This is a genomic window from Thermanaeromonas sp. DSM 22490 (assembly GCF_056378755.1).
Window position 1 is genome coordinate 57,245 of the sequence record NZ_JBJHHE010000008.1, and the last position, 49,104, is coordinate 106,348.

The 49,104-nt window shown below is 51.6% G+C and carries 47 protein-coding genes (1 of these 47 running past the window's edge); 3 read left to right on the forward strand and 44 right to left on the reverse strand.

All coding sequences use genetic code 11. From position 1 onward, the window contains the following. From spoIIR to AC1BI1_RS07285, 23 genes are all read right to left on the reverse strand, one after another. Positions 1–161, reverse strand: the start of a protein-coding gene (gene spoIIR, locus AC1BI1_RS07175; protein ID WP_476716606.1) for a stage II sporulation protein R. 484 nt of this gene lie to the left of the window's left edge; only the first 161 of its 645 coding nucleotides appear in the window; it begins with the start codon at positions 159–161; its stop codon lies beyond the left edge, outside the window. Between the two features lie 12 nt (positions 162–173). Further along, a complete protein-coding gene (gene sigG, locus AC1BI1_RS07180; protein WP_476716607.1) occupies positions 174–947 on the reverse strand; it encodes an RNA polymerase sporulation sigma factor SigG in 774 nt (257 codons plus the stop codon). Between the two features lie 89 nt (positions 948–1,036). After that, entirely contained in the window at positions 1,037–1,744 is a 708-nt protein-coding gene (sigE, locus tag AC1BI1_RS07185) for an RNA polymerase sporulation sigma factor SigE (protein WP_476716649.1), read from the reverse strand. Positions 1,745–1,795: 51 nt separating this feature from the next. Continuing rightward, positions 1,796–2,713 carry a sigma-E processing peptidase SpoIIGA gene (spoIIGA, locus tag AC1BI1_RS07190; protein WP_476716608.1) on the reverse strand — a complete coding sequence of 306 codons (918 nt, stop codon included), beginning with the start codon at positions 2,711–2,713 and terminating at the stop codon, positions 1,796–1,798. Between the two features lie 174 nt (positions 2,714–2,887). Then, positions 2,888–3,952: a cell division protein FtsZ gene (gene ftsZ / locus AC1BI1_RS07195; protein ID WP_476716609.1), complete on the reverse strand. Its 1,065-nt coding sequence runs from the start codon at positions 3,950–3,952 to the stop codon at positions 2,888–2,890. Positions 3,953–3,974: 22 nt separating this feature from the next. Further along, positions 3,975–5,219, reverse strand: a complete 1,245-nt coding sequence (ftsA, locus tag AC1BI1_RS07200) for a cell division protein FtsA (RefSeq protein ID WP_476716650.1) — start codon at positions 5,217–5,219, stop codon at positions 3,975–3,977. 108 nt (positions 5,220–5,327) lie between these two features. Next, positions 5,328–5,657, reverse strand: coding sequence for a small basic family protein (locus AC1BI1_RS07205; RefSeq protein WP_476716610.1), 330 nt, complete (start codon positions 5,655–5,657; stop codon positions 5,328–5,330). Positions 5,658–5,664: 7 nt separating this feature from the next. Further along, the gene (locus tag AC1BI1_RS07210) at positions 5,665–6,483 is read right to left on the reverse strand and encodes a cell division protein FtsQ/DivIB (protein ID WP_476716611.1); all 819 of its coding nucleotides are present in this window, start codon (positions 6,481–6,483) and stop codon (positions 5,665–5,667) included. Continuing rightward, complete coding sequence (murA, locus tag AC1BI1_RS07215) at positions 6,467–7,723, reverse strand: UDP-N-acetylglucosamine 1-carboxyvinyltransferase (RefSeq protein WP_476716612.1); 1,257 nt, start codon at positions 7,721–7,723, stop codon at positions 6,467–6,469. Before murA ends, AC1BI1_RS07210 begins: the two co-directional genes overlap by 17 nt. Before the next feature lie 18 nt (positions 7,724–7,741). Further along, positions 7,742–8,653 carry a UDP-N-acetylmuramate dehydrogenase gene (gene murB, locus AC1BI1_RS07220; RefSeq protein ID WP_476716613.1) on the reverse strand — a complete coding sequence of 304 codons (912 nt, stop codon included), beginning with the start codon at positions 8,651–8,653 and terminating at the stop codon, positions 7,742–7,744. A gap of 3 nt (positions 8,654–8,656) precedes the next feature. Then, entirely contained in the window at positions 8,657–10,057 is a 1,401-nt protein-coding gene (gene murC, locus AC1BI1_RS07225) for a UDP-N-acetylmuramate--L-alanine ligase (protein WP_476716614.1), read from the reverse strand. 371 nt (positions 10,058–10,428) lie between these two features. Continuing rightward, positions 10,429–11,532: an undecaprenyldiphospho-muramoylpentapeptide beta-N-acetylglucosaminyltransferase gene (gene murG / locus AC1BI1_RS07230; RefSeq protein ID WP_476716651.1), complete on the reverse strand. Its 1,104-nt coding sequence runs from the start codon at positions 11,530–11,532 to the stop codon at positions 10,429–10,431. A gap of 26 nt (positions 11,533–11,558) precedes the next feature. After that, positions 11,559–12,656, reverse strand: a complete 1,098-nt coding sequence (ftsW, locus tag AC1BI1_RS07235; RefSeq protein WP_476716615.1) for a putative lipid II flippase FtsW — start codon at positions 12,654–12,656, stop codon at positions 11,559–11,561. Further along, positions 12,631–14,025, reverse strand: coding sequence for a UDP-N-acetylmuramoyl-L-alanine--D-glutamate ligase (gene murD, locus AC1BI1_RS07240; RefSeq protein WP_476716616.1), 1,395 nt, complete (start codon positions 14,023–14,025; stop codon positions 12,631–12,633). The genes ftsW and murD overlap by 26 nt, the downstream gene beginning before the upstream one ends. 38 nt (positions 14,026–14,063) lie before the next feature. Further along, complete coding sequence (gene mraY / locus AC1BI1_RS07245) at positions 14,064–15,023, reverse strand: phospho-N-acetylmuramoyl-pentapeptide-transferase (RefSeq protein WP_476716617.1); 960 nt, start codon at positions 15,021–15,023, stop codon at positions 14,064–14,066. Then, entirely contained in the window at positions 15,020–16,402 is a 1,383-nt protein-coding gene (locus tag AC1BI1_RS07250) for a UDP-N-acetylmuramoyl-tripeptide--D-alanyl-D-alanine ligase (RefSeq protein WP_476716618.1), read from the reverse strand. Before AC1BI1_RS07250 ends, mraY begins: the two co-directional genes overlap by 4 nt. Beyond that, a complete protein-coding gene (locus AC1BI1_RS07255; RefSeq protein ID WP_476716619.1) occupies positions 16,402–17,907 on the reverse strand; it encodes a UDP-N-acetylmuramoyl-L-alanyl-D-glutamate--2,6-diaminopimelate ligase in 1,506 nt (501 codons plus the stop codon). Before AC1BI1_RS07255 ends, AC1BI1_RS07250 begins: the two co-directional genes overlap by 1 nt. A 78-nt stretch (positions 17,908–17,985) precedes the next feature. Further along, positions 17,986–20,106 (reverse strand): stage V sporulation protein D, encoded by a 2,121-nt coding sequence (locus AC1BI1_RS07260; protein WP_476716620.1) that lies wholly within the window; start codon positions 20,104–20,106, stop codon positions 17,986–17,988. A 67-nt stretch (positions 20,107–20,173) separates the two neighbouring features. Then, positions 20,174–20,668 (reverse strand): cell division protein FtsL, encoded by a 495-nt coding sequence (gene ftsL, locus AC1BI1_RS07265; protein ID WP_476716621.1) that lies wholly within the window; start codon positions 20,666–20,668, stop codon positions 20,174–20,176. 3 nt (positions 20,669–20,671) lie between these two features. Further along, entirely contained in the window at positions 20,672–21,580 is a 909-nt protein-coding gene (gene rsmH, locus AC1BI1_RS07270; protein WP_476716652.1) for a 16S rRNA (cytosine(1402)-N(4))-methyltransferase RsmH, read from the reverse strand. 19 nt (positions 21,581–21,599) lie between these two features. Further along, positions 21,600–22,031, reverse strand: coding sequence for a division/cell wall cluster transcriptional repressor MraZ (mraZ, locus tag AC1BI1_RS07275; RefSeq protein ID WP_476716622.1), 432 nt, complete (start codon positions 22,029–22,031; stop codon positions 21,600–21,602). A gap of 234 nt (positions 22,032–22,265) precedes the next feature. Continuing rightward, positions 22,266–23,342 carry a uroporphyrinogen decarboxylase/cobalamine-independent methonine synthase family protein gene (locus AC1BI1_RS07280; RefSeq protein ID WP_476716623.1) on the reverse strand — a complete coding sequence of 359 codons (1,077 nt, stop codon included), beginning with the start codon at positions 23,340–23,342 and terminating at the stop codon, positions 22,266–22,268. A 14-nt stretch (positions 23,343–23,356) separates the two neighbouring features. Beyond that, positions 23,357–24,298: an ROK family protein gene (locus tag AC1BI1_RS07285; RefSeq protein ID WP_476716624.1), complete on the reverse strand. Its 942-nt coding sequence runs from the start codon at positions 24,296–24,298 to the stop codon at positions 23,357–23,359. 139 nt (positions 24,299–24,437) lie between these two features. Here AC1BI1_RS07285 and AC1BI1_RS07290 point away from each other — a divergent pair, with 139 nt between their 5' ends. Continuing rightward, positions 24,438–25,766, forward strand: coding sequence for a B12-binding domain-containing radical SAM protein (locus tag AC1BI1_RS07290; protein ID WP_476716625.1), 1,329 nt, complete (start codon positions 24,438–24,440; stop codon positions 25,764–25,766). Positions 25,767–25,848: 82 nt separating this feature from the next. Here AC1BI1_RS07290 and AC1BI1_RS07295 read toward each other — a convergent pair whose 3' ends face one another. Then, positions 25,849–26,571, reverse strand: a complete 723-nt coding sequence (locus tag AC1BI1_RS07295) for a tetratricopeptide repeat protein (protein WP_476716626.1) — start codon at positions 26,569–26,571, stop codon at positions 25,849–25,851. A 151-nt stretch (positions 26,572–26,722) separates the two neighbouring features. Continuing rightward, positions 26,723–26,923, reverse strand: coding sequence for an FmdB family zinc ribbon protein (locus tag AC1BI1_RS07300; protein ID WP_476716627.1), 201 nt, complete (start codon positions 26,921–26,923; stop codon positions 26,723–26,725). 187 nt (positions 26,924–27,110) lie between these two features. On the opposite strand from AC1BI1_RS07300, the gene AC1BI1_RS07305 reads away from it, so the two are divergent. Then, a complete protein-coding gene (locus AC1BI1_RS07305) occupies positions 27,111–27,257 on the forward strand; it encodes a hypothetical protein (protein ID WP_476716628.1) in 147 nt (48 codons plus the stop codon). Between the two features lie 28 nt (positions 27,258–27,285). On the opposite strand, the gene AC1BI1_RS07310 is transcribed toward AC1BI1_RS07305, so the two are convergent. From AC1BI1_RS07310 to AC1BI1_RS07385, 16 genes are all read right to left on the reverse strand, one after another. Beyond that, a complete protein-coding gene (locus AC1BI1_RS07310) occupies positions 27,286–29,067 on the reverse strand; it encodes an ATP-binding protein (protein ID WP_476716629.1) in 1,782 nt (593 codons plus the stop codon). A gap of 4 nt (positions 29,068–29,071) precedes the next feature. Beyond that, positions 29,072–29,761 (reverse strand): response regulator transcription factor, encoded by a 690-nt coding sequence (locus AC1BI1_RS07315; protein ID WP_476716630.1) that lies wholly within the window; start codon positions 29,759–29,761, stop codon positions 29,072–29,074. A gap of 332 nt (positions 29,762–30,093) precedes the next feature. After that, positions 30,094–30,774 (reverse strand): Crp/Fnr family transcriptional regulator, encoded by a 681-nt coding sequence (locus tag AC1BI1_RS07320; protein WP_476716631.1) that lies wholly within the window; start codon positions 30,772–30,774, stop codon positions 30,094–30,096. Between the two features lie 35 nt (positions 30,775–30,809). Next, on the reverse strand, positions 30,810–32,786 hold the full coding sequence (locus tag AC1BI1_RS07325; RefSeq protein ID WP_476716632.1) for a flagellar assembly protein A: 1,977 nt from the start codon (positions 32,784–32,786) through the stop codon (positions 30,810–30,812). Positions 32,787–32,868: 82 nt separating this feature from the next. Next, positions 32,869–33,273 (reverse strand): Fur family transcriptional regulator, encoded by a 405-nt coding sequence (locus AC1BI1_RS07330; RefSeq protein ID WP_476716633.1) that lies wholly within the window; start codon positions 33,271–33,273, stop codon positions 32,869–32,871. 77 nt (positions 33,274–33,350) lie between these two features. After that, positions 33,351–34,634: an FAD-dependent oxidoreductase gene (locus AC1BI1_RS07335; protein WP_476716634.1), complete on the reverse strand. Its 1,284-nt coding sequence runs from the start codon at positions 34,632–34,634 to the stop codon at positions 33,351–33,353. A gap of 131 nt (positions 34,635–34,765) precedes the next feature. After that, entirely contained in the window at positions 34,766–35,770 is a 1,005-nt protein-coding gene (locus tag AC1BI1_RS07340) for a sodium:calcium antiporter (RefSeq protein WP_476716653.1), read from the reverse strand. A 273-nt stretch (positions 35,771–36,043) separates the two neighbouring features. Continuing rightward, complete coding sequence (locus AC1BI1_RS07345) at positions 36,044–36,811, reverse strand: histidinol-phosphatase HisJ family protein (protein WP_476716635.1); 768 nt, start codon at positions 36,809–36,811, stop codon at positions 36,044–36,046. Between the two features lie 14 nt (positions 36,812–36,825). Beyond that, on the reverse strand, positions 36,826–37,206 hold the full coding sequence (gcvH, locus tag AC1BI1_RS07350; protein ID WP_476716636.1) for a glycine cleavage system protein GcvH: 381 nt from the start codon (positions 37,204–37,206) through the stop codon (positions 36,826–36,828). Positions 37,207–37,223: 17 nt separating this feature from the next. Next, positions 37,224–38,054: an FAD/NAD(P)-binding protein gene (locus AC1BI1_RS07355; protein WP_476716637.1), complete on the reverse strand. Its 831-nt coding sequence runs from the start codon at positions 38,052–38,054 to the stop codon at positions 37,224–37,226. Next, on the reverse strand, positions 38,047–39,051 hold the full coding sequence (locus tag AC1BI1_RS07360; RefSeq protein WP_476716638.1) for a 4Fe-4S dicluster domain-containing protein: 1,005 nt from the start codon (positions 39,049–39,051) through the stop codon (positions 38,047–38,049). Before AC1BI1_RS07360 ends, AC1BI1_RS07355 begins: the two co-directional genes overlap by 8 nt. A 15-nt stretch (positions 39,052–39,066) precedes the next feature. Continuing rightward, positions 39,067–39,969 carry a 4Fe-4S dicluster domain-containing protein gene (locus tag AC1BI1_RS07365; RefSeq protein WP_476716639.1) on the reverse strand — a complete coding sequence of 301 codons (903 nt, stop codon included), beginning with the start codon at positions 39,967–39,969 and terminating at the stop codon, positions 39,067–39,069. Beyond that, positions 39,966–40,403, reverse strand: coding sequence for a hydrogenase iron-sulfur subunit (locus AC1BI1_RS07370; protein ID WP_476716640.1), 438 nt, complete (start codon positions 40,401–40,403; stop codon positions 39,966–39,968). The genes AC1BI1_RS07365 and AC1BI1_RS07370 overlap by 4 nt, the downstream gene beginning before the upstream one ends. Then, entirely contained in the window at positions 40,394–42,376 is a 1,983-nt protein-coding gene (locus tag AC1BI1_RS07375; protein WP_476716641.1) for a 4Fe-4S binding protein, read from the reverse strand. The genes AC1BI1_RS07370 and AC1BI1_RS07375 overlap by 10 nt, the downstream gene beginning before the upstream one ends. Further along, positions 42,373–43,272 carry a CoB--CoM heterodisulfide reductase iron-sulfur subunit B family protein gene (locus AC1BI1_RS07380; RefSeq protein ID WP_476716642.1) on the reverse strand — a complete coding sequence of 300 codons (900 nt, stop codon included), beginning with the start codon at positions 43,270–43,272 and terminating at the stop codon, positions 42,373–42,375. Before AC1BI1_RS07380 ends, AC1BI1_RS07375 begins: the two co-directional genes overlap by 4 nt. Next, positions 43,269–43,841: a 4Fe-4S dicluster domain-containing protein gene (locus AC1BI1_RS07385; RefSeq protein ID WP_476716643.1), complete on the reverse strand. Its 573-nt coding sequence runs from the start codon at positions 43,839–43,841 to the stop codon at positions 43,269–43,271. The genes AC1BI1_RS07380 and AC1BI1_RS07385 overlap by 4 nt, the downstream gene beginning before the upstream one ends. A gap of 194 nt (positions 43,842–44,035) precedes the next feature. On the opposite strand from AC1BI1_RS07385, the gene AC1BI1_RS07390 reads away from it, so the two are divergent. Continuing rightward, entirely contained in the window at positions 44,036–44,953 is a 918-nt protein-coding gene (locus AC1BI1_RS07390) for a Na/Pi cotransporter family protein (protein WP_476716644.1), read from the forward strand. Positions 44,954–44,958: 5 nt separating this feature from the next. On the opposite strand, the gene AC1BI1_RS07395 is transcribed toward AC1BI1_RS07390, so the two are convergent. The 3 genes from AC1BI1_RS07395 to AC1BI1_RS07405 all read right to left on the reverse strand — a co-directional run bounded on the left by AC1BI1_RS07395 (position 44,959) and on the right by AC1BI1_RS07405 (position 48,740). Next, on the reverse strand, positions 44,959–46,083 hold the full coding sequence (locus tag AC1BI1_RS07395; RefSeq protein WP_476716645.1) for a geranylgeranyl reductase family protein: 1,125 nt from the start codon (positions 46,081–46,083) through the stop codon (positions 44,959–44,961). Positions 46,084–46,241: 158 nt separating this feature from the next. Continuing rightward, entirely contained in the window at positions 46,242–47,441 is a 1,200-nt protein-coding gene (locus tag AC1BI1_RS07400; protein ID WP_476716646.1) for an HD-GYP domain-containing protein, read from the reverse strand. Further along, the gene (locus AC1BI1_RS07405; protein ID WP_476716647.1) at positions 47,442–48,740 is read right to left on the reverse strand and encodes a sensor domain-containing diguanylate cyclase; all 1,299 of its coding nucleotides are present in this window, start codon (positions 48,738–48,740) and stop codon (positions 47,442–47,444) included. It lies immediately after the preceding gene. Positions 48,741–49,104: the final 364 nt, after the last annotated feature.

A 49,104-nucleotide genomic window follows, 5' to 3' on the forward strand; every position in this document is an offset into this window, starting at 1 on the left:
GTATCGCTGTTGGCAATTACATGTAGCCGAATAAGATTATGGGGATTATAGGCCGGTAGGGCCTCAGGGATAAGAGCATTCTTTAAGGCCATCCCGCCGGTTAAAATTGTTATTGTTAATAACATAATTTTAATAGCCCGCCCGGGGCGATGAGAAAACATGGTTTCCTCCCCCTAAATATATTTTCGCATATGATTTAAAGCTGCTTTTTCTAAGCGAGAAACCTGAGCTTGGGAAATCCCAATTTCTTCAGCTACTTCCATCTGGGTTTTCCCTTCGAAAAAACGCAAAGAAAGAATCAACCTTTCCCTTTCATTGAGTTTGCTTAAAGCTTCTCGCACCGCGATGCTTTCTAACCAGTTTCCATCCTGGTTTTTTTCATCTCCTATTTGATCCATTACATAAATTGGGTCGCCCCCATCATGGTAAATAGGTTCAAAAAGGGAAACCGGTTCCTGAATGGCATCCAGCGCGAAAATGACTTCTTCGTGGGGCATGTTCAGCTCCTGGGCAATCTCCGTCACCGAGGGTTCCCGGCCGTACCTGCTCACCAGCACATCCCTGACCTGCAGGGCACGATATGCCACATCCCGCAAAGACCGGCTGACCCGGATAGGATTATTATCCCGAAGGTAACGCCGGATTTCGCCAATGATCATGGGAACAGCATAAGTAGAAAACTTAACATTCTGACTGAGGTCAAAATTATCAATAGCCTTCATCAGGCCAATACAGCCGACCTGAAAAAGATCATCCACGAATTCTCCGCGATTAGTAAAACGCTGGATAACGCTGAGGACCAGCCGTAAATTCCCTTGAATGAGCTTTTCTCTAGCGGTACCATCCCCAGCCTGCATCTTTTTAAAGAGTTCGCGCATCTCCTCATTAGTAAGCAGGGGAAGCTTGGAGGTATTTACCCCGCAAATTTCTACTTTGTTTAGCGTCATGGGTGCAAAACCTCCTATCCCCACTATTTAGTCAGCACTTAAATTATTACCACCCCTTGCAACTTTTATACGAAAATAAAAAACCCGCATTATTCCATGCGGGCTATTTCTTTTCTTAAACGCTTGATTATCCTTTTTTCCAGCCGCGAAATATAAGATTGTGAGATGCCCAGGATATCGGCTACTTCTTTTTGGGTTTTTTCCACTCCATCAATCAGTCCAAAGCGAAATTCCATTATTTTACGTTCCCGGGGGGTTAATTTGCGCATGGCTGCTTGCAATAACTTGCGGTCTATCTCTTCCTCAATGGACTTATATATTATATCGTTGTCCGTCCCTAAAACATCGGATAAGAGCAATTCGTTACCGTCCCAATCTATGTTTAAAGGCTCATCAAAGGAAACCTCCGCGCGGGTTTTATTATTGCGCCGCAGGTGCATTAAAATTTCATTTTCAATGCAACGAGAAGCATAGGTAGCCAGCTTAATGCGTTTCTTGGGATCAAAAGTATTAACCGCTTTAATAAGGCCGATGGTGCCAATGGAAACCAAATCTTCAATACCTACTCCCGTATTTTCAAACTTCCGGGCAATATAGACTACTAGACGGAGATTGCGCTCAATTAATGTCGTCTTAACGCCGCTGTCGCCATCTTCCAGGCGGGTGAGCAAGTGGTTTTCTTCATCACTGGAAAGAGGCGGAGGCAAAGCTTCACTGCTGCTGACATAAAAGATTTCTCCTAACCACTGTAAACTGGCTACCAATCGCCCTACAGCCACTCTAAATTTTAATTTCAGTTGTTGCCATTTTTGCTCCCACACAACAATCCCCCCTTTTGACCCTGAACTTTAAACTTGCAAAAGATCCGGGTGCAACAGGGCCCGGTAATTACCTTCTGGTGTAAGGCGTTGCCAGCAAAGGCCTACCACTACCTCCGTAACTTTAATGAAACGTTCCTCCCACAGAATAACAACTTCATCAGGCTTAAAACCCAGGAGTAATCCGGGACCATGACCCAGAGAGTGAAAGGGAATTATTCGCACCCGGGCTGCCCAGGGCGTTCCCGCCAAGGAAGTAACTATCTTTTCCCACTCCGGTTCCTTTTGCACCGGCAATTTTAACTGGAGTTCCGGGGGTAAAAGGGGGCGTAGAGCATTATATTCAGCTACGATAACCGGCCGCCCGGTAAAGGGATCGCGCAAATTGTTGCCAGTATCTACCAAAGCCTTCAATGCCAGACTTCTCCCGTTAAAACCAATTACTACAGGCACCCGCAAAAGGCTCTGCCAAAAATTTCTCTTAATGAAAAGGCTACCCCAGTAAACCAGAAAAAAAGCGGCTCCTACAGCCATAACCAGCCAGCTGTAGGGCAAATTGCGGATCAATATCCCACCACCAGCCAGGGTAGGGGCTACAGTGAAACTATCGGCCAAATAAAGAGCGCCCAGCACCGCTCCTCCCATAACAAAGGAAACAAGGTAAAAATAACCCACCGCCTGGAAGAGCTTAGGCCAGGCGACAGGGTAAAAAGTTAACAATATCATGAGCACTGAAAACAGCACTTTAGCCGCTAGCCAAAGCCAGGGTTTATTGGCTGGGAAAAAAAGGATTAAAGAATATCCGGCCCCCAAGGCCGCTCCGGCCAGCAAGCGCCAGCCATTGACAGCAATCTGGGCTAGCCTAGCCGTGGCCCAGAGGATTATGTAATCCATAACCAAATTGATAAGCAAAACCATATCCAAGTAAATAACATGTGTCCCGGCCACGCTCTATCACTCCGGCAGCGGCACTAATTATTACCATGATATGAGCGGAATACCATTTTAAGACCTGCTTACCATTAAACATTATATAAGACTTCCCCAGAAAAAAATGTCAGGTACTGCCGACCAAAATTAGACAAAAATAAAAGGCTGCTTGGAGAAACAGCCTCCTTTTTTCTAGCGCCTTCTTAGGAAAGCCGGTATATCTAAATCATCCAGGTTGAAGTTCTTGATATCCATTTCCCTCGTAGCTGCCACCTGCTTAGCAGCAGTATCTCTTCTCTGGCCTTCAAAGCCCGTAGCGATAACCGTCACCCGAATTTCATCCTTAAGGTTTTCATCGATAACCGCACCAAAGATAATGTTAGCATCGGGGTCCGCCGCCGCAGCAATGATCTCTGCCGCTTCGTTGACCTCGAAGAGGCCCAAATTAGGTCCTCCGGTAATGTTCAGGAGCACACCCCGGGCTCCTTCAATGGATGTCTCCAGCAGAGGGCTGGAGATGGCCATCTTAGCTGCTTCCACTGCCCGCTTCTCCCCAGTAGCCCGGCCGATACCCATTAAGGCCGAACCAGCATCCGTCATAATAGTTTTTACGTCGGCAAAGTCAAGGTTTATTAAGCCGGGAACAGTAATGAGATCCGAGATACCCTGTACTCCCTGGCGCAGCACATCATCCGCGATACGAAAAGCCTCGGTTATAGTAGTTTGCTTATCAGCTACTTGAAGCAAACGATCATTGGGAATTACTATTAAAGTATCAACTTTGGTACGCAGCTCAGCAATACCACTTTCAGCCTGCAGAGCCCTTTTACGCCCTTCAAAGGTAAAAGGACGGGTAACTACTCCCACTGTAAGGGCTCCTACTTCCTTGGCTATTTGGGCCACCACCGGTGCCGCCCCGGTTCCGGTACCTCCGCCCATACCGGCAGTAATAAAAACCATGTCCGCGCCTTGCAAGCGCTGGGCCAGCTCTTCCCGGCTTTCTTCTGCTGCCTTTTTACCGATCTCTGGATTGGCCCCTGCTCCTAAGCCTTTAGTAAGTTTAGCACCTATTTGGATTTTCTGTTCAGCCTGGCAAAGGCGCAGGGCCTGGGCGTCGGTATTCACACTGATAAATTCTACACCCTTTAAACCGGCGGCTATCATCCGGTTAACAGCATTATTGCCTCCCCCTCCCACGCCCACTACCTTAATAACCGCGAACTGATGATTGAGATCGCTATCTTCAAATTCCAGCACTCATTATTCCTCCCTTTTATACTTACTGAAATAATTCTCGCAGCCATACCTTAAAATGAGACCAGAGATTGTTCCAAAAGGGCTCACGGCTGGCCGCTGCCTGGGCCCTAACCTGATTCTTGGCTCCATAAATGACCAGACCTACACTGGTAGCGTAAGCGGGAGTTGCCACCATATCGGCGAGACCTCCCAGGCGAGCCGGTACACCGATTCTTATCGGCAACTGCAATATTTCTCCTGCCAGCTCAGCTATCCCGGGAAGTAAAGCTCCTCCTCCTGTAAGTACCACACCTCCGGGGAGCAATCCCTTAAAATCGGCTCGTCCAATCTGCTGGCGTACCAAACTCAAAATTTCCTCTACCCGGGGCTGGATTATGCTGGCCAGCATCTTTTTAGAAACAGTATGCTCACCATAGCCGCCCACATTGGGCACAGGCAATAGCTCATTATCCGGCACGAAGTTGACAGGAACTGCTCCCCATTCTTTCTTTAATTTCTCTGCCTGGCTGATCGGAGTACGTAAACCCACCGCTATGTCGCTGGTAATATGATCACCACCTACCGGCAAAACTGAAGCAAACCACAGGCCTCCTTGGGCTACCAGAGCTATTTCTGTAGTACCCCCGCCCAGGTCCACCACTACAGCGCCCAGCTCCTTTTCAGCTTGATGGAGGACTGCTTCGGCTGAGGCCAAAGGATTTAAAACCAGCTGCTCCACTTCCACCCCGGCCCGTTGTACACTTTTAATAAGATTTTGCACCGCAGCCCCAGCAGCCGTAATAATCAGAGTTTCCACTTCCAAACGCGAGCCGGTCATGCCTACCGGATCGATTATCCCGTCATAACCATCCACAATGTACTGCCGGGGCAAAATATGAATAATCTGGCGTTCAGCCGGCAGGGGGATCACCCGGGCAGCTTCTATAACCCTTTTCACATCCTCAATGTCTATTTCCCTGTTTTCTCCCGCTACTGCCACTACCCCTCGGTTATTAATGGATTCTATATGAGACCCTGTAATTCCTACAAAGGCCGAGCGAATCCGGTAGCCGCTCATCCTTTCAGCCATAGCTATGGCGCGAGCAATGGCTTGGGCCGTATGCTCAATATCCACAATAATGCCTTTCCGGAGACCGCCTGAAGGAACCTCACCGAGTCCAATAATATTGAGGTTACCCGCTGTCTCTACCTCGGCTACCGTAACCACCACTTTGGTAGTACCTATATCTAACCCGACTACTATTTCACCCTTAGGCAAGTCCGGCACCTCCGGAAAGCATAGCCTTCTCTCCCACCACACTACCAAGAAAAATTCCACATAACTTTAACCTTTCCTTTTTAAGCGCTAAAAGATTATATTCCTCGCTAAATTATACTACCGCTTTAACAGGTGACGGCGAATTATGCCTAAGTTTTGAAACAAGCGGGCACCAAAAACAAAAACTGCGGCCAAGTAGAGCTCCACCCCTAGCTGGTCGCCGATATAGGCTAAAAAGCCGGCCAGCAAAGTGTTAGCGAAAAAACCCGAAAGAAAGATTATATGGTCAAAATTGTCCTCCAGAGTAGCCCTTAAGCCCCCAAAAACCGAATCCAATGCCGCTAAGACGGCCACAGACATATACTTGGCATAAGCTACCGGAATCTTCACCGGAAGCAGCAACCCTAAAGCTATCCCTAAAAACAGGCCCACAAGGGGAAACCACATATAATAATCACCTTTCCTGCCGGAATTTTATGGCTGGAGGTCCGGTAAAACTCACGTCAATATATTCTAGCCCCCCTATTTTACTTATTCCTTGTAAAGCCTCCTGCAGGCGTTTCCATTTTCCCTGCGCATCGTTACTGTCGCCAAACTTAACTTTAATCCTTCCCGGTAAATAAAGCAATAGATTATCAGGTTCACGGGCTTCAATTTCTTCAATCTGCTGCCGCGCATCAAGAGGGAGCTGGTTTAACACAGCTAAGGCGGACTCCAGGCCGGCACCAGTTAACTGGCTTCCCGGCCCTGTATTACGGTCTAGCTTAATCCCGGAAATTAAGGGCAGTTCAAGCTGGCTTATATTGCTTACGCGTTCCATAATATAACCCTCGCCATCTATTACCAAAAAGCCCTCATCCGCCGGCAGGAGGGCCATGGCCTCTCGCTCCCTAACGGTAATAACCAAGGTATAGGGCCAGCGGCGTGCCACAAATACTTGGTCAATTAAGGGGTGGGTCTGCAGCCGAGTAACTATTCCGCGTATATCCACCTGCCAGAGGTTAAGGCCCCGCTCGACGGCTGCCAGGTGAAGCACTTCTTCCTTTGTCACCCGTCGATTACCCTTGACCTCCACGGTTTGCAAAGCAAAAATACCGGAATGAAAGAAAAAAAATAAGGCCGTTATCAATAACAAGCTTAAGAATAGGCGCCTCATTCGCCCGCGCTTTCTCCGGATTAAGCGATGGCGTCTCGTATTTACCGCCATTATATCAAAATCCTTAGACTTGTCCAAGGTATTACCAAAAAAAGGAGAGCTAACCAATTTGTTCACGTTTAAGCTCTGCTCCCAGGCTCTGGAATTTACTTTCCATTCTTTCGTACCCACGGTCTAGATGGTGCACTCCTTCCACATAAGTTGTACCCTCGGCCGTCAGTCCAGCAATCACTAAAGCCGCACCTGCCCGCAAGTCGGTAGCTTCTACAATAGCTCCGCTTAACTGCGGCACTCCGTGGATAATGGCGATCCTTCCCTCTATTTTTATATCGGCACCCATGCGCCTGAGTTCCGCAGCATGGCGGAACCGACTCTCAAAAATACTTTCGCAAAGGATACTGGTACCCTCGGCGGTGCTCATCAGAGCCATCATCTGGGGCTGCATATCGGTGGGAAAACCGGGATAAGGGAGAGTTTGACAATTAGCAGCCTTTAGCTTCCTTTCCGCCTTTAGGTGCACTCCCGCAGTATCCTCCTTAATCCAGGCGCCCATCTCCCTAAGTTTAGCTATTACTGCGGCCATATGGTCGGCCCTGGCGCCCCGTAAGAAAATTTCTCCTCTAGTCCCCGCCACTGCCGCCAGATAAGTGCCCGCTTCTATGCGATCGGGAATGACCCGGTGGTTAGCCCCCGCTAGCTCCCCTACCCCTTCTATACGGATAGTGTCCTGGCCTGCTCCACATATCCGGGCCCCCATTTTATTAAGAAAATTTTGTAAGTCGACTATTTCAGGTTCTCGGGCTGCATTGCGAATAAGGGTTACACCTTCCGCCAGGACTGCAGCCATCATAAGATTTTCCGTGGCGCCTACACTGGGAAAATCCAGATGGATATCTGCCCCTTGGAGTTTGAGAGCTTTCGCCTCAATAAAACCCTGTTTCTCTTTAATTGTGGCCCCCATGGCTGCAAAGCCCTTCAAATGAAGATCCATAGGCCGAGAACCTATAGCGCAACCCCCGGGGTAGGCTACCTTAAAATAGCGCCACCGGCCGAGAAGCGGTCCCATAACTAAATTAGAAGCTCTGAGCCGCTGCATTAATTGGGGCGGTATTTCCTGGGGTGTAGCCCCAGAAGGATCAATTAATAGACTTCCCCCCTCCTTCCTAACCTTAGCACCTAAGCTGCTGACCACTTCTACCATTAGAGCAACATCGCGCAGGTCGGGAACTCCTTCTAACAGGCAGGGGCTCCGGGTCAACAACGTCGCTGCTATAATGGGGAGAACAGCATTTTTAGCCCCACTTATCTTCACTTCACCTTCCAGGCGGTGACCGCCAACTATCATTAATCGTTCCAAGATTCTCCCCTCCCTGTCTCACGGGCCCTCCCCCCAAGTCTCTATCTCCATCTCTAAAACAATACCAAAGCGTTCAGCCACTGCTTTCCGTATCTTTTCTACTAAAGTTAGTACATCCGAAGCTGTGGCCTTACCGCGGTTAATGATGAAATTGGCATGCAGGAAGGAAACCTCAGCATCTCCCTGGCGCCAGCCCTTGGCGCCCACTTGTTCTATGAGCCAGCCAGCATGATAGCCAGGTGGATTTTTAAAAACGCTGCCGGCATTAGGCCAGTTCAGAGGTTGCCTATGACGCCGCACAGCCAGATTCCGGGCTATTAGCTCTGCTACTAGTTCTTTATCTCCTTCCTCTAGGGATAGCTCCACAGCCATTACCACCATACCGGCACCATGCAATTTGCTGCCCCTATAAGTAAAACCCAGCTCTTCTCCCTGTAAGGTTGCGATTTTACCGTCCCGTTTTATTACCTCTACTGTGCGGACAATTCTTCCCAGGGAGCCCTCAGGTGTACCCGCGTTCATCACTACTGCCCCGCCGACAGAAGCCGGAATACCGGCAGCAAATTCTAAACCTGTAAGGCCGGCATCGCGCGCCGCCGCTAAGACCCGGGAGAGCAAGGTCCCGGCTTCAGCCCGGATTATACAGCCCCTCACTTTTAATTGGGAAAGACCAGTCATCTTAATTACCAGACCCCGCACGCCCTTTTCCCGCACCAAAAGGTTAGACCCATTACCCATAATAGAGAGCGGCAGACCCTTTTTTTGACAAAATTCTAGGCAAACTTCCAAGTCACAGCGATTTACCGGCAATGCCAGGAGATCGGCCGGCCCGCCTATCCGGAAGGTAGTATGCCTGGCCAGGGGCTCCTGTACCAGCACCAGGCCCCTTATGCTTTGCTGGAGTTCTGCGCCTAAGCTCTGGAGATTCACCGGCTAGACCTCCGCTTGAACTTCGGCCAGCAAGGAACCATTAAGATAACGCACCAATTCTTCCCCCACGCGGTAAACATCGCCGGCACCCAGGGTTAAAATCAAATCTCCTGGCCGGCAGTTCTTTTGCAAAAAAACTAAAGTCTCAGCGGCAGTAGGCAAATAATGGACAGCCGGATGCCCTCTCTCGGTAAGGGAACGGACAATCAGTTCTGCAGTAACACCAGGTAAAGGCTTTTCGCCGGCTGAATATATCTCATTAATGATGACTACATCTGCATCTTTAAGCGCCTGGCCCAGCTGGCTGTGTAAATACAGAGTACGGGTATACCGGTGAGGTTGGAAAACAACCACAATGCGCCGCGCTCCTACCTGGCTGGCAGCTGCCAAAGTAGCTTTAATCTCCGTGGGGTGATGGGCATAATCATCTACTACCCAGGTGCTACCCCTGCCGCCCAAGATCTGAAAACGGCGCTCTACACCCCGAAAGCCTACCAGGCCCTCCTGCATAGCGTTAAAGGAAAGGCCCAAGTGGTGGCCTACAGCCACGGCAGCCAGGGCATTGAGGATATTATGTTTCCCGGGGATACCTAGCTTCAGGGTTCCCAGCAGCTCCCCGCGATAATAAATTTTAGACTCGCTGCCCAAGCCTTTAAGCTTGATATCTCTAGCCTGAAAATCGGCTGCTTCTTGAAACCCATAGGTGAGGGGTGTCACTTTTAGCTCCCCGGCCAGTTCCCTCAAGATAGGATCTTCCAGGCACAGAACTGCCGCTCCACCCGGTTTTGTATGCCCCAAAAAAGCGCGGAAAGCTTTAACAATCTCCTCTAAGCTGCCATAGTGATCCAGGTGATCATCTTCAATATTGGTAGCTACAGCCATCTCCGGTGCCAACCAGAGAAAGGAACCATCGCTCTCATCGGCTTCTGCTACGAAAAGGGGAGAAGCGCCGCGCCGGGCATTGCTTCCCAGTCCCGGTACGTATCCACCCACCACGGCCGTCGGATCTAAGCCTCCTGCCAGCAGCACCAAGGAGATCATGGCTGTCGTAGTGGTTTTACCATGGGCCCCAGCCACCGCAATACCCCTTTGCGGGTTCATAAGCTCGGCCAGGAGTTGCCCCCTTTTTAGTATCTTAACACCCCGTCTTTGGGCTTCTTGTACCTCCGGATTATCGTCCGGTACGGCCGAAGAAATGATTACCCTTTGTACTTCCGGCCGTATATGACTGGCATGATGGCCACGATAAATTACAGCGCCGCGCTGGGCTAAAAGGCAAGTAAACCTGTTCTCCTTTAAATCTGAACCAGAAACCAATTCCCCTTCAGCTAACAATATTTGGGCCAGCCCGCTCATACCCACTCCGCCGATGCCGACAAAATGGGTCCAACCTTTACCTGACAAGCTGTCATCTCCTTTCCCTTGGGATACCTGCCCCCTGGCATCAGCAGCTTCCCGGGTACATCTGTATCATATGCCAGTTAAAATCAAGGGGTGACATCACTGAGTTATCCCCAGTTTTTATTCCAGGCCTGCTTGGCTTTCGCTCGCTCCGGAAACCCTCGCGGGCCAAACTAGCGCTCGGCCTCAAGCTCCGGCGGGGTTCCCGGCCCAATCGGCATCCTTGCCGATGGGGCCGGTCTCGGACATCCTATCCTCGACCCCGCCTCCGCTTTCGGCCGAAGCTCAAGTTTGGCTAGCCGCTCGGGTTTAGTCGCTCGCTTTCAAGTCCAAGCAGGCCTCCCCTGCAAAAAGTGGGGATACGCCAGGTGACATTACTCCCCGGCCACTTTCAGGATGAGGGTCACGATCCGCTCCAGCGCATCAGGGCGCCCTAGGCGCGAACTTGCTTGAGCCATGGCTTTAAGCCTTTCAGGCTGGGCCAGTAAAGACTCAACTGTCTTAAGGAGTTTCCCGCTTTTGAGTTCACTATCACGGATAACTATAGCCGCCCCTTTTTGGGCCACAGCCCGGGCGTTATATTCCTGGTGATTACTTGCCGCATAAGGATAGGGTACGAGAATAGCCGGAAGCCCGCGGACAAATACTTCGGCTAGGAAAGAGGCTCCTGCCCGCCCAATTACCAGATCAGCTGCAGCCAGGGCAATCTCCATTTCATACAAATAAGGTACAAGGGTAATATTGCCATTTTTACCCATATTTATGCCCAGCTTCTCCACTTCCTGTAACAAGCCTTCATAACCCTGGCGTCCCGCCACATGAATTATACGGACGGAAGTTTGTCCATTATAAGCGCGAAATAAAGATAACATGGCCTGGTTTAAACTCCGGGCGCCCTGGCTGCCCCCCGTGCTTAAAATCAGGGTCTGGTGGGGCTTTATCTCTAACCGTTCCCTGGCTTCCTCCCGTTTGGCCGCCAGAATTTCTGGGCGTACCGGTAGCCCGGTGGTGACCAGATCTGTCCCGCGGGGAAAAAATTTAGCGGCCTCCGGAAAGGTAAGACAAACCGTGTGAGCTAATCTCGCCAGCCAGCGATTGGTTACACCGGGATAAGCATTTTGCTCATGCAGCACTACCGGAATACCCAGACAGGCAGCTATTAGGCATACTGGACCGCACACATAACCCCCGGTCCCCACCACCACCCGCGGCCGGAAGCGCCGCAGCAAAATATAAGCTTCAATTAATCCCCGGGTTAACTTGGTCATAGCCGTTATGTTTTTCCATACGCGCCTTCTTTCGAATCCCTGTACCGTAACAGTAGCAAAAGGCAAACCTGCCCGCGGGATCACGTCAGCTTCCAGGCCCCGCCTAGTACCGATATAAAGAATACTAGCCTCGGGCCTGGCCTGTTTTAGCCCCCGGGCAATGGCCAGAGCAGGGTATACATGACCGCCGGTACCTCCACCGGTTATCACGAAACGCAAGGTAACCCCATCCCTTTTCAACTATGGGCATAGCGGGAAACATTGAGCAAAATACCTATACCCGCCAGAGTAAAAATTAAGGAAGAACCGCCGTAACTTACCAAAGGTAAGGTTATCCCGGTCACCGGCAGCAGTCCGGTTACCACACCCATATTAATAAGGGCCTGAAAGATAATCATGGTAGTAATCCCTGCCGCGAGTAAGCTCCCAAAGGCATCCGGCGCATTTAAAGCTGTACGAAATCCGCGCCAGAGCAGAACAAAAAAGGCTATTACTACTAAGGTGGCCCCAAGAAAGCCCAGCTCTTCCCCTAAGATGGCAAAAATAAAGTCAGTATGTTTTTCCGGCACATAATATAATTTCTGTTTCCCCTGGCCTAGCCCCAGGCCGAAGGGACCTCCTGAACCCAGAGCCAGCAGGGATTGGATAGTCTGGTAACCGTTTCCTTGGGGATCGGCCCAGGGGTTTAGAAAGGCGGTAAAACGGGCCATCCGGTAGGGGGCCACCACAATAGCCACACCTACCAGAGCCAGACCTCCTAAAAAAAGCAACAACAAATGACGCCAATTGGCTCCCCCGGCCATCAGCATCAAATAAGTAGTGCCGGCTACCGCAACTGCCGTACCCAAGTCGGGCTGGGCCAAAATCAACCCGCACACCATCCCCACCAGGAGCAAATAGGGACCCAATCCCTGGATAAAAGAAGCTTCTATCCGTCGGGGGTTGGAGGACAGGCTAGCAGCCAGAAAAATAACCATGGCCAACTTTATTAGTTCAGAAGGCTGGAAGGATAAGGAGCCTACCCCCAACCAGCGGCTGGACCCTTTAGCGCTCACTCCAACTATGAGCACTAGAATAAGCAAAAGCACAGCTACCCCCAACACAGGAGCCGCCATCTGCCGCCAGGTTTTGTAAGGTACACTCATCAAAGCCACCATACCGGCCAGACCCAAACTGGCCCAAATAAGCTGGCGTTTAAGAAAATAAAAGGCATCCCCCATATTGTAGGCCGAAGTAACAGCGCTAGAACTGAAAACCATGATGATACCCGTACTGAGCAGCATCAGGGTGGACAGAAAAATACCGAAATCAACAGGTCCAGCCCGCCGGTTCAAAGTTACCCCTCCCTTCCGCCAGGGAACGGACGAGGTTCTTAAATAAATCCCCCCGCTCCTCATAATTTTTAAACATGTCCCAGCTCGCGCAGGCAGGCGATAAAAGCACTATATCGCCGGTTTCCGCCAGGCTATAGGCCTTAAACACTGCTTCTTGTAAATCCGGCACCATAAAAATAGAACGAACTCCTGCTTCTTCGGCAGCCCGCTTTAAAGCCGGGGCTGCCTCTCCCAGGAGTATCAAGTGTTTTACCCTCTCCCGCATCTTCTGGGCCAGAAGGCTGAAATCACTTCCTTTATTCTTCCCCCCCGCAATTAAGATTAGCGGGTGGGGATAAGCCTCCAGAGCCTTTATAGTAGCCTCGGGATTGGTACCTTTAGAGTCGTTAATATATTTCACACCTCTAATTTCAGCCACCAATTCTAAGCGGTGGGGTACTCCGGGAAAACTCCTGAGGGTGTGGGCTAGGCTCGAGGGAGGTACTCCCAGGATTCCGGCCACAGCAGCTGCGGCCAGAGAATTCTCCAGGTTGTGAGCGCCCTTTAAAGATAGCTCATCTACCCGGCACAGAGGCCGAGCACCATCCCCTAAATCCAGGTATAGCCACCCTTCCTCAACAAAAGCCCCCTTATCCACCCTACGTTGGCGGCTGAAAAATATCACCTGGCCTTTAGCCCGGTCTTTTAGTTCACAGACGACCGGATCATCAAAATTGACCACCGCAAAATCTTTCCCCTGTTGCCGGGTTAAAAGCCGGGCTTTAGCGTTCACGTATTCTTCAAAAGTGCCGTGGCGGTCCAGGTGATCAGGAGTTATGTTGAGAATGGCAGCTACCTGGCAGCGAAAAACTTCTGTTGTCTCCAGTTGAAAGCTGCTAACTTCACATACGAAATACTGCCCGGACTGGGCTTTAACTGCCTCCGCCACCAGCGGCGTACCAATATTGCCGGCCACCACTACCGGATACCCGGCATCTTTAAGCATCTGCCCGGTCAGGGCCGTGGTAGTAGTTTTACCGTTGGTACCCGTTATGCCCACCACTGTGCTCCCCGTTGGTAAAAGGCGATAGGCCAGTTCCAGCTCTCCCCATAAAGGTATTCCCAGCTGGCGAGCCTCCTTTAAGGGGGGCTCCCAGGAGGGTACACCGGGGCTGGTCACCACCAGGTCGGGCTTAACCTCTGCTACTGACGGATAGGATCCCAGTATTAATTGCACACCTTTGTCGTGCAGTTCCTGCAATTCGGCTGGGGATTTAACAGCTTTATCACAAGCTATCACCCGCGCACCTAAGCCCCCCAGGACACTTGCTGCTGCTATTCCACTTTTTCCTAATCCTACCACCAAAACTTTACACCCGTGCCAATGCATAGCCATATACCTCTTTCTTAAAAATCAGCCTGGCCGGCTTAGGCCAAAGTTACACTGTATAGTCCCAATGCAGCTAAAAGGAAGCCCAGCAACCAAAAAAATAAAACTACTCTAGTTTCCGGCCAGCCTAGAAGTTCAAAGTGATGATGCAAAGGGCTCATGCGAAACAGGCGTCGCCCGGTAAGGCGAAAGAATGCCACCTGTAAAATGACAGATAATGCTTCTAAAACATAAACCCCCCCCAGGACAGGGAGCAATAATTCCGTGCGGGTTAAAATGCTTAAAATACCTATGGCCGACCCTAAGGCCAGGGACCCCGTATCTCCCATGAAAACTCGTGCTGGATAAAAATTATACACCAAAAAACCCAGACATCCTCCTGCCAGGGCTCCGGTAAAAATAACCAGTTCGGTCTTGTCCACGGCCAGAGCAAGGAAAAAGTAAGCCAGAGCTACCCAGAAGGTGGTGCCTGCGGCCAGTCCATCCAGCCCGTCGGTTAAATTAACTGCATTGGTCGTGGCCACCAGGAGCAGGGTGGCAAATAAAGGATAGTACCAGCCTAAATCCCAGTGCCCGGAAGTAAAGGGGACGATTATCTCGCTTCCCCGCCCCAGGTAAAGCATGGCTACCAGCCCGGTGGCCAGGCCCAGGAGTACCTGTCCCCCTAACTTTTGCCGGGCCAGCAGGCCCAAAGGCCGGCGCAGCACTACTTTGAGAAAATCATCGGCTAGTCCTAAAAGGGCATAACCCCAAATCACCATCAGAAGGGTAAAAGTTAAAAGATTGGCTTCACTCAACAGCAGAGTCGCTGCACTTATCCCTATTAGAAAAATAATACCGCCCATGGTGGGAGTACCCGATTTTCCCAGGTGGGTCCGCGGACCATCGCTCCGAACCACCTGGCCGGCCCTCAGTAAGCGCAACAACCTTATAAGGGGTGGTCCTAAAACTAGGCAGATAATTAGTGACAGTAGCCCCGCCCATAAACCTTCCCTCATGCTTCCACCTCTTTTAATACCTCCAAAACCTGCTCCAGGCCCACGGCCCTGGAACCCTTAAGGAGCACCACATCTCCCGGGCTCAAAATTCCGGCCAGAAAGAGGGCCGCTTCCCGGGGATGGGCGAAGGAGAAAACCTGGCTGTCGGGCAACCCAGCTTCCCGCGCTCCTGCCACCATCTCCCGGGCCAGCTCACCGACCGTCACCAAAAGAGCTACACCCGCTTCAGCCGCTGCCCTTCCTACCCGGCGGTGGAACTCGGGTGCGCTGGTCCCCAGTTCCAGCATATCGCCTAAAACAGCCACTTTGCGCCCCGGCAACTGGGCTAGAGCAGCCAGGGCGGCCAGGGTGGATTCCGGGTTGGCATTATAAGCATCGTTATAAATCAGCGAACCCCGGGGGCCGGGCAAAAATTCTTGCCGCAAGCTTTCCGACGGCCACCGGGCTAGCCTTTCAGCCATAACTTCTGGCTCTATTCCCAGGCAATACCCGGTAGCCAGGGCTGCCAGGCTATTTAACACATTGTGTTTTCCCGGGACCGGCAGACGCACGGTTACAGTCTTTTCCGGGAACACAGCCTTAAATTCCGTGCCTTGCCTGCCCTGGAACTTAATATCTGTACCACATACCGTAGCAGGTTTTTCTGTTCCGTAAAAAATAACCCTCACCTGCAAATCTTCAGCCAGGCGACGGCACCACGGATCATCACCATTTAACACCGCCAAGCCCTCCGGAGGCAACGCCGCCAATAGCTCGCCCTTGGCCCGGGCAATATTGGCCACCGACCCCAGCCTTCCCAAGTGGGCGGTGCCAATATTAGTAATAATCCCTGCTGTGGGCCGGGCCACCTGGCAAAGGGCAGCTATCTCTCCCAACCCCCGCATAGCCATTTCCACCACGGCCACCTGGTGTTCCGCAGTCAACTGCAATAGAGTAAGGGGCAAGCCGATTTCATTGTTAAAGTTACCTGGAGTCTTCAAAACTTTAAATTTAGCTTCCAGAACCTGAGCCACCAAATTTTTAGTAGTAGTTTTGCCGCTGGAACCGGTAATCCCGATGAGTTCCCCTTTAAAAACCTTTTGGCGGTGATAACTGGCCAGGGCCTGGAGGGCCTCCAGGGTATCATGTACCTTGATCAGCGCACCGCTAACCGGAGGCGAAGGCATCCTGGCCACCACAGCTGCTCGGGCTCCTTTAGCCAGGGCCTGAGCAACAAAGTCATGACCATCAAAACGCTCACCTCGGAGGGCAAAGAAGACTTCCCCTCCCTGGATGCGGCGACTATCGGTGCTCACTCCCTGTACTCTTCCTTCAGGGTCCCCTTGTATTAACTCTCCCTGTAATACCTGGCAGAGTTCACCCACTTTTAAATCGGGCATTAACTTTCCCTCGCTTTACCCCGGAAACCAAGGCGCTCTAACTCCTCCCTGGCTACTTCCCGGTCATCAAAGGGCAAAACCTGCCCCTTAATAATCTGGTAAGTCTCGTGCCCTTTACCGGCAATCACCACCGTATCCCCCGTTTTAGCCAGTTCTAAAGCCCGGGCAATAGCCCGGCGCCGGTCCACTTCCACTTCATACCCATGGAGCTTAACTCGCTCTACCCCGGGTATTATCTCAGCTATAATGGCTTCTGGTTCTTCGCTTCTGGGGTTGTCGGAAGTTATAATACAAAAATCGCTAAATCGCGCCGCTGCTTCGCCCATAAGGGGGCGCTTTTTTCTATCGCGGTCGCCGCCGCAGCCAAAAACCACTATGAGCCGCCCGTGGGTCAGCTGCCTGGCCGCTTGTAGCACGTTTTCTAAGCCGTCCGGCGTATGGGCATAGTCCACAATAACAGTGAAATCCTGGCCCGCCTCTACCCTCTCAAAGCGGCCCGGAACTCCCGCCACTTGAGCCAGGGCATGGGCCACTTGGTCCGGGTCTAACCCCTCCTGCCAGGCGACCGTCCAGGCTGCCAGGGCATTATATACGTTAAATTTCCCACTTAAATTTATGCGCAAAGTACGGCGCTTACCGGAATAAACTACTTCCAAAGTGGAGCCGGTCCTTTCTATCCGGACCGCTTCGGCTCGCACCATAGCTTCCGGGCTGAAGCCATAAGTGATGACGGGCACTTTGGTTAAGGCCTTAAGCTCACCCGCCCTGGGGTCATCGGCGTTGATAACTGCATACTTAGGACCGCTCTTAACTCCCTGGCCTAACCCTTGAAATAATCTGGCTTTGCAGGCGAAATAAGATTCTATATCCGGGTGGAAATCCAAATGATCCTGGGTAAGATTAGTAAAGACAGCCACATCAAACTCAGTACCGCGCACCCTCTCCAGCGCCAAGGCATGGGAGGAAACCTCCATGACCACAGCTTTAGCCCCGGCTTCTACCATCCACGCCAAAAGAGCCTGAAGGTCAAGGGACTCCGGCGTAGTGTGCTCAGCCGGTAATATTTTATCTCCTAACCGGTTAACAATGGTACCTATAAGTCCTGTAGGGTATCCTGCCTGCCGTAAGATGCCTTCGATAAGATGAGTAGTAGTGGTTTTGCCGTTGGTGCCTGTAACTCCAAAAAGGCGAAGCCTCCGGGAAGGATAGCCATAGTAGCAGGCCGCCAGATCGGCCAGAGCCCGGCGGCTATCCCTGACTCTAAGCCAGGCCACACCATTAGGCAGGCTTACCTCCTTCTCGATTACCACCGCCCTTGCTCCTCTTTGTAAGGCTTCCTGCAGGTATAAGTGCCCATCGGTCCGGAGCCCCGGAATAGCCACAAAGAGAAAACCGGGCTGGATCTTGCGCGAATCATAATGCAGGCCCTGAATAGCTATTGCCTGATCGCCACCTGCAGCTATAACTTCTTCCACAGCAGCGGCCAGCTGGGCAAGGGTTAACATGTAGTGGTTCCCCCTAAAAATCACTTTTTTAATTTCTATTTTTAACCACTTTCACCAATTTTACACTAACATCTCCACCTAGGGCCCCAGGGCTGGCTTGGATGGTTCGTAAAATTTAATCCTTACCTGGCTCCCCGGTGTAACCGGCGTGCCGGGCACGGGGCTCTGTTCCGCTGCCTGGCCGCTGCCCTCAGGTAAAAGTTTTAGGCCATAGGCTTCCAACACTTCGGCAGCTTCAGTAATGCGCAGGCCTGTAACATCGGGAACTCGCAAGGTTCTTGCGTCTCCTCGGAGATAAAGGATGACTTTGGTGCCCTGGGGAACTATGATGCCGGCTTTGGGTATTTGGGCGACTACAACGCCCCCATCCCCTTCTGTTCTGATATCTAACCCTAAGGCGTACAGTTTGGCCTTGGCCTGTTCTAAAGGTAAACCCACCAGGTCAGGCACTTCTACCGGTTTCTTTTCTTCCTGGGTTTTGTCGCCGGAATACTGGGGAGATACTTTGAGATAGCGCAGGGTATCTGCTACTACCCTTTGAAAAATGGGGGCCGCTACAGTCCCGCCATAATAGGGGTAACCTTTAGGCTCATCAACAACTACTAACGCGAGTACTCGAGGTTCATCAGCCGGAGCAAAACCGATAAAAGAAGCTACATATTTGCCCTCCATATAACCGCCAGGTCCCGCTTTTTGGGCTGTTCCTGTTTTTCCTGCCACTCGATAGCCCTGTATATAAGCGTTGCGGCCGGTCCCTTCGCTTACAACTCCCTCCAGAAGCTTTCTTAAGGTTTCGGCCGTAGCAGGAGAAATAACTTGGCGTTCAACCTGGGGCTCGAAACGGCGCACCGCCTTACCATCAGCATCTAAAATTTCTTTTACTAAATGGGGGCGAATAAGCTTGCCGCCATTAGCCACAGCCGCTACCGCTGTAGCTAGTTGGATAGGTGTTACAGCTATGCCCTGACCCATGCCAATGGTAGCAATATTGATGGGCCTCAATTCTTCCCGGGGAATGAGTATCCCTGTGCCTTCCCCAGTAAGGTCAATACCTGTGGGACTGCCGAAGCCGAAGGCCTGAATATAATCATAAAAAGTCCCCGGCTTTTTTTCTTCTAACCGCAAAGCTACACTGACAAAAACCGGGTTGCAGGAGTTTTTTACGCCCTCAGCAAAGGTCTGACTGCCATGGGCTAGGGGGGCAGCCCAACACCTGATGATGTCAGCACCCACTCGGATATACCCGGGATCATAAAACCTGTCATCGGGCTTGACAACCCCTTCTTCGAGGGCTGCTGCGGCCGTAATAATTTTGAAAGTAGATCCCGGTTCATAGGAGTCTCGTACCACAGGATTACCCCATACTTCCTGGGGAAAAGCAGCAAAATTATTGGGGTCGAAGGCCGGGCGACTGGCCAAGGCCAGGATTTCCCCGGTCCTGGGGTCCATAATTAAGATACTAGCCTTACGTGGGCTGGTAGGGCTTTGCATGAGCTGGTCTAATTCCCGTTCGGCCATAAACTGGATGGTCTGATCAAGGGTTAAAACCAGGCTATGGCCATTTTGCGGCGGCAAATAACGGTGGGTAGCCTGGGGAATTTCGTGACCCAAAGCATCAAACTCCCGAACGATTTTACCGGGAATTCCGCTCAATTCCTTATCATACATGGCCTCTAACCCTTCGAGGCCCTGATTATCGATGCCGGCAAAGCCCAGTACATGGGCCGCCAACATACCGTTAGGATAATAGCGGCGATTTTCCGGTACCACTACAATCCCGGGAAGCTTAAGTTCCTTAATTTTTTGTGCTTTGCCAAACTCTAGTTTGCGCGCTACAAATTCAAATCCCGTCGGGCGAGTAATTTTTTCCAGGATCTCTTGCGGCGACTGGCCCAGGATTTCGGCCAGTTTGGCCGCTATTTCTCCCTGCCGGCCGGAGTCCTTAACCTCCGGCGGAAAAGCTCCTACATAATCAGTTGTAATATTTACTGCCAGTTCGCGCTTATAACGGTCATAAATGATTCCTCGCTGGGCCGGTACCGGAACCGTAGCCAGCCTGTTCTCTAAAGCCTTTTGCTGCAGCTCACCTCCCCGGACTAGCTGTAGCCACGCTAGCCGCAAAAAAATAAGCAAAAGGCCTGTTGCCAGGGCCAAAAATATTGCAACTAGCCTTTTTTTAATAGCTATATTAGCGTACATCCCTTCCGCCCCTCGGTCGGTACCACCCGCTTTTGTCTCCGGAAGTGACCCTTTTAAGCCCCTCCTTTCACCTGTGGGCAGCTTGCGCCGGCCGGTTAACTACTAGCCAGCTTTGTAGGACTTCAGCAACTTTTACCCAGAAGGGGTGCAAATCCTTTTGCTCCTCCAGGGTGGGCTGGACCTCCTGGGCTAGCTGTATTCTCTCCTTCTTGTTGTCCGGTAGAAAGCGGATATCACGAGATGTGGGCTTAACCATTCCCAGCTTGGTGGTGGCTACCTGGGCCACATGTTCCGGAGATTTTAGGCGGGCTACCTCTAATTGTAATCTCTCATTAGCTTGTTGCAAAGTGCTGATTTCTTTTTTCAGCCGCGCCAGTTCGTAACCCTTTAAGACCAGCCAGATGGATTGAGTAGTCCACACCATACCCAGGGCAAAAGCCAGGAGCACCATTGCTATCACTAGTCCTTTATTGCGCCTGGCGACCTGTTGTTTCCTCTCTCTCCGCTCCGGCTGGATAATTTGTGCGGGTAAGTAAAGCTTTCCCTGAGTTTCTGCTAACACAGCTTATTCATTCACCCTTTCTTTTAGAACCCGCCTGGCAGCCCGCAGTTTAGCACTGCGCGCCCGGGGATTGCGGGCGACCTCCTCCGGAGTAGGCACAACAGGCTTGGGCGTTAATATTTCTAAGATCTTGGAACTCAAACTTTTAAAGGTTTCCTTCACTATTCTGTCTTCCAAAGAGTGAAAGGAGATTACTACGACGCGGCCTCCGGGCCGGAGCAAGGTTTCCAGTTCGGCCAGAGCGCGTTTAAGCTCCCCCAGTTCGTCATTTATAGCAATCCGGAGGGCTTGAAAGGTCCGCTTGGCGGGATGGGGTCCGGACCTTCGCGCCCTCGCCGGAATTGCTGCTTTAATAATTTCCACTAGCTCTCCCGTAGTAGTTATAGGCGAACGCTTACGAGCCCTGGCGATAAATTTAGCAATGCGAGAAGCCCAGCGTTCTTCTCCATATTCCCTAAAGATTTTTGCCAGCTCCTCTTCCGGCCAGGTGTTAATAATATCAGCTGCCGTTATTTTCTGTTCGCGATCCATGCGCATATCCAGGGGCCCTTCCAACTGATAAGTGAACCCCCGCTCAGGGTTGTCCAGTTGATAGGAGGACACCCCCAGATCGAAGAGGAGACCATCCACCCCTGGAAGGTTTTCTTGAGCCAGAATAGCAGGTAACTGGCTGAAACTGGCCCGCACCAGCTTAACTGCTGCCCCAAAGGGCTGAAGCTTGCGGGCAGCAGCTTCCAAAGCTTCAGCATCACGGTCTAATCCCAGAAGAAAGCCGCCAGGTTGTAGCCTTTCTAGGAGAGCGCAAGAATGTCCGCCCCCGCCGACAGTAGCATCTACAAAAATCTCACCCGGTTTGGGATCTAAAAACTTTATAACCTCGGATAAAAGTACAGGGTCGTGGTGAAAGTCCAAGCTCAAGAAACACCTCAATCTAAATATTAAAATCCACCATCTTCTCAGCCAAAGCCTCGTATTGGGAAGCTGTCTCCGCCAGGTACTTCTCCCACAATTCCCGGCTCCAGATTTCTACCCGGGAAGAGACGCCGGCAATAACTACTTCCTTCTCCAGCCGGGCATATTCCCTTAAGTTAGCCGGTACCAGTATTCTCCCCTGGCGATCCAGCTCACATTCGGTAGCACCCGAAAAGAAAAACCGGACAAAGGCGCGGACATCGGCCCGGGTAAAGGGCAGGGCCTTGAGCTTCTGTTCCATCTCTTCCCAGCCTTTCGAAGGATAGACAAAGAGGCAGTTATCCAGGCCCTTGGTCACAATAAATCTTTCTCCCAGTTCCTCCCGGAAACGAGCTGGCATAATAAGGCGTCCTTTTTCATCAATGGTGTGATAATACTCCCCTATAAACACGGGCCTGTGCCCCACTTTCTACCCCTATTTCACCACTATACCCCACTTTCTACCACCCTATATTCTCCATTAAGAGGAAAATTCCTGCTAGTAAAAAGAAAAACTCCTTCCCGTTTTACTGGGAAAGAGTTTTTCGCTGAATCTATTACGCTAAATTCCCTAAGTCTTCTCCGCTTTCACTCCGCTTCCATTCCCCATCTACTCAAGCCATAGCGAAAAACGCTTTCGTAAATATTAAGGACAGAACTGCCGCAAAAGCTTAGCTACCTCTGCCGTAAGGCGGTAAATATGTTCGGCTAGGGGCTCCTCCAAAACTCCAGTACCGCACGAAGGAGTCACCAGGGCCTGGCGGTAAAGCCTTTCCCTGTTTACCCCCCTTTTTGCCAACTCTTCCAGGTAATAAATTAAACGTTCAGACAAAGTCTTTGCCGTTTCCTGCCACGCCTGTTCATAAGTGGGCACAACTCCCCAGGCCAGGACACCACCCGCAGCCAGGAAAGCATCCACTTCCCGGGCAAAAACCTGTAAGGAAGTAAAGTAATTATAAGCATCGAAGCTCACAATCCGGAAACCGGCCTCGAAAAAGATGGGCCATTCCACGCCGCTGCACGAATGGGCACCGGGGATACCCCCGCCATTCTCAATCTCCTGGACCACCCCGGCTAGGGCCTCCACCAGATCAGACCTTTGGAGGGCCACGTGGGTGGAAGTGCCGTAAGCAGCCAGCGCCGGGTCATCTACAAAAATTATTACCGGGAGCCCAAATCTTCCTAAAGTCTGGGCCTGCCAGCGGGCCTGGAGGGCTGTAGTTTTAACTAGTAAATCACGAAGTTGAGGATCGTAAAAAGCATAGTGTCCGGAAGAATCGGTTAAATAAAGGCCGGCGCTCAAAGGGCCGGCCACCTGGCCTTTTAGAAACAAGGCCTGGTGCGCACCCTTTCTTCCCAGCCATTCCAGGAAGGTATAAAATCCTTTCCCGGCCTCCGGGGGCATGGCAAAGGCCTGCAAAGCTTCTTCGTTGCCCTCGGCCACTTCTAAAAACATAGAATAAAATGATGTAAGCTTTTCTGCCCAATCCGGAGAATCCGTAGTAAAATAGGCTGTGCCTCCTTCAGGTTCCTGGATAAGCCCTAAGCTTACCAGAGGCGCCAAACTTTGATAAATAAAATGTTCTACATGTCCCCTCCGGGGCAACTGAGGCCAATGGGGTATTTCAGGTAAAGTTTCAGCAATAAGCTTTAGGGCCGGGTCTGGGTCCAAATAGGGTAAGCTCCCGATACCACAGCCCAAAAAACTCTCTGGTAATTGCACTCTTGCTTGACCTCCTACACACAATGTCTGGCAGCCAGGTAGGCTGCGCCGATAAATCCCGCGTTATTACCCAGTTGTGCTACCAGGACAGGTACAGGCTTGATCTGCCAAGGATACAGGGCCTCATCCATTGCTTGTTTAATAGGCCCCAGGACCACTTCTCCCCCCTGGGCTACTCCCCCCCCGATGACAATAGCCTCCGGGCCTACCAGAAAAACCGCATTGGCCAGGGCCATTCCGAGATACCGGCCTGCTACAGTAAGTATCTCCAGACTCAACTCGTCTCCCTTAAGGGCGGCTCCTATAATATCCTTGGCTTCTAGCTCCGCCTTGGCGGACAAAAGCGAAGGCCGACCGCGCTTCAGCTCTTCTTTGGCCAAACGAACCATGGCTGTGGCCGAAGCCAGAGCCTCCAGGCACCCGCGTCCCCCGCAATGGCATGGGGGTCCGTCCCATACCATTTTTACATGCCCCATTTCCGCACCATATCCAAAGAGTCCGCGGTTTACCTCGCCCTTTAAAATTAGAGCCGAGCCGATACCGGTACCTATGGTAATCAGCAATAAATCTCTATATCCCTTGCCGGCCCCCTGCCACATCTCTCCTAAGGCAGCCACATGGGCATCATTATCTATAACTACCGGCAATTTCAACAGTTCCTCCAGCCTGTCTTTTAAAAGGAGGTCGTGCCAGTGTAAATTGGGCGCCAGGCGTACCAGCCCTCTATCCGTATCCACCGAACCGGGAATACCCACTCCGGCCCCTAAAAGGTCTGGCGGTTCCATTTGGGCCCTGAGGAGCAGCTCCTGCATCAACTTCTCTATTTGTTTTAGCACTCCTTCTACCCCGGCTTCGCTCCTGGTAGGTACCTGTCCCTGGGCTAAGATCCAGCCCTCCCTGCTGACAATCCCCCCTTTAATACTAGTACCTCCCAGATCAATGCCCAAAAAACCCAACTTTCCCTTCTCCTTTCCATGCCAGCAGGAATTTCTTACTACATAACGAATGTTTATTAAAAATACGACACATGAAAACTGCACCTGGCGGGAAAAATATTATTTCAAAAATAACTATACTTTATAGGGGGAAAGTAAAATGAAAATCGCTTTAATTGCCCCGGCGTGGCACGATCCCCTATGGGAGAGTGACAAGGAAAAATCTATTTTTCCGCCCTTAAACTTGATTACCGTGGCTGCTTTAACCCCGCCAGAACATGAAGTTGTTATCCTGGATGAAAGTTTAACAACAATTGACTTCGATGAAAAGTATGATCTGGTCGGAATATCGGTTATGACAGCTTTGGCCCCCAGGGCGTATGAAATTGCCGATGCCTTCCGCAGTCGGGGTATACCGGTAGTTCTGGGCGGCATGCACCCTTCCACCTTGCCCGAAGAAGCTAAAGCCCATGCTGATGCTGTAGTTATTGGCGAAGCAGAAGGTAGCTGGTCGCAACTGATAGAAGATCTTAAGAACGGAAGCCTTAAACCTTTTTATCGTCAAAGAGAGCGTTTTCGTTTAGAGAATATGGTTATTCCACGCCGCGACCTGTTAAATCGCAGCCGCTATCTGGTACCTGATACCGTCCAGACCACCCGCGGTTGTCCCTTTGCCTGTTCCTTCTGTACAGTTAGCCAGTTCTTCGGCCACGAGTTTCGCTTCCGACCCGTAGAAGAGGTGGTGCGCGAAGTACAAGCCCTGGAAGGAGAAGTCATAGCCTTTGTGGACGATAACATTGTGGGCAACCCTGCCTATGCTAAACGCCTCTTTAAGGCCTTAGCGCCCCTAAAGATTAAATGGTTTAGCCAGGGCTCGTTAAACATCGCCCGGGACGAGGATCTTTTACGGCTGGCTGCGGAAAGCGGCTGTATCGGTCTTTTCATTGGCTTTGAGTCCCTTTCCCCTTCCAATCTTAAAGCCGTAGGCAAAGCTGTAAACCGTGTAGAAGAGTACAGCGCAGCCATCAAAAAAATTCATGATTACGGTATTGCCATCGAAGGAGCCTTTATCTTTGGCTTTGACGAAGATGATGAAAGCATTTTTGAACGTACTGTAAAATTTGCCCAGGAGAACAGATTAGAAGCAGCCCAGTTTGGCATCCTCACTCCATTCCCCGGCACCCCCTTAAGGGAACAATTGGAAAGGGAAGGCCGGATAATCAACAACGACTGGGGCGAATACACCATCAGCAAGGTCGTCTTTGAGCCCAAGCTCATGAGCCCCCGGACCCTCCAGGAAGGTTTCAACTGGGCATGGCAAGAATTTTATTCCTTAGGTTCTATTTCCCGCCGCTTAGGCCTAGTCAAAAAACATGCCGCTATTCTCTGGGCTTTGAATTTAAATATCCGTAAACGCTTTAACCATTTCATGGAGCGCTTGCGTACGGCTGGCCTATCCTTTTCCCCGCCTTCCCTGGCCAAACAATAACCGCCCTTAAGTTCGAAAAACGGGCTTTCTCCCCGCAAACGAGATCTCGGGGGAGGAAAGCCCGTAAATTCCAACTTACTACCTACTGATTACTACCTGAGCCTGGCTTATTTGCGCTCGCCTCAGGAGGTTTCTGGCTCTTTTCTTCAGCTTGCTTAATCAGCTCCCGTACATAATCAGCCATCTCTGGATCCGGGTTATTTTTTAAAATTTCCTGCCACTGGGTGATGGCTCCTTGATAATCGGATTTTAACAGGGCCAGAAACATGGCATAAGACATGCGCGCATTATTATCTCCTGGATCTGCGGCGACAGCTTGCCTGTAACTCGTTTCCGCCAGGTTATTGTCTCCCAGCAAAACAGCGGTTTTAGCAATCCGTAAACTGATTCCCTTTTCCTGCGGGTTTAACTCCTGTACTTTTTTATAGCCCTCCAGCGCCCCTTTGAAAGCCGAGGTCGCTTTATCCATATCGCTGTTGGTAAGAAGATACAGAGAACCTACCTCATAACGGCTATCGCCCAGTTTTAACCAGAGGCTGGCATCCTGTGGTTTGTCCTTGACCTGTTTTTCCAGTTCCGCAATTTCAGCTTCTCGCTGTCTTATCTGTTCCAGGGCACTTTTGTGCCACTCCTCCATCTCCTTGGCCATATCAGAAGCCTGTTCTTGGCTACTGGGACGCACCCCACTCACCGGCGTCCAGGCAATATAGCTAGCCAGTAAACCAACACCCAGCACTACTGTGAGAACTATCCCTAAAGCGGGACGTTTTCGTCCAAGCCGCCGCAGGGAATTCATAAAACCCATGGGAAAACAACCCCTTCCGCGTTTCCTTAACTAACTATCAAGCATTTTACAACTTCTTATTGTAAATAGCAAGGAAGTAATAAAAAATGCCCCTGGCCTTCCGAGGGGCATTACCTTATGTTTTAGGGCCGCCGGCCCCATTTTTTTACCCTCAGCTAAAGCGGGTACCCGCCGGAGCAGTACAGCCGCCGCTTCCACCACTGCTTCCGCCCAGAATAGTGATGCCGGTGAAAAGCTGTTGGAGCTTTTTAGCTCCACAAGAAGGGCAAGTAGCTTTATCCTTTTCTTGCCAGGAAAGGCGTACGGAAAAGCGTTCCCCGCATTCCTGACACTTAAATTCGTAAGTTGGCACCCTTATCACCCCCAGTTTCTTCGGTCTATTTTAGTTTACTATGGTATTTTTACGCTGTCAATATATCAGCTGCTGGGTCATACCCAGTTTTCGCTTGGGAAGGCCTGCTTGCGCTTGGAAGCGAGCGACTAAACCCGAGCGGTAGCCAAACTTAAGCTTGGCGAGAGGCGGAGGCAGGCCCGAGGCCATGGATGGCCGAGGCCGGCAACTGAGGCAGGATGCCGAATTTGCCGGGGAGCCTGCCGGAGCCTTGAGCCAAGCGCTAGTTTGGCCCGCGAGGGTTTCCGGAGCGAGCGCAAGCCAAGCAGGCCACCCCAGCGAAAAGTGGGGATAACTCCGATCACGTATATCAGCCTGCGGCGCTATGGCCCTCTATAAACTGGCAAATACACCCTAAAGGTGCTGCCCTGGCCCACAGCGCTTTCCACTTCCACACGACCCCCGTGAGCTAACACCAGATGACGTACGATGGCCAGCCCCAAGCCGCTACCCCCGTCGCGGCGGGAGCGGGATTTATCTACTCTATAAAAGCGTTCCCAGATATAAGGCAATTCGTCCTGGGGTATACCCTGCCCCGTATCTCTTACACTAAATACTACTTCTTCACCCTCGGATTTAACCTCGAGGGATACTTGGCCGCCAGAGGGAGTATAGCGACCGGCATTATCCAGGAGATTAACCAGTACCTGCTCCAGGCGCCCGGCATCGCCGTAGATACGAGGTAGCTCTTCGGGCTCTAAAGCCACCTTAAAGGCAATCCCCCGCTCGGCCAAAACCGCATGAAACTTACGGGCTACGCGGCGTACCAGTTCTCCCACATCCAGCTCTTCCTTGTCCAGAGCCAGTTGACCGGCTGCCATTTTATTCAAATCCAATAAATCATCCACTAACCGCCGCAAACGACCTGCTTCCTCCAAAATAATGCTAGCATATTCCTGTTGCTCCGCCTCGCCCCTAGCCAGACCATCAGCCATGGCTTCGGCATAACCCTGAATAAAACTTAAAGGGGTTCTCAGCTCGTGGGATACGCTGGCTAAAAATTCCCGGCGGAGCTGTTCCACTTTCTTTTTTCCCGTAACATCTTGAAAAAGGGCGACTGTACCGCCCCCCTCTGGCCCCTCAACCCTCAAGGCTGCTGCCCGCACGGCTAATACTTTGCCCTTCCATTCTATCTCCCTTTCTGTAACTTCTCTCCCTCCTTCCACCTGGCTATTCTCCAACAATTCGTCGGGCACACAGTGCCCCACCGCCAAGTCCAGCCCTAACAGTTTCTCCGCCTGGGGATTGAAAAACATCACGCGGCCTTGAGCATCAAAGGCCAGAACTCCATCAGTCATGCCGCTTACTACCCGATTAAGCTTTTCTTTCTCCTGAGACAAAGCTGAGATAGTTCGCTTGAGCTCCTGAGATAAATAATTAAAACTCTGGGCTAAGGTACCCACTTCGTCATTCGAAGTTACTTCCACCTGGCCGCTGAAATCCCCGGCTGCCATTTGCCTGGCTACCCTATCCATGGCCAGGAGAGGTCGCGACACCCTGCGGGAGACAAAAAAGGCTAGCACAGTAGCCACACCTATAGCAGCCACACCGGCAAAGAAAATGAGCCGGCGCATGGCTGCCACTGCTTCGCTCATGGAAGCCTGGGGGGAATATAAGAGCACAGCGCCCACAACCTCATCCCCCACTTTAATAGGTACGGCTACGGTCAGCATGACTGTGCTGAAGCCGGGATGGTAACCGCGGGTAACCACTGTCTTGCCGGCCAGCACTTCTCGCTCTTCCTCCGTACCCAGATGCATTCCCGCCGCTGGCCAGCCCCAAAGCATCATTTCCGGGCCGTGGCCCCCGCCCATCATTTTGCTGCTACTACAGGAAATAATAAGTCCCTCACTATCAATAATCATAACACCCGCGCCCGCTACATCCCCTAAAATATCAACCTGCCGGAGGAGGTAACCCCTCTTCGCCGTATCGGATAAGGCTCCGGCCAGGAGATTACCTTTTTCCAAAAGTTCCAGGCTTTTTTGCCGATAATAAAAACTTTCTAACAAGCGGTCCAAAAAAATACCTACTGTAAGGAGGCTTACCAATACCAGTGAAACCAGAATCAGCCACAGCTTGCCTGTAATACTCCGCCAGATCATACCTTCACTTCCCATTGGTTTCAAATTTGTAGCCCACACCCCACACCGTAGTTATATAACGCTGCCCGCGCTCGCGGCCTAATTTCTCGCGTAAGTTCTTAATATGAGTGTCCACCGTTCGCAGATCGCCATAGAAATCGTAGCCCCATACCTGTTCCAATATTTTCTCCCGGCTCATGGCCTGACCTGGATGGCGAGCCAAAAAAAGGAGCAGCTCAAATTCTTTAGGTGTAAGATTAATCAGCTTTCCCTCTACTCGTACTTCCCGGGCAGATACATCAATCTCCAAGTCTGGAAATTTTAGACATTCCCGGTGATCCCGGTTCACTCTACTGCGCCTCAAAAGGGCCTTTACCCGGGCCACCAGTTCACGGGGACTAAAAGGTTTTACCACATAATCATCGGCCCCGAGTTCAAAACCCAAAAGGCGGTCCAGCTCTTCCCCCAGGGCTGTCAGCATAATAATGGGTAGGTCTGCCTTCTTGCGTATTTCTTTACAAACAGTCCAGCCGTCGCCATCCGGCATCATGATGTCAAGGATCAGGAGATCAAAATTCCCCGAGGATATTTTCTCCAGTGCCTGGCGCCCTGTCTCAGCTTCTTCCACCGCCATGCCTTCCCGTTCCAGATAAAGACGGACTAAATGGCGCAGGCGTGGTTCATCATCGGCTATTAGCACCTTTATCCGTTCCAAAAATTATACCCCCCAGGAGTACATTATACAACAGAACATAAAAATAAAAAACCCCGTTACCGGGGCCAGCGCTGGATGTTTTATTAAGCTTCTTCTTCTACTTTCTCCACCCTGATGCCCAGCCATTGTAAGCGCTCAAGCCAGGTCTCCTGGGCGAGATCGCCGTAGGTGCCAGCTTCCTTGTCATAATTCATAGGCAAACCTCCTTAAGCTCCTTCAAACCTGGGCTTATGTGCTTTTAATTTTATAATACCTTGGCGCATTTTCGCAAGAGCTTGAGGTCAAAACGTAGTTTTCGCGGCCCGGATAGCTGATTTAAAGGGTCTAAATGCTTATACCCAGTCCTTAAGTTGTTCAGGATCAACGATGGTAATGCGTTGCTTATCTATCCGGATAGCCCCCAGGCGTCTAAACTCGCTTAAGATACGGGCCACTGTTTCGCGAGAAGTACCTATAAGATTGGCAAGCTCCTGCTGGCTCAAGCCTAAATCGATGAGTACGTTCCCCCCTTTATCTTTCCCATATTCCTCGGCTAAATTCAATAAAGCGCTGGCCAGCCGTCCATAAGCCCCTTTAAGGGCCAAATCCCTGATGTGGTTCTGAGCCTGCCTTAGCCGGCGGCTCATAACTTTTAGAATCTTTACTGCCATTTCCCCATTCCGGCGCAACAGTTCTTCCATATCTTCATTGCTTATACAACCCACTTCAGTATCCTCCATGGTTTGAGCTGTGGCCGGATAGGGTCCCCCATCAAAAAGGACCACTTCGGCAAAAATATCACCTTCCCGCACAAAGTGCAAGATTTTTTCTCGCCCGTCCTCCAATACCTGAAACAATTTGATGGTGCCTGATTTGACAAAATAGAAGGCTGTTCCTGGCTCACCCTCCAGGAAAATATACATATTTTTCCGGTACCGTTTGGTTATAGCTAAATCAGCAATCTTTTTTAATTCCTCCTCGTTAAGATCGGCAAAAAGGGGTATCTGCTTCAGATACATCCAGGTTTCTTTCACTTTGGTATACGACCCCCCTACTTGTTCCGGCCCTTTTAAAAGATCCCTAAGTTCAACTCCCCTTCACTATTGAGATAAGCCATAACTCGGTTTTCTTCTGTATCGATTTGGCGTATACGTTTACCTATTTGCAGCGCACAATTAGGCCATATTTTACCAACCTTAATTATCCTCCCTTCGGCCACTCTGGCCAGGGTCTTGGCTCCGCCGCTCGAGCCCATCTCCTGGATATAAACATTACCTTCGGCATAAAGGTTGCCGGCGCGGAAAACTCCATTAATCTCTATATTACCCCCGGCTACTATTTCTGTATTAAAGCAGCCGCGTCCCACGATCTTCACATTTCCCTGGGCTTGAATTCTACTGTTTAAAGTATAATTAGCTGTTACGTGACCGCCCTCTGCGCGCATTTCCCTGCAATACAAAGCCATGTCCTCCACAGCATGAAGCAGTTCCTTTAACTCAGATTGAGTCAAATTCTGCCTGGAAGCAGGGGAGCGAAAAGCCTGGAACAGGTCGTGAATCAATTGTACTAGTTTTTCTTCCTCTGGACCATCCTTAATATTCTTGGATAAGTCTTCAAGTTTAGATATCAAGTCTGGCAGCTTCTTGAACTTATTTTCTATCAGAACGTTAATCAGATAACCATCTTTATGTTCGACACAAGCCTGCAGTTGCCTTAAGGCCTGGAGTAGTTGCCCCAATTGTGTGCTCAGGTCGTCAAAGAGCGGGGCCATATTTACCAGCAAACAACCGGTATCTCCGGCCACCAGGGTACTACTGATTACATTGCGCCTCACCACAATAGAGCCGCCAGCCCGGATGGTGGCCTGGGTCACATCTCCCTTAACCTCTACATCCTGGCTGGCTACAACCGCCATAGTCTCCGTGACACTGCCACTAATGATAATACTGCCCTTAAATTTCAGATTTCCGGAAGCCAAGTTTACGTCGCCCTGGTGAACCAGTACAGGCGTCACTTCAATTATTACCTTGGTGCCACGATTGGTGACCCTGGGCCGGCCTTCGATGGCAGCTATACAGCGCTGCCCATCCTCACTTAAGACTACCCCCTTGCCCGCTGTTAATAGAACATCCTTGGGCGGCGGAGGTGGCAAAGGTTCTCCAGTAACCGCCAGACCAGGCTCTCCAGGTTGCGGCGGGTGTTTGATGGCCAGGACCTCGCCGGCCGCTACCGAAGAACGTTCCACCAGCTCGCGGTAGTCAACCCTTTCCTCCTCTCCTACTTCCCTCCACTTCGTTTCTCTTAAATCAAACAGGTACTCTATCCAACCATCCTCCGGCGGGCGCGGTGCTTTACCTCGAGCGATGACTACCTCCCCTGGCTCCACACGTTGGCAAGCTTCCCTCAAAGCTTCGTGATCCAGGCCATGGACAATATTTTTCCTTTTTAACTCCTCCTGCAAGTCCTCCCAGGTAACGGGTGGTAAAGGCTCTTCTAAAACTTCCCCTTTTAACTCTAACCTGCTGGCAGGGAGCTGGTCCAGGAGTTTCCAAGTGCGCTTCCTGCCGGGAAGCAGGAAAAGAGCCGCCGTCAAGCCCTCCTCTTTAAGCAGTAACTGCCAGCTACCCTTCTCTATCTCTTCTCGGGATTGAATCTCTATCCTGTCCTGGGCCGTTACTTGAACTTCTCCTCCTACTAGTTGGCCGTTGACATAAAGCTCAAAGTGGGGAGTGGGAACAATAGTAACCGATGTTGTGCCCTTTAGGAAAAGCTTACCATCCTTAATCCACCCATATCCTCCTGTTTCCAGGTCAGGTCTGAGCAGCCCTTCGCCTTCATCTCTTCCTCCCTCGCTCTCCTCTTCGCCTATTGCCTTCAGGCGGGCTAAAATCACTGCCGGCCGGCGGTGCAAGCCCAACAATCCCCTGCTCCCCTCATCTAAAACCTCAACCTCTATCTCACCCGGTGTAGCCTTAAGTAAACTGGCAGCGCGTTTAATAGCTTCGTCCACTGTTTCGGCCTCGATTTTGACGGACTCCCTCTCCACCGGCTGCGCCTCCCTTCCTTATTTTCCTTCTATTTTGTATTCTCGGCAATCTATCCCCGGCCTTAATCCCTCCTCAAGCAGCTTAGGAAGGTTTTTGGGCTTGACTACAATCTGGACATAAACCGTAAAACTCCAACCTGTGGTAAAGTACCTCTCCTGCACCTGCTTTTTCAGCCCTTTTTTCTAGCTCCGCCAGAACCGGCATATCCACATCACTAACACGCCCGCAGCTTACGCAGACAAAATGATAGTGGTTCTGAGGGTTGCCATCATAGCGGCTATAGGTGCTGCCGTAATTAAGCTCCATAATTTCACCGTCTTCTTTTAGAACATTTAAATTGCGGTACACCGTCCCCAGGCTGATATCAGGCAGGACTTTACGCGCCTGAGCATAAATCCAGTCGGCTGTGGGGTGGGAAGTAGTACTGCGTAAGATTTCTAATATGGTCTTCTTTTGTTTGGTCATACGCCTGGCAGTGCCTTTCATAATATCACCTTATTTGAAAATTAGTGTGTTGGCTTGCGCTTTCCCTTAAAATATTCGCTGAATACTCCTCTTTCCCTTCATAAGATTTGCTGGGCAAAGATGTTTAGTAGGCCGACAGCAGCCACCCTTTCCCTTATACTTCTATGATCAGTGGTATACAACCCTAACTGCTGCATACGATCCCAGTATACAGAGCCCGAGAAAGTAAATGCCTGGTAGAGGCCATCACCTTTTTCCACCTGCTGCCGTGAGTAAGTGATAAGATCGCCTACAGCCAGGCGAGGAGATAAAACTAGCAACTCCCGGTTGGCCAGGTAACGCACTGCGTTATGACCGGCTAAGATCCCTGTACAAATGGCCTCGGTATGGCCTACCAGGGGACCCGCTTTTTCCCCTGCACAAAAAACATTATCCAGGAATTTAACTCGCATAGTATCTTCTCTGGGAACCATGGCCAAAAAGCGAATCGAATTGCCCATACCTCCGGCATAGGGATCTTCATAGCGGGCATTTTCCAGGCCTTCTACCTGGCGCAAGTCTTCCAGGGGAAAAAAGGGCGACATGAGTTTGGCCTGACCGGTATCCAGTAAAATAACTTTGGCCGCGTACTCCTCCAAGTTATATTGCTGGCAGGCTTTACGTTGCAACAGCTCTTTTTTGCCGGCCAGGTGAGTGGGCAGGGTCAAAGATACTACACCTTTACTCTCCAGCTCCTGCAACACTTCAGGTGCTAGCGACCCCTTATACAACTTGCAGGAGCCGCTGATAGCGCCCAGGCCTCCTCCCCTCCGCAGGACCGCATACTCTTCTGCACCGGCTAAAGCGCTAAGGCTTATACGCCCTCCAAAAGTAGGGCAGCGGTAAATGCACATAACGCAACCATTCCCGTAGCGGCGGCAGTTAGCCGGGGGCCCTGCTGTGCCGGTGGCATCAATAAATACATCGCCAGTAATTTCTTCCCCTTTATCTGTCTCTACCGAACGCACTTGCTCTCCTCGCACCTGTGCCTTGCGTACCCTGGCCTGGCATTTGATTATTATCCCCATTTTAAGGAGGGTGGCCTTGACTGCCGGTTCAACCAAATTCACATCATAGAGAGTAGCATGCCGGTGCCCGCTAAAATTAACTCCGCGGTGCCTGGCCACCCGGTCAGTTATCCCTAAAAGTTCCCCGGCACCCAAGGCCATCATTTCCTCGGTTGCCGTATAACGGCCGTTATTGCGCATAATACCCCCTACCAGGCCGGTGCCCAGCAGCATATCAGTGCGTTCCAGCAGGATGACCTCGGCACCTGCTCGCCGCGCGGCCCAGGCCGCCGCACAACCTCCCCAACCGCCTCCCACTACTACTACCCTAGCCATGGGTTTCCACTCCTTAGGCTTTTATTTCATAAAATATTCCATATAAAAAAGTGTTGCTAGTTGATGCTTAAGTAAAAAGCCCGGAAAAAATTCCGGGCCCATCTTTCCAAAAATTAGCAAATATTCGATTATCAGCGGATAATGCCCCCGAATACTAGGATAATAAAAACGCCATAAAAAGCGCCGCCGCTCATCAGAGTATAAGGTGTAAGATATTTCTTATAGCTAATCTGCAGGAATACCAGCCCTGCCGAAAGGATAGCCAGAGCGGCGCTGATCATAGCCCCGGTGGTCAACTCCCAACTGGTCATGGTGATGCCTAAGGCTGGCAAAAGCGAGCTCTGGAAAACCATGGCTCCGGTAATATTGCCCAAGGCCAAAGTGTCTTTGCCCCGGCCTATCCAAATAATGCTGTTAAACTTCTCGGGCAATTCCGTAGCAATGGGAGCTATGATCAAAGCTAAGACGAAAGCCGGTACGCCTAGGAGCCTTGATAAGTGTTCTACACCGGCTACAAAAATCTTGGCTCCACCTATAATCAATCCCAGCGCTACAATCACCTGGAGCAAAACAATTCCCAGGGTCGGGTCTTCTGACTTGCGAGCGAAATAAAGGGGATGCAGCTCTTCCTCTTCGTTGTTACCATTTTCTTTAGTTACGGTTAGATAAGCATAAACGGCGTAGGCTATGACCAGGAAGATGGCTACTATCTGTTTCCAGATATGTTTTCCCAGAAGGGCGGCTAAAATAGCCACCGCGTAAACAATCAAAAAGAACCCCAGGTCCCGGCCCATGATCTTGGTATTCACTCGCATGCGCGGGTAATCGGGCCGCCGGCCGCGGCAAAAGATCACGGCCAAACCCGTAATAAAGAAGGCCAGGGTGCTGAGCATAAAAGGTGCCCCCAGGATCGCTCCAATACCTACTTCTTCTCCCGCGTGACCTCCCCCTAGAAGGATGGCTACTACCGGGATCATGCTCTCTGGGAGGGCAGTACCTACAGCGGCGAGTATACTCCCCACAGCCCCTTCTCCTAAGTTAAGCTTTTTGCCCAGCCATTCCACTCCGTTAGTGAACACTTCAGCGCCCAAGAGAATGACACCTAAACTGAGTATGAGCAGTACTACGTCTAAAATAGCAGTTCCTCCTCCCTCTTTGAGTTTTTAAAAATTGCAAACAAAAAAGACCCCCCCCACCCTCTTTTCCGGGCGGTGAAGGTCTCGCGCTTTATACCAGTCCCGGGCATAAAATTAGCCGTGCTGACGGAACCTGGTACCGAAGGATACTTCGGCGGCTACTCCCCTAGACCGCGAGAATCTATCTTTTTCCTCCCTGGCTTCATTTTAATCATAAGGCTTGTATACTTTGACGTCAAGATAAACTTCCCTGTCCACCGAGCCCTCCCTGCGTCAATCTAGTGGTACGAGTTCCAACTTACGCTGCCTGAAAGTGGCCACCCGGGTATAACCGACACTGCGGAGCAGGGCTACCGCTTGGGCCCTGGCCCTGCCCACCTCCTCAGGAGCATGGGCGTCTGACCCAATAGTTACGGGAATCCCTAATTCAAAGCAACGCTTAAGTAAGTCCCGACAAGGATAAATTTCCCCTACAGGTTTAAACAGGCCGGCAGTATTGACCTCTACCGCAGCGCCTGCTCTGGCTATAGCCCTTAAGGCCGGCTCGGCCAGTTCCGCCACCGGCCGTCGGGAACGGTCACCGTAGATTTTGATCAAGTCCAGGTGGCCAATGATCTGGAAAAAGCCGGTATGGGCCGCACGAGCCACCAAGTCGAAATAGGTGAGGTACAGCTCGTCTATGTCCCAATCGCCAAAATAAAGTTCTTGGCCGGGAGCATCAAAAGCCCAAGCCCCAATATCATGGACCGATCCGATAAGATAATCCCAGGGCATGGCCACTATATCCTTGAGATCGCTCCTCTCCGGGCGAAAGCTCACTTCCAACCCCCGCCTGACCCTCAAGGAGGTCAACCGCTCCAGTTCGTCAAAGACGCTGAAGTCCAGACCGTAAAGATAGCGGTCATGTTCGGCAAAGCCTATCTCCTCTAATCCTGCTTCCCTAGCCGCTTCTACATAGGGCCACAACTTCTCCTTGGTGTGGGGCGGACCCACATGGGCCAGACCATGGATATGGTAGTCCGCCCCCTTCCCCTCTCCCACTTTAAAGACCACTCCTATTCTTCGATGAGTTGCCGGTAGCTTTCCGCGTCTAGAAGACCTTCTACTTCGGACGGATCGCTCATTTCGATCTCTATAAGCCATCCCTGGCCATAGGGATCACTATTGATGAGTTGGGGGCTATCCAGGAGCGCCTGGTTAACGGCTACCACTCTGCCAGAAACGGGTGTATAAACATCCGAGGCTGACTTTACGGATTCTACCACCCCGAAGCTATCCTGAGCGGTAAATTCATCTCCCACCTGGGGCAGTTCTACAAAGACAATATCCCCTAGGGATTGTTGGGCATAATCGGTAATGCCGATCCTGGCGCGGTTGCCCTCCACTTCAATCCACTCGTGATCCTTGGAATAATGCAAGTGAGCGGGAATGTTCACCTTGAAATCCTCCCCATTTAATATTCATTGGGCAGTTGTTTTAGCTGGGCCAGGGTAAAGACCGGGCCATCCAGGCATACATAACGACTGCCTATATTGCACCGGCCGCACTTGCCAATACCGCACTTCATCCGCATCTCCAAAGTGGTGACAATCTGGTCATCCTTATAACCCAGTTTCTCCAGAGTCTGCAGGACAAACTTGATCATAATGGGCGGGCCACAGGTCACGGCCACCTTGCCTTCCGGCGATGGATTTAGCTTTTCCACAAAGGCAGGAACAAATCCCTCGTGGCCTTTCCAATTTTCATCGCCTTTATCCACTGTCACATCCACCCGGCAATTCTCTGCCTTAGGCCAGTTGTCGAAGAGGTCCGCCTTAAAGCAGAGATCGGCCGGCGAACGGGCACCGTAGATAATCCACAAGTGGCCAAATTTCTCCCGGTTTTCAATACAGTAGTTGATGAGGGAGCGCACCGGCGCCAGGCCAATGCCGCCGGCAATAAACAGGATATCCCTGCCGTAAAACATATCCAGCGGAAAGCCGTTGCCGTAAGGTCCGCGAATACCCACCGTCTGGCCCACTTCTGCCTCGTGCAGAGCCTCCGTCAGCATGCCCACCCGCTTGATGGCTATCTCCAGGTGTTCCGGACCCTGAGAGGTGATAGAAAACATAGCTTCTCCTACGTCCAGCAAAGACAACATGGCCAGCTGGCCCGGCATAGGAGTAAAGGGTTTACCCTGCTCGGTGGTTATATGGAAGGTCTTCACATCCGGCGTTTCCTCGACAATTTTTATTATCTGTCCCAATTGGGGTACTAGCGGATTAGACCGATTAATTTCAGCCATCCAAGGCCACCTCCTTTATGGCCCGGATAATCCGAGTTATATCCATGTGTACCGGGCAGCGCTCCAGACAGCGGCCGCAGCCCACACAAGCCAGCTTACCATAGCGCTCGGGAAAATACTGGAGCTTGTGCAAGAAACGGTTGCGCACCCGCTCTTTTTTGGAGGGCCGGGGGTTGTGGCCGCCGGCCATACGGGTATATTCCGAAAACATGCAGGAATCCCAGCACCGGAATTTGAACCCCTGGTCACCCCGGTTCTCGCTCTGGATGTCAAAGCAGTGACAGGTCGGGCACAGGTACGTACAAAGCCCGCAGCCCAGGCACTTCCGGCAGAGGTCCGCCCAAAAGGGGTGTTCAAACATGGACTGCAGCTTCTCCGTTACGCCTTCCACGTCTACCATCAGGGCCGGCCGCGCTGCCGGAGGCAGCCCATCTTGCACCTCTACCAGCAAACCCTGACCCTTCTCCAGGAGTTTTTGACCCGCCTCGGTGGCCGCCTCCAATAGAAACCCGTCTTCGACCTCCCAGGCTTGCACATCTACTCCCTCGGCCCTGCCGGGGTCGATTCCGAAGGAAGTGCAAAAGCAGGTATCCTGGGCTTCCCGGCAGGCCAGAGCCACCACCAAAGTGTTTTCCCGGCGTTGCCGGTAGAATTCATCTACATAGCCCTTGGTCAAAAACACATCATCCATCAAGAGGAAGCTCCGGGCATCGCAAGAGCGCACCCCCACCAGCACTCGCTTTTCCTCTTGGGGAGGCAGTTCTTGCAAGGTAGCAGACTGCCCCTGCACCTGATAGCGGTACATCTCTTCGGTCCGCGGGAAAAACAGATCCTTGGGCGGCACTACCACGTTTCCCTGGCCCAGCTTAATCTCTCCTGTACCATGCCAGATGCGGAAGGTGCTGATGCCATCAACCTCTTGGGGAACATAGACGGACGCCCCTTCCGCCCAGGCAGTGAGGAGCTGGGGCATTTTATCCTTAGTGATTTTTAGCATCGCAGCACCTCCCTTTTATAAGAACTCCTCGGGGTCGTCCAGCCGGTAGGTGCCTAGAGGCGGCGGGGTTTCCGTGTCCAGGCCGGCTTCATATTCCCCGAAAAGCTCGTTCAAATCTTTAATGATCTTTTTGTTGAGACTCATGATGGGGATACCCATGGGACACACCCGTTCACACTCGCCGCACTCGATACACCGGCCGGCTACGTGCATAGCCCGGGTGATGCCGAAAAACTCGTTTTCACTGCGCACCATCCTTTTCGCGCACCAGCCAGATTGGCTGCGGTCAAAAATGCACTCCCGGCAGTTGCAAGCCGGGCAGACATTCCGGCAGGCGTAGCAGCGCAGGCAGCGGTCATACTGACGGGCCCAAAATTCGTAGCGCTCATCCGGGCTTAAAGCTTCCAGCCTCTTCACCTCGTCAAAGCGCAAGTACCGGGCTTCCCCTCGGCCCGGCAGCTTATCTTCACCGGCAATTAACTCATCGTAGACCACCGGCTCCGGATAGCTGCAGAAACGACATTTTTCTTCTAGGGGTATGTCGGCCAGGCTTTCCGGCCCCTTCCCCTTAGCCTGACACTTATCCCGCACGCCCGGGCAGGCGATGCCTATAAGGTACACCTTCCCCCGCTCGATCTGGCGGTCCTGCAAGAGGCGGTTAATCCCTCGGGCGTCGCACCCTTTTACAAAGAGGGCTACTTTCCCTTCCAGGTGCTTATCGTCTAGCAGGTATTTGGCCAGGTTGTTGCTGCAAAAATCATCCCAGATCAAGCGTTCCACCTGCTCCGGCCGGTCAATAAAAACCGGCGGGGAGTGGTACCACAGGGTTCCCTTTTCCCAACCGATGACGTATTTAACCTCTCCCTTTTCCAGAAGATCCCTGGCTATAGCTCGCATTCTTTCCGTTATGCTATTCATACTTCATCCCTCAACTTCCTGTTAGGCCCCAGAGCGCGAACCTCTTCGGTGAGCTGGGTAATGATCTCGGCAAACCGGGGACCTTCGGAGCCTGAAACCCAACGAGCTTGGAAACGTTGGGGTTCGATACCCATATATTCTAGCACCCGCTGCATCAGGAGGAAACGGCGGCGGGTGAAATAATTGCCACTAACATAGTGGCAGTCGCCGGGGTGTCAACCGGCCACCAGCACGCCGTCCGCCCCGCGCTGGAAAGCCCGCAGGACAAACTGGGGATTAACCCGGCCCGAACAGGGTACCCGCACCACCCGGACGTTAGCCGGGTACTGCAGGCGATTTAAACCCGCCAGGTCGGCCCCGGCATAAGCGCACCAGTGGCAGCAAAAGGCCACAATCTTGGGCTCCCAACTGCTAGCTTCCTGGACTACAGACATGCGGCATCCACCTCCGCCAGTATCTGCTCATTGGTAAAGCCCTTGAGGTTCAGGGCGCTGGACCGGCAAGCGACCGTACAAGCGCCGCAGCCCTGGCACAGGCCGCTGTTGACGCTGGCTACCTGACGGCTGATTATCTTACCGGCCACCTTTTCGGTAATGGTCTTCATCTCGATAGCTTTATAGGGGCAGATGGGCTGGCACATGGCACAACCGGAACATAAGCTCTCATCTACCACCGAAATCATGGGATCAGTAGCCATTTCATCCTTGGCAAAGAGCTGGCACACCTTGGCAGCAGCCGCACTGGCCTGGGCTACAGTATCCGGTATATCCTTGGGCCCCTGGCAGGCACCAGCCAGGAATACACCAGCCGTAAAGGTTTCCACCGGCCGCAGTTTGGGATGGGCTTCCTGGAAGAAACCATCCTTATCGGTACTTAAGCCCACCATCTTGGCCAGGCTGTCCCAGCCGCGGCTGGGCACCATGGCGGTGGCCAGCACCACCAGGTCAGCAGCTACTGTTACCTGCCGTCCCAGCAAGGTATCCTCACCGCAAACTATAAGCTTGTCGCCTTCGGGGTAGATGCGGCTTACCCGTCCCCTCACATATACAGCCCCTTCATGCACCGAGCGCTGGAAAAATTCTTCATAAGCCTTACCGGGAGTGCGCACATCCATGTAGAAAACAATGGCCTGACCGTCCGGTATCTTCTCCAGCACCTGGTGAGCATGTTTGGCCGTATACATGCAACAGGTTCGGGAACAGTAGCTTTTGCCTTTAGCCTCGTCCCGCGAACCCACACACTTGACGAAGACTACGGTCTTGGGCTCCTTCCCGTCCGAAGGACGTATAATCTTGCCCCCCGTGGGGCCTGAAGCATTGTTTAATCTCTCGAAATGCATGCTGGTAATAACATCGGGATACTGGCCGTAACCGTATTCTCCGTAGACCTCCTCCCAGGGGAAAAGTTCATAGCCGGTAGCCACCACAATGGCCCCAAACTTTTCGGTTACAATTTCATCTTCCTGTGCATAGTCGATGGCCTGGGCGGGGCACACTTTTTGACAGACACCGCACTTCCCCTTGGTAAACTGGCGGCAGTGCTCCCGGTCAATCACCGGTACGGCCGGCACCGCCTGCGGGAAAGGTACGTAGATAGCCTTGCGTTTGCCCAGTCCAAGGTCAAATTCGCTATCTACTTTGGTGGGACACTTCTCCCAACAGGTGCCGCAGCCGGTGCATTTGCTGGCATCTACTGAACGCGCCTTTTTCCGAATGGTAACCTCAAAGTTGCCCACATAACCGGCTACCTTCTCCACTTCCGCGTAAGTCATGAGCTTAATTTGAGGGTGCTGCGCCGCAGCAACCATTTTAGGCGTACTTATTCAAGCCGAACAGTCCAGGGTAGGAAAGGTCTTGTCCAGCTTGACCATATTGCCGCCTATGGTCGGTTCCCGGTCCAGCAGGACAACCTCGTAACCGGTATCCGCAATATCCAGGGCTGCTTGCATACCGGCTATACCAGCTCCTATCACCAGAGCACGCTTGGTGATGGGGATGCTGGAAGCCTCTAGAGGATAATTGCGGCAGGCTTTGGCCACTGCCATCCGCACCAAGTCAATGGCCTTGACGGTAGCGCCTTCTTTATCTTTGGCATGAACCCACGCGCACTGTTCCCGTATATTGGCCATCTCGAAGAGATACGGGTTCAGGCCCGCGCTCTCTACTGTCTTGCGAAAGGTGGGTTCATGCAACCGGGGAGAGCAGGAAGCCACCACCACCCGGTTCAGCCGGTGTTCCTTGATGGCCTTACGGATGAGCTCCTGCCCGGGGTCGGAACACATATACTGGTAATCGGTAGCAAAAACTACTCCGGAAAAACTCTTGGCCGCTTCTGCCACTCGTTTTACATCTACCACTGAGGCAATATTGGTACCGCAGTGGCAGACAAAAACCCCTACGCGTTTCACGCTGTCTCCCTCCTTGTGGCGGGATGCCGCAGGATCTCCTTAGCTTCCAGTAAGGGTAAGGGATTAACAAAGTGCTTGGTCAACCCCAAATCCCTGGGCGCATATCCCAAAGCCACACCCATGAGCTCAGTAAAGTAAAATATAGGTAAACCCAGTTTCTCCTGGAAGCACCGTTCCGCTTCAGCCTGACGCATATCCAAATTAAGGAAACATAAGGGACAGGCTACTACCACACAATCCGCCCCCTCTAGCTTAGCCTGGCGGAGGATGCGGAAAATGGGCCTAACGCCGATGTCCGTCCGCGAGGTAGCCAGGCTGGCGCTGCAGCATTCAGTTTTGCCGGCCCAGGGTACCGCTGCACCTCCCAGCGCTTCCACCAGCCGGTCCATGGTCATAGGATTTTCGGGATCATCAAAAGCGGTTAGTTTCGGAGGCCTTACCAAGAGACAACCGTAGTAGGCCGCTACTTTAAGGTTAGTTAAGGGCCGAGTCACCATATCCTGGATTTTCTTAAGCCCTACTTCATTAACCATGATATCTAAAAAGGCGCGCACTTCCCTTTGGCCTTTGTACTCCATCCCGATAATTTCTTCGATGGTCTCCCTCATTTCCTCGGATTCTCGAACAGCAGCTCGGGCCGCCTTCAGCCTGTTAAAGCAGGCGGCGCAAGGCACGGCTACATCCAAGCCTTCCTTTTCCGCCAGGGCTAGATTTCTGGCCGGCAAGGCCAGGGAAAGCAAGTGGTCAGTATTGTGGGCCGCCGAGGCGCCGCAGCAGTTCCATTCAGGTATCTCCCATAATTCCACCCCTAAATGTTTGGCCACAATCTTAGCCGAAAGATTGTACTCTACTGCCGTAGCATGAAGGGAGCACCCCGGATAATAAGCATATTTCAATGTTTAGCACCTCCTCGGGCCCGGACCCGCTCAAAAATTGCCTTTACAGCGCCGTTATCCTTGATGCGGACCGGAAAGGGATTAATCTTGCCATGCAAGAACAAGGAGGGCGCCAACCCCACATCTTTCATGGGCTGGCCTGACTGCAAATTGAACTGCACCACCAAACCCATCTCGTGCACCCGGCCGTAGCGCTCCACGGAGCTTAGGAAAGCCCGGTCAAAAAGATGCACTTTTTTCTCGCTCACCAGGCCAGCCCGTACAGCTTCCTGCCGCAGAGCCTCCATGAGGCGGGGCAGGTCCACCTCTTTAGGGCAACGGGTATAGCAGGCCTGGCAGTGGGCACAGAGCCAGATGGTATGGCTCTTGAGAGCCTCCTGGCCCACACCCAGCTGCAACAGGCGAATGATCTGGCGGGGCGTGTAGTCCATAGCGAAGGCCATGGGGCAACCTGCGGAGCATTTCCCGCACTGGTAACAATCCCGGAGGTCCACGCCACTATTTTTCTCCACCCGTGCCCTAAGCTCCTTATCCCGCACCAGGGCAGCTGACAATTCCAAGGGTTCCACCCTCTTCACCTCTTTCCCAGGTATAATGATTTATGCTCCTAAAGTACAATTACCGGACCGGCATCCTGAGAACAAGTGCTAGAATAAACTTGTAACTTTTATTCTTTTTCAATGGCCAAAATCCTCTTTTTCCTGCAAAAAATATTGGGTCTAAATAAAAAACCCCGGCCGTACATTTTTACGGTGGGGGTAAAATGTTTAAATCTCTGGTTAAATTTACCGCAGGTACAGCCTTACTCTTATTAGGTGTCCAGCTCCTGCGGAGAGGACTATGGCACTCAAGCCACGGCTGGCTACCAAGGATTCTTCGCCGGGCCACCAGCACCCCGGTAAAGGGTTTTTTGTGGGGTACCATAGCCACGGCCTTGGTTCAATCCAGCACAGCTATAACCGTTCTGGCCGTCGGCCTCGTGGACGGCGGTGCCCTTACCTTTTACCAGAGCCTCAGTATTGTGTTGGGCGCCAATGTGGGCACCTGTGTTACGGTTCAGCTTTTGGCCTTAGACTTACAAGTTCTGGCCCTTCCCACCCTGGGTTTAGGCAGCGCCCTTACTCTTCACCGTCACTCCCGGCCTGCCGGGATGACCTTACTGGGGTGTGGCCTCATTTTTTATAGCCTTAACCTTATGAGTGCCGCCCTGGCACCCTTCCAACGAGGAACCACTCTTCCTGGTTTCTTAAGCGCCATGGGCACCTCCTCCTGGCAGGCCTTGCTGGCCGGCACCATGCTCACAGCCTTTTTTCATTCCAGCAGCGTAGTAACCGGCATGGCTATGGTGCTCGCCTCCCAGGGTGTGCTTCCCCTCTCAGGAGCCCTGGTGCTGGTACTGGGTGCCAATATAGGTACTTGCATAACAGCTCTCCTAGCAGCCCTCTTTTCCTCCCGGGCAGCTAAACGTACAGCCCTGGCCCACCTTCTCCTCAATGTCAGCGGCGCCTTAATTCTCCTGCCTTTTTTATCCCCGGTTATTCCCCTTTTATCTTTCCTTTCTGCCGATCCGGCGCGCCAGGTGGCCCACTTTCACACCCTGTTTAACCTTTTTTCTTCCCTGGCTGCCCTGGTGGTAATAAGACCTTTGGCCCTTTTTTTAACCTGGTTGGTGCCAGACTAACCCTCCTACCGGAAAATCCGGTATCTGGCCCTTAAATACTGCCATAGCTCCGGATAAGTTTGGCTCCCGAACAGAACTTCTACCAGACGGCGGGCCACTTCGGGATTGGCCCGCACCAGGCGGTGTACCACCGGGGTTAAAGAATAAACCACTTTAGCGATGCGGCCAGCATAGTTAAGGGACAGCAGCAGTTCCTTCTGCACAGCTTCGGAATACCTTTGTAAATCACCAGCTCCTTGCAGAAAGGATATGATCGCTTTAGCCGCCAGGCGGCCGCTTTTCAAGGCGTAGTAGATGCCTTCCCCGGAGAAAGGATCCACCAGACCAGCGGCGTCACCTGCCAGCAATCCCCGTGAGGTATGCAAAAGGGACTCTCCTGGAAGTGCCGAAGGGATAACTGCTGCCCGATAGCGGGCTGCCGGGGACAAAGGGAGGCCCAGCCTCTGACAGAATTGCCGGAAGAGGGCTTTAAGACCTTTAACCTTACGGCTAAAGGAACCGATACCTACGGACAAGTGGTCACCTTTAGGGAAGACCCAGCCATAACCGTTAGCTATGTTGCCGTAACTTAGAAGCAAACTATGGCGGTACTGTTCTAAAACCGTTGGAGGCACTGGCAGCTCACACTCTAACGCCACCCCCAAAGCCCGCGACGGCCGGAATGGAAGCTGGCTGGCTACCAGGCTTCTAGCTCCGTCGGCCCCTATAACCGCCTTCGCCAGCAAAACCTCTTGCCCCGTGTATACCCTAACCTGCTCCTCTTCTTCTACCACACCTTCTATTTTGCAACCATCGCGCACTTCAGCGCCGGCAGCAGCAGCCCCCTCTACCAGCAGCTGGTCTAAACGGTCGCGCATGACTAATTTGACTACCGGCCGGTCAAAGGCTACTTCTATAGGCTTCTCCTCCCGGTGATAGAAAATAACCCGACAGGCAGTATCCTCTATTAGTTCTTCCCAACCTGGCTCCAGTTCCTCCCAGGTCTTTCCTGTCAGGCCCCCACCACAAGGTTTGTAACGCGGTATTTTTTGTTTTTCACAGAGTAAGACCTTAACCCCTTCCCGGGCTAATTCTCTGGCTGCCGCAGCTCCGGCCGGGCCGGCACCGCAAACCACCACATCGTAGCTCAAGGTAAAGACTTGCCCCCTATTAAAACAATTTTTGATATAACACGTCTGGCCTAATCAGCATTTAACGATCTTGTATATAATCTGTCAAGGGCGAAGGAGACTAAAATCTTTTGCCGATTTAGTTTAGAGGCATTATCGGCATATTCCCGGCCAAAACCCTAAAGAAGATTTTTTATTTTTATCCAGTACTTTAGAAGGCTTGCGACCGCTTGAGGACAAAACTGCGTACCCGCGCACTTTATTATTTCTTCTAGAGCTTCCTCAGCAGTACGCCCCGGTCGATAAGGCCGGTCAGAAACTATCGCATCCAGAGCGTCAGCTACCGCCAGAATCCGCGCCCCCAGGGGAATATTGTCCCCCATTAAGCCATCTGGATACCCCTTCCCATCCCACCGTTCATGGTGATGGCGGACAGCCGGGATAACTTTAGCAAATACGTGTTCCGCCCTAGCCAAAATCTGAGCGGCAATAATCGGATGCTGCTTTATCTGTGCATATTCCTCGCTACTTAAGTGACCTGGCTTATGGAGAATGCTTTCACTAACTGCGACCTTGCCAATATCGTGTAAGAGTCCAGCAAAATATATCTGCTCGCAATCTGAGGGTGGAATTTCTAACCCTAAAGCCACTTCCCTGGCCAATAAAGCCACTCTGTGGGAGTGATTTGCGGTGTAGGTATCGCGAGCTTCCAGTGTAGCCGCGATTAAAAAGACTACATCTTTGAGACTCTGCACCTGACGTTCCCTGGCCGCATCTATAGGCAGGGCGAAAAGGCACCCCGCTAGGAGAAGAGATAAGGCACCGCCCAATAGATAACCATGAGGCACTAGGCTCGGAAAATAAAGGTGCACAGGTACATAATCCAGCTTATGGGCACCCCAAATAATTAAAATCCATCCTGCCAAACGCAAAGGGGGGCGTGCCGATTTATCTCTTAGCAGTAAGCCCCCGCTGATCACGTTAGATAGCCCAGTAACAATAAAAACCAACATATCCTGTACTATGGGCCAGCGAAATAAAATATACGTCAGCACAACTACCGTTGCGCCCGCTTGCCTAATTCTTAGCCAGCGCCAGCGGAGGTTGGAATCTTGAATTAAAAGCAGAGTTCCGCTAAGCAAAAAAAAGGCGTTAAGGAGTAGCAAGTTATGTAATAAAAGCCTGGCCATGGGCTGAGCACTATACAGAAATATCTCTTCCGCCACAAACCTCAGGATATACACACCCCATGCCAGGGCCCAAACCAAAGCGTAAGGCTGCCGGCCTTCGGACCAATAAACATACCCGGAAGCTATAAAAAGCGCTATGGCACCGATAATTGAAGAATAAACCGGCGAAATTGCCATCCCGTCAGCCAATCAGGCCACCTCCGTCCTGTCGCGGCCTAGCTCTTTGGCCCGGTACAGTGCCCTATCTGCATTCTCTAATGCCTCTTCTAGGCTCTGATAGTCGCTGCTCATAGCTATTCCGGCGCTTACAGTAATACTAATGCCTTTCCCTAAAGAGGTGGCGAAATCGTATTCCTTAACTTGTTTACGCAGGCGTTCAACCACTGAAATCACTGTACGGGCATCGCCACCAACTATGGCCACCAGGAATTCCTCGCCACCGTACCTGCCCGCCACATCTTGACCGTCCCTTATATTGCTCAAGATCAGCCTGGCCAGTTCCCGCAGCACTATGTCCCCCACCTTATGCCCGTAACTATCGTTGACCCGTTTAAAATGATCGATATCCACCAGAACTAATCCTAGAGCTAGGCCCTTTACCTGTACCTGCTGCCACAAGTCCCTCAGCACCAGCTCGATCCCGCGCCGGTTCATAAGGCCGGTAAGGGGATCCGTTATAGCTAGGTTTTGGAACCTCAACCTGTCTTGACAAAGGGAACGGTACAGGTTGTCTAAAGGTTCTCTAATGCAGTGAATGACTATCCCATAAAACGCTATCAAGTAACTGAGAAGCTTAAAGAGGTGGCCTACGAAGTTAGCCAAATCGTAAACATTGACATATAGCGTGAAGCATAACTCGGAAATTATTGTAGTGAGAATCGAATAAGGTATAAATCGGACCACAACACTGGGCAGGTAGGAGCGGCTGCGGCGAAAGGTATATAGCGCTACCACAAGCAATAATATAATTACATATTCTGAGAAGATTTTATAGGCAGTTAGGCCTACCCCCTCAATATAGCATATAGGAAAATTGTCCCACTCAAAAACACTAAGAAGGAGAAAAATAGAATAAATTGTGTAGAGTCCTACCATAACCGGCCACCACCGGCCCGAGCGCGCCAGAGGTGCAGTAAGCAAGACCACCGCTTCTAAGTACCTGCCACCAATCCAAAGTTGGGTAGCCAGGTTGGCTCCTGTAGCTGCAAATATGCCCATACCTTTGTAGGCTATGGTGTGCAGCAAGTCCAGGAATCCGGTAAAAAGGTAGCCTATTCCCAGTACAAAGGGGAAAAGATTGCCCTCGTGCTGCCTTGTAACATAGGAAACGGTAAAAATCATACCGGCTACTACTACGCTAAAAAGTTCTACCAGGGCATGATATAACAAATAATTAGCTCTTGCTACCAGGTATAGGGCGGCGTATCCTAACATCGCTACTATGGCATACCAGCTCAGTTTCCCTGCCTTAAGGTGCTGGAACAACATACCTTAGTCGGTCCTCCGCCATACTAAATCCTTTCTTTTTAAACTCCACGGCATTATTAAGGAGTTATCTTTTTCCATTTTCGCGCCTCTATGTTTATTATATCCCAACTTTGACAGGGCCCTTTTAAAATCAAGGGGTCCATAGGGACAGTTGTCACGACAACCCCTTTGTTGGACTCTTAATAGTTACCTGAGGGTTAAAATTTTAGGTGGAAGTGGAAGGCCCAAAATTTTTAACAATTCACTTTGGCTATGGCTGGGCTGGGTGATACTATAAATCCGCTTATTAAAAGTGATGTGATAAACCCCTTAAATCAAGGCTAATTGCAGTCGAAAACACGAGATAAATAATAGGTGATGTTTA

Excerpts from the sequence above, each read along its gene's own strand:
- AC1BI1_RS07250 (WP_476716618.1), bottom strand. The coding sequence starts at position 16,402 with ATGCCCGATTTAAAAGTGGGTGAACTCTGCCAGGTATTACAGGGAGAG.
- AC1BI1_RS07335 (WP_476716634.1), bottom strand. The coding sequence starts at position 34,634 with ATGGCTAGGGTAGTAGTAGTGGGAGGCGGTTGGGGAGGTTGTGCGGCG.
- AC1BI1_RS07360 (WP_476716638.1), bottom strand. The coding sequence starts at position 39,051 with ATGCTAAAAATCACTAAGGATAAAATGCCCCAGCTCCTCACTGCCTGG.
- AC1BI1_RS07310 (WP_476716629.1), bottom strand. The coding sequence starts at position 29,067 with ATGATCTGGCGGAGTATTACAGGCAAGCTGTGGCTGATTCTGGTTTCA.
- AC1BI1_RS07260 (WP_476716620.1), bottom strand. The coding sequence starts at position 20,106 with ATGTACGCTAATATAGCTATTAAAAAAAGGCTAGTTGCAATATTTTTG.
- AC1BI1_RS07405 (WP_476716647.1), bottom strand. The coding sequence starts at position 48,740 with ATGTTGTTCCAGCACCTTAAGGCAGGGAAACTGAGCTGGTATGCCATA.
- murD (WP_476716616.1), bottom strand. The coding sequence starts at position 14,025 with ATGCATTGGCACGGGTGTAAAGTTTTGGTGGTAGGATTAGGAAAAAGT.
- AC1BI1_RS07295 (WP_476716626.1), bottom strand. The coding sequence starts at position 26,571 with ATGGGTTTTATGAATTCCCTGCGGCGGCTTGGACGAAAACGTCCCGCT.
- AC1BI1_RS07355 (WP_476716637.1), bottom strand. The coding sequence starts at position 38,054 with ATGGCTGAAATTAATCGGTCTAATCCGCTAGTACCCCAATTGGGACAG.
- sigG (WP_476716607.1), bottom strand. The coding sequence starts at position 947 with ATGACGCTAAACAAAGTAGAAATTTGCGGGGTAAATACCTCCAAGCTT.
- AC1BI1_RS07205 (WP_476716610.1), bottom strand. The coding sequence starts at position 5,657 with ATGTGGTTTCCCCTTGTGGGCCTGTTTTTAGGGATAGCTTTAGGGTTG.
- AC1BI1_RS07305 (WP_476716628.1), top strand. The coding sequence starts at position 27,111 with ATGGATGGCCGAGGCCGGCAACTGAGGCAGGATGCCGAATTTGCCGGG.
- AC1BI1_RS07365 (WP_476716639.1), bottom strand. The coding sequence starts at position 39,969 with ATGAATAGCATAACGGAAAGAATGCGAGCTATAGCCAGGGATCTTCTG.
- AC1BI1_RS07255 (WP_476716619.1), bottom strand. The coding sequence starts at position 17,907 with ATGTTAACCCTTGCCCAGCTGGCCGCTGCTGTGGAAGAAGTTATAGCT.
- mraY (WP_476716617.1), bottom strand. The coding sequence starts at position 15,023 with ATGAGGGAAGGTTTATGGGCGGGGCTACTGTCACTAATTATCTGCCTA.
- AC1BI1_RS07390 (WP_476716644.1), top strand. The coding sequence starts at position 44,036 with ATGTTTAAATCTCTGGTTAAATTTACCGCAGGTACAGCCTTACTCTTA.
- AC1BI1_RS07290 (WP_476716625.1), top strand. The coding sequence starts at position 24,438 with ATGAAAATCGCTTTAATTGCCCCGGCGTGGCACGATCCCCTATGGGAG.
- AC1BI1_RS07330 (WP_476716633.1), bottom strand. The coding sequence starts at position 33,273 with ATGAAAGGCACTGCCAGGCGTATGACCAAACAAAAGAAGACCATATTA.